At 64.1% G+C, this 55,647-nt stretch carries 57 protein-coding genes and 1 pseudogene (2 of these 58 only partly in view); 30 read left to right on the forward strand and 28 right to left on the reverse strand.

Annotated elements, in window-relative coordinates; all coding sequences use genetic code 11:
• A protein-coding gene (locus ACERIT_RS00860; protein WP_373672902.1) for a hemolysin family protein crosses the window boundary here: on the reverse strand, positions 1-1,261 show its 5' portion. 125 nt of this gene lie to the left of the window's left edge; only the first 1,261 of its 1,386 coding nucleotides appear in the window; the start codon lies at positions 1,259-1,261; its stop codon lies off the left edge, out of view.
• A 158-nt stretch (positions 1,262-1,419) separates the two neighbouring features.
• Between ACERIT_RS00860 and ACERIT_RS00865 the strand changes: the two genes are divergently transcribed.
• From ACERIT_RS00865 to ACERIT_RS00875, 3 genes are read left to right on the forward strand one after another with little or no spacing between them, the layout of a single operon-like run.
• Entirely contained in the window at positions 1,420-1,683 is a 264-nt protein-coding gene (locus tag ACERIT_RS00865; protein WP_373672903.1) for a glutaredoxin family protein, read from the forward strand.
• A 1-nt stretch (position 1,684) separates the two neighbouring features.
• Positions 1,685-2,197 (forward strand): redoxin domain-containing protein, encoded by a 513-nt coding sequence (locus tag ACERIT_RS00870; RefSeq protein WP_373672904.1) that lies wholly within the window; start codon positions 1,685-1,687, stop codon positions 2,195-2,197.
• 7 nt (positions 2,198-2,204) lie between these two features.
• Positions 2,205-2,834: an L-threonylcarbamoyladenylate synthase gene (locus tag ACERIT_RS00875; protein WP_373673065.1), complete on the forward strand. Its 630-nt coding sequence runs from the start codon at positions 2,205-2,207 to the stop codon at positions 2,832-2,834.
• A gap of 33 nt (positions 2,835-2,867) precedes the next feature.
• Here ACERIT_RS00875 and ACERIT_RS00880 read toward each other — a convergent pair whose 3' ends face one another.
• Both ACERIT_RS00880 and ACERIT_RS00885 read right to left on the reverse strand, forming a co-directional pair.
• Positions 2,868-3,554 carry a hypothetical protein gene (locus ACERIT_RS00880; RefSeq protein ID WP_373673066.1) on the reverse strand — a complete coding sequence of 229 codons (687 nt, stop codon included), beginning with the start codon at positions 3,552-3,554 and terminating at the stop codon, positions 2,868-2,870.
• A gap of 175 nt (positions 3,555-3,729) precedes the next feature.
• Positions 3,730-4,377 carry a hypothetical protein gene (locus tag ACERIT_RS00885; RefSeq protein ID WP_373672905.1) on the reverse strand — a complete coding sequence of 216 codons (648 nt, stop codon included), beginning with the start codon at positions 4,375-4,377 and terminating at the stop codon, positions 3,730-3,732.
• Positions 4,378-4,557: 180 nt separating this feature from the next.
• Here ACERIT_RS00885 and ACERIT_RS00890 point away from each other — a divergent pair, with 180 nt between their 5' ends.
• From ACERIT_RS00890 to ltaE, 4 genes are all read left to right on the forward strand, one after another.
• Positions 4,558-4,788 (forward strand): ribbon-helix-helix domain-containing protein, encoded by a 231-nt coding sequence (locus ACERIT_RS00890; protein ID WP_373672906.1) that lies wholly within the window; start codon positions 4,558-4,560, stop codon positions 4,786-4,788.
• Positions 4,781-5,485 (forward strand): queuosine precursor transporter, encoded by a 705-nt coding sequence (locus tag ACERIT_RS00895; RefSeq protein WP_373672907.1) that lies wholly within the window; start codon positions 4,781-4,783, stop codon positions 5,483-5,485. The genes ACERIT_RS00890 and ACERIT_RS00895 overlap by 8 nt, the downstream gene beginning before the upstream one ends.
• A gap of 75 nt (positions 5,486-5,560) precedes the next feature.
• Positions 5,561-5,920 (forward strand): thiol-disulfide oxidoreductase DCC family protein, encoded by a 360-nt coding sequence (locus tag ACERIT_RS00900; protein WP_373672908.1) that lies wholly within the window; start codon positions 5,561-5,563, stop codon positions 5,918-5,920.
• A 91-nt stretch (positions 5,921-6,011) separates the two neighbouring features.
• Positions 6,012-7,043: a low-specificity L-threonine aldolase gene (ltaE, locus tag ACERIT_RS00905; protein WP_373672909.1), complete on the forward strand. Its 1,032-nt coding sequence runs from the start codon at positions 6,012-6,014 to the stop codon at positions 7,041-7,043.
• Positions 7,044-7,074: 31 nt separating this feature from the next.
• Here ltaE and ACERIT_RS00910 read toward each other — a convergent pair whose 3' ends face one another.
• The 5 genes from ACERIT_RS00910 to ACERIT_RS00930 all read right to left on the reverse strand — a co-directional run bounded on the left by ACERIT_RS00910 (position 7,075) and on the right by ACERIT_RS00930 (position 12,580).
• Positions 7,075-8,046: a hypothetical protein gene (locus tag ACERIT_RS00910; RefSeq protein ID WP_373672910.1), complete on the reverse strand. Its 972-nt coding sequence runs from the start codon at positions 8,044-8,046 to the stop codon at positions 7,075-7,077.
• Positions 8,047-8,119: 73 nt separating this feature from the next.
• Positions 8,120-10,408, reverse strand: a complete 2,289-nt coding sequence (locus ACERIT_RS00915; protein WP_373672911.1) for a 4Fe-4S dicluster domain-containing protein — start codon at positions 10,406-10,408, stop codon at positions 8,120-8,122.
• A gap of 67 nt (positions 10,409-10,475) precedes the next feature.
• Positions 10,476-11,192 (reverse strand): energy-coupling factor transporter transmembrane protein EcfT, encoded by a 717-nt coding sequence (locus ACERIT_RS00920; protein ID WP_373672912.1) that lies wholly within the window; start codon positions 11,190-11,192, stop codon positions 10,476-10,478.
• Entirely contained in the window at positions 11,189-11,956 is a 768-nt protein-coding gene (locus ACERIT_RS00925) for an energy-coupling factor ABC transporter ATP-binding protein (RefSeq protein WP_373672913.1), read from the reverse strand. The genes ACERIT_RS00920 and ACERIT_RS00925 overlap by 4 nt, the downstream gene beginning before the upstream one ends.
• Before the next feature lie 42 nt (positions 11,957-11,998).
• The gene (locus ACERIT_RS00930) at positions 11,999-12,580 is read right to left on the reverse strand and encodes a biotin transporter BioY (protein WP_373672914.1); all 582 of its coding nucleotides are present in this window, start codon (positions 12,578-12,580) and stop codon (positions 11,999-12,001) included.
• 290 nt (positions 12,581-12,870) lie between these two features.
• Here ACERIT_RS00930 and ACERIT_RS00935 point away from each other — a divergent pair, with 290 nt between their 5' ends.
• The 4 genes from ACERIT_RS00935 to ACERIT_RS00950 all read left to right on the forward strand — a co-directional run bounded on the left by ACERIT_RS00935 (position 12,871) and on the right by ACERIT_RS00950 (position 16,629).
• Entirely contained in the window at positions 12,871-13,461 is a 591-nt protein-coding gene (locus ACERIT_RS00935; RefSeq protein ID WP_373672915.1) for a 50S ribosomal protein L15e, read from the forward strand.
• Between the two features lie 111 nt (positions 13,462-13,572).
• Positions 13,573-14,385 (forward strand): ThiF family adenylyltransferase, encoded by an 813-nt coding sequence (locus ACERIT_RS00940; protein ID WP_373672916.1) that lies wholly within the window; start codon positions 13,573-13,575, stop codon positions 14,383-14,385.
• A gap of 89 nt (positions 14,386-14,474) precedes the next feature.
• The gene (locus ACERIT_RS00945; RefSeq protein WP_373672917.1) at positions 14,475-15,431 is read left to right on the forward strand and encodes a succinylglutamate desuccinylase/aspartoacylase family protein; all 957 of its coding nucleotides are present in this window, start codon (positions 14,475-14,477) and stop codon (positions 15,429-15,431) included.
• 25 nt (positions 15,432-15,456) lie between these two features.
• Positions 15,457-16,629 carry a pyridoxal-phosphate dependent enzyme gene (locus ACERIT_RS00950; RefSeq protein WP_373672918.1) on the forward strand — a complete coding sequence of 391 codons (1,173 nt, stop codon included), beginning with the start codon at positions 15,457-15,459 and terminating at the stop codon, positions 16,627-16,629.
• Between the two features lie 55 nt (positions 16,630-16,684).
• On the opposite strand, the gene ACERIT_RS00955 is transcribed toward ACERIT_RS00950, so the two are convergent.
• Entirely contained in the window at positions 16,685-18,106 is a 1,422-nt protein-coding gene (locus ACERIT_RS00955) for a DUF1743 domain-containing protein (protein WP_373672919.1), read from the reverse strand.
• A 298-nt stretch (positions 18,107-18,404) separates the two neighbouring features.
• On the opposite strand from ACERIT_RS00955, the gene ACERIT_RS00960 reads away from it, so the two are divergent.
• Positions 18,405-19,373 (forward strand): transcriptional regulator, encoded by a 969-nt coding sequence (locus tag ACERIT_RS00960; protein WP_373672920.1) that lies wholly within the window; start codon positions 18,405-18,407, stop codon positions 19,371-19,373.
• Between the two features lie 91 nt (positions 19,374-19,464).
• Here the strand turns inward: ACERIT_RS00960 and ACERIT_RS00965 are convergent, their stop codons facing one another.
• The 4 genes from ACERIT_RS00965 to ACERIT_RS00980 form a co-directional block, all read right to left on the reverse strand.
• The gene (locus ACERIT_RS00965) at positions 19,465-19,719 is read right to left on the reverse strand and encodes a glutathione S-transferase N-terminal domain-containing protein (protein WP_373672921.1); all 255 of its coding nucleotides are present in this window, start codon (positions 19,717-19,719) and stop codon (positions 19,465-19,467) included.
• A 113-nt stretch (positions 19,720-19,832) separates the two neighbouring features.
• Positions 19,833-21,227: an NCS2 family permease gene (locus tag ACERIT_RS00970; RefSeq protein WP_373672922.1), complete on the reverse strand. Its 1,395-nt coding sequence runs from the start codon at positions 21,225-21,227 to the stop codon at positions 19,833-19,835.
• Between the two features lie 94 nt (positions 21,228-21,321).
• Positions 21,322-22,035: a phosphoribosyltransferase family protein gene (locus ACERIT_RS00975; RefSeq protein ID WP_373672923.1), complete on the reverse strand. Its 714-nt coding sequence runs from the start codon at positions 22,033-22,035 to the stop codon at positions 21,322-21,324.
• 194 nt (positions 22,036-22,229) lie between these two features.
• Positions 22,230-23,072, reverse strand: coding sequence for a polyprenyl synthetase family protein (locus ACERIT_RS00980; protein WP_373672924.1), 843 nt, complete (start codon positions 23,070-23,072; stop codon positions 22,230-22,232).
• A 96-nt stretch (positions 23,073-23,168) separates the two neighbouring features.
• On the opposite strand from ACERIT_RS00980, the gene ACERIT_RS00985 reads away from it, so the two are divergent.
• Positions 23,169-23,291 carry a hypothetical protein gene (locus tag ACERIT_RS00985; protein WP_373672925.1) on the forward strand — a complete coding sequence of 41 codons (123 nt, stop codon included), beginning with the start codon at positions 23,169-23,171 and terminating at the stop codon, positions 23,289-23,291.
• A gap of 86 nt (positions 23,292-23,377) precedes the next feature.
• Here ACERIT_RS00985 and ACERIT_RS00990 read toward each other — a convergent pair whose 3' ends face one another.
• Entirely contained in the window at positions 23,378-23,857 is a 480-nt protein-coding gene (locus tag ACERIT_RS00990; RefSeq protein ID WP_373672926.1) for an RNA-binding protein, read from the reverse strand.
• 112 nt (positions 23,858-23,969) lie between these two features.
• On the opposite strand from ACERIT_RS00990, the gene ACERIT_RS00995 reads away from it, so the two are divergent.
• Both ACERIT_RS00995 and ACERIT_RS01000 read left to right on the forward strand, forming a co-directional pair.
• A complete protein-coding gene (locus tag ACERIT_RS00995; RefSeq protein WP_373672927.1) occupies positions 23,970-24,992 on the forward strand; it encodes a TIGR00269 family protein in 1,023 nt (340 codons plus the stop codon).
• 138 nt (positions 24,993-25,130) lie between these two features.
• The gene (locus tag ACERIT_RS01000) at positions 25,131-25,925 is read left to right on the forward strand and encodes an SDR family NAD(P)-dependent oxidoreductase (RefSeq protein WP_373672928.1); all 795 of its coding nucleotides are present in this window, start codon (positions 25,131-25,133) and stop codon (positions 25,923-25,925) included.
• 38 nt (positions 25,926-25,963) lie between these two features.
• On the opposite strand, the gene ACERIT_RS01005 is transcribed toward ACERIT_RS01000, so the two are convergent.
• Positions 25,964-26,476 (reverse strand): nicotinamide-nucleotide adenylyltransferase, encoded by a 513-nt coding sequence (locus ACERIT_RS01005; RefSeq protein WP_373672929.1) that lies wholly within the window; start codon positions 26,474-26,476, stop codon positions 25,964-25,966.
• Between the two features lie 170 nt (positions 26,477-26,646).
• Between ACERIT_RS01005 and lonB the strand changes: the two genes are divergently transcribed.
• Positions 26,647-28,944 carry an ATP-dependent protease LonB gene (gene lonB, locus ACERIT_RS01010; protein ID WP_373672930.1) on the forward strand — a complete coding sequence of 766 codons (2,298 nt, stop codon included), beginning with the start codon at positions 26,647-26,649 and terminating at the stop codon, positions 28,942-28,944.
• Between the two features lie 75 nt (positions 28,945-29,019).
• The gene (locus ACERIT_RS01015; protein ID WP_373672931.1) at positions 29,020-29,919 is read left to right on the forward strand and encodes a lysostaphin resistance A-like protein; all 900 of its coding nucleotides are present in this window, start codon (positions 29,020-29,022) and stop codon (positions 29,917-29,919) included.
• Positions 29,920-29,956: 37 nt separating this feature from the next.
• Here the strand turns inward: ACERIT_RS01015 and ACERIT_RS01020 are convergent, their stop codons facing one another.
• On the reverse strand, positions 29,957-30,877 hold the full coding sequence (locus tag ACERIT_RS01020; protein ID WP_373672932.1) for a pantoate kinase: 921 nt from the start codon (positions 30,875-30,877) through the stop codon (positions 29,957-29,959).
• A gap of 8 nt (positions 30,878-30,885) precedes the next feature.
• Complete coding sequence (gene aspS, locus ACERIT_RS01025; protein ID WP_373672933.1) at positions 30,886-32,199, reverse strand: aspartate--tRNA(Asn) ligase; 1,314 nt, start codon at positions 32,197-32,199, stop codon at positions 30,886-30,888.
• 301 nt (positions 32,200-32,500) lie between these two features.
• On the opposite strand from aspS, the gene ACERIT_RS01030 reads away from it, so the two are divergent.
• Complete coding sequence (locus ACERIT_RS01030) at positions 32,501-33,046, forward strand: zinc ribbon domain-containing protein (RefSeq protein WP_373672934.1); 546 nt, start codon at positions 32,501-32,503, stop codon at positions 33,044-33,046.
• 13 nt (positions 33,047-33,059) lie between these two features.
• On the opposite strand, the gene ACERIT_RS01035 is transcribed toward ACERIT_RS01030, so the two are convergent.
• The 5 genes from ACERIT_RS01035 to trpC form a co-directional block, all read right to left on the reverse strand.
• Entirely contained in the window at positions 33,060-34,241 is a 1,182-nt protein-coding gene (locus ACERIT_RS01035; protein WP_373672935.1) for a 3-dehydroquinate synthase II, read from the reverse strand.
• Between the two features lie 109 nt (positions 34,242-34,350).
• Positions 34,351-35,142, reverse strand: coding sequence for a 2-amino-3,7-dideoxy-D-threo-hept-6-ulosonate synthase (locus ACERIT_RS01040; RefSeq protein ID WP_373672936.1), 792 nt, complete (start codon positions 35,140-35,142; stop codon positions 34,351-34,353).
• A gap of 97 nt (positions 35,143-35,239) precedes the next feature.
• Entirely contained in the window at positions 35,240-36,097 is an 858-nt protein-coding gene (gene trpA / locus ACERIT_RS01045; RefSeq protein WP_373672937.1) for a tryptophan synthase subunit alpha, read from the reverse strand.
• The gene (gene trpB, locus ACERIT_RS01050; RefSeq protein WP_373672938.1) at positions 36,098-37,513 is read right to left on the reverse strand and encodes a tryptophan synthase subunit beta; all 1,416 of its coding nucleotides are present in this window, start codon (positions 37,511-37,513) and stop codon (positions 36,098-36,100) included.
• Positions 37,510-38,355 carry an indole-3-glycerol phosphate synthase gene (gene trpC, locus ACERIT_RS01055; protein WP_373672939.1) on the reverse strand — a complete coding sequence of 282 codons (846 nt, stop codon included), beginning with the start codon at positions 38,353-38,355 and terminating at the stop codon, positions 37,510-37,512. Before trpC ends, trpB begins: the two co-directional genes overlap by 4 nt.
• A gap of 308 nt (positions 38,356-38,663) precedes the next feature.
• On the opposite strand from trpC, the gene ACERIT_RS01060 reads away from it, so the two are divergent.
• Together ACERIT_RS01060 and ACERIT_RS01065 are read left to right on the forward strand one after the other, a co-directional pair.
• Positions 38,664-39,131: an MGMT family protein gene (locus tag ACERIT_RS01060; RefSeq protein WP_373673067.1), complete on the forward strand. Its 468-nt coding sequence runs from the start codon at positions 38,664-38,666 to the stop codon at positions 39,129-39,131.
• 84 nt (positions 39,132-39,215) lie between these two features.
• Positions 39,216-39,956: pseudogene (locus ACERIT_RS01065) on the forward strand (4-phosphopantoate--beta-alanine ligase); the annotation flags it as partial.
• 261 nt (positions 39,957-40,217) lie between these two features.
• Here the strand turns inward: ACERIT_RS01065 and ACERIT_RS01070 are convergent.
• The 4 genes from ACERIT_RS01070 to ACERIT_RS01085 all read right to left on the reverse strand — a co-directional run bounded on the left by ACERIT_RS01070 (position 40,218) and on the right by ACERIT_RS01085 (position 44,774).
• Positions 40,218-41,243, reverse strand: coding sequence for a glutathione S-transferase family protein (locus ACERIT_RS01070; RefSeq protein WP_373672940.1), 1,026 nt, complete (start codon positions 41,241-41,243; stop codon positions 40,218-40,220).
• Between the two features lie 187 nt (positions 41,244-41,430).
• Positions 41,431-42,657: a DUF5305 domain-containing protein gene (locus tag ACERIT_RS01075; RefSeq protein WP_373672941.1), complete on the reverse strand. Its 1,227-nt coding sequence runs from the start codon at positions 42,655-42,657 to the stop codon at positions 41,431-41,433.
• A 45-nt stretch (positions 42,658-42,702) separates the two neighbouring features.
• Positions 42,703-43,857, reverse strand: a complete 1,155-nt coding sequence (locus ACERIT_RS01080) for a signal peptidase I (RefSeq protein ID WP_373672942.1) — start codon at positions 43,855-43,857, stop codon at positions 42,703-42,705.
• A gap of 164 nt (positions 43,858-44,021) precedes the next feature.
• Complete coding sequence (locus tag ACERIT_RS01085) at positions 44,022-44,774, reverse strand: hypothetical protein (protein ID WP_373672943.1); 753 nt, start codon at positions 44,772-44,774, stop codon at positions 44,022-44,024.
• Between the two features lie 417 nt (positions 44,775-45,191).
• On the opposite strand from ACERIT_RS01085, the gene ACERIT_RS01090 reads away from it, so the two are divergent.
• Positions 45,192-45,476: a hypothetical protein gene (locus ACERIT_RS01090; RefSeq protein ID WP_373672944.1), complete on the forward strand. Its 285-nt coding sequence runs from the start codon at positions 45,192-45,194 to the stop codon at positions 45,474-45,476.
• 100 nt (positions 45,477-45,576) lie between these two features.
• Here the strand turns inward: ACERIT_RS01090 and ACERIT_RS01095 are convergent, their stop codons facing one another.
• Positions 45,577-46,215 (reverse strand): hypothetical protein, encoded by a 639-nt coding sequence (locus tag ACERIT_RS01095; RefSeq protein ID WP_373672945.1) that lies wholly within the window; start codon positions 46,213-46,215, stop codon positions 45,577-45,579.
• A 252-nt stretch (positions 46,216-46,467) separates the two neighbouring features.
• Here ACERIT_RS01095 and ACERIT_RS01100 point away from each other — a divergent pair, with 252 nt between their 5' ends.
• From ACERIT_RS01100 to ACERIT_RS01130, 7 genes are all read left to right on the forward strand, one after another.
• Positions 46,468-47,001: a hypothetical protein gene (locus ACERIT_RS01100; protein WP_373672946.1), complete on the forward strand. Its 534-nt coding sequence runs from the start codon at positions 46,468-46,470 to the stop codon at positions 46,999-47,001.
• Complete coding sequence (locus tag ACERIT_RS01105) at positions 47,001-47,522, forward strand: hypothetical protein (RefSeq protein ID WP_373672947.1); 522 nt, start codon at positions 47,001-47,003, stop codon at positions 47,520-47,522. The genes ACERIT_RS01100 and ACERIT_RS01105 overlap by 1 nt, the downstream gene beginning before the upstream one ends.
• A gap of 700 nt (positions 47,523-48,222) precedes the next feature.
• Positions 48,223-48,873, forward strand: coding sequence for a hypothetical protein (locus ACERIT_RS01110; RefSeq protein WP_373672948.1), 651 nt, complete (start codon positions 48,223-48,225; stop codon positions 48,871-48,873).
• Complete coding sequence (locus ACERIT_RS01115) at positions 48,866-49,717, forward strand: hypothetical protein (RefSeq protein WP_373672949.1); 852 nt, start codon at positions 48,866-48,868, stop codon at positions 49,715-49,717. The genes ACERIT_RS01110 and ACERIT_RS01115 overlap by 8 nt, the downstream gene beginning before the upstream one ends.
• A 253-nt stretch (positions 49,718-49,970) precedes the next feature.
• The gene (locus ACERIT_RS01120; protein WP_373672950.1) at positions 49,971-51,059 is read left to right on the forward strand and encodes an aliphatic amidase; all 1,089 of its coding nucleotides are present in this window, start codon (positions 49,971-49,973) and stop codon (positions 51,057-51,059) included.
• 84 nt (positions 51,060-51,143) lie between these two features.
• Entirely contained in the window at positions 51,144-51,299 is a 156-nt protein-coding gene (locus tag ACERIT_RS01125; protein WP_373672951.1) for a hypothetical protein, read from the forward strand.
• Between the two features lies 1 nt (position 51,300).
• Positions 51,301-51,702: an Hsp20/alpha crystallin family protein gene (locus ACERIT_RS01130; RefSeq protein ID WP_373672952.1), complete on the forward strand. Its 402-nt coding sequence runs from the start codon at positions 51,301-51,303 to the stop codon at positions 51,700-51,702.
• Positions 51,703-51,814: 112 nt separating this feature from the next.
• Here the strand turns inward: ACERIT_RS01130 and ACERIT_RS01135 are convergent, their stop codons facing one another.
• Positions 51,815-53,227, reverse strand: coding sequence for a hemolysin family protein (locus ACERIT_RS01135; protein ID WP_373672953.1), 1,413 nt, complete (start codon positions 53,225-53,227; stop codon positions 51,815-51,817).
• 263 nt (positions 53,228-53,490) lie between these two features.
• Here ACERIT_RS01135 and ACERIT_RS01140 point away from each other — a divergent pair, with 263 nt between their 5' ends.
• Both ACERIT_RS01140 and ACERIT_RS01145 read left to right on the forward strand, forming a co-directional pair.
• Complete coding sequence (locus tag ACERIT_RS01140; protein ID WP_373672954.1) at positions 53,491-54,063, forward strand: mechanosensitive ion channel family protein; 573 nt, start codon at positions 53,491-53,493, stop codon at positions 54,061-54,063.
• Positions 54,064-54,189: 126 nt separating this feature from the next.
• A protein-coding gene (locus ACERIT_RS01145; RefSeq protein ID WP_373672955.1) for a radical SAM protein crosses the window boundary here: on the forward strand, positions 54,190-55,647 show its 5' portion. The gene runs 363 nt beyond the window's last position; the window shows 1,458 of its 1,821 coding nt (coding positions 1-1,458); its start codon is at positions 54,190-54,192; the stop codon falls past the right edge of the window.

Genomic DNA, 55,647 nt, shown 5'->3' on the forward strand with positions numbered 1-55,647 from the left:
GCTCGATCCGAATATCGATCCCGTCGTAGCTGATCGATTCGCCTTCCTCGACCAGACGTCCCGCACGATTGAACACGAAGCCGGCGAGCGTCTCAAACTCCTCTCCTTCCGGGAGGTTGATGTCGAGCATCTCGTTGACCTCGTCGATGTTCACCGCACCCTGCACCATCGCGACGTTGTCGTCGATGAACTCGACGGGCTGGGGCTCGTCGCCTTCGAGAATGTCGCCGACGATCTCCTCGACCATGTCCTCGAGGGTGATGATCCCCTCGGTGGTCCCGAACTCGTCGATGACGATGACCATCTGGAGGCGGTTGTCCTGCATCTCCTCGAGGAGTTCGTCGGCGTTTTTCGATTCGGGAACGTGCAGCGTCGGGGTCACCACGCGGTCGAGGTCGGGTTCACCCTCGGCGTATCGCAGCTCACGAACGAGATCCCGGACGGTGACGATCCCGACGATGTTGTCGAGGTTCCCCTCGTAGATCGGCACGCGCTCGTGATCCGACTGAACGCAGGTCTCGATGGCCTTCTCGACGCCGGCCGACTTCGAGACGGCCGTAATGTCGAGGCGGGGAGTCATGACCTCCTTTGCGATCGTATTGTTAAATCGGAAGATACGTTCGAGCATCTCGCGTTCCTCCTCCTCGATGACCCCCTCACGCTCGCCGGTCTGGATGATGTTCTGTATCTCCTCGCGGGTGACGTAGGTCGATTCGATCGCCGCCCGACCCCCGGTGATCCGGTTTATCGCTCGGGTGAGATGATCGAAGAGGACGACGAGGGGGAACAACAACCACTCGGAGTATTTCAGCGGGCGGGCGATCCGTAGCGACCACGACTCGGTATTTTCGACGGCGTAGGACTTCGGTGCCGTCTCCGCGAAAAGCAACACCACTGCCGTGATCCCGAAGGTGGTCGCGATGATCGCCTGTCCCTGGGTGAGATAGAAGGCGAACATCGAGGTTGCGATCGCCGAGGTGGCGATGTTGACGATGTTGTTCCCGACGAGGATCGTCACGAGGAGCCGATGCGGGTTCTCCCGGAGCGTCTGGACCGTCGCCGCACCCGGGGCGCCCTCCTCGACGAGTGCGTCGACGCGATGTTTCGGCAGCGAGAACATCGCGATCTCCGAGGAGGAGAAGAACGCGGACAGCCCCAACAGTACGATAATGGCGAGGCTGCCGAGAATCGTCCAAGTCGTCGTACCGATCGATGCCGTCTGGATGAGTCCGACGGCCAACATAGTCGACGATAAGCCCATTCTCACTACACGTGAGAGGGGGAGCGGTTAAACGATTTCGGAGGAACGCCCCGATCGACCGTCACAAATCGGGACGAGCGGCCGAAGCAATACGATGAAAGCGACAGGGGCGTTGGTGTGCCGACACGGTTACACGCGAGGAGGCACAACGGAGCCCCATGGCCGAAGACACCGACATCACCCTGTATCGGCTGCAGGCGTGCCCCTACTGCGAGCGGGTGGTTCGGACGTTGAACGAGTTGGGACTCGAGTACCAGTCACGGTTCGTCGAGCCGATGCACTCCGATCGGAACGTCGTAAAACGCATCTCCGGTGCACGAACGGTTCCGGCGATCGTCGACGAGGAGACCGGCGTGACGATGTCCGAGAGCGCCAATATCGTCGAGTACCTGCGAAACATCTACGGCGAGGAGGGCGTCTGAGATGGTCGAGTTCGACGTCGTCGCCCTCCCGGAGACCGACCACGTCGAGGCGGGCGAAACGGCACCGGACTTCACCCGCCCGCTCGTCAACCAGGAGTTCTGGGAGGACAGAACGCTCTCGAGCCTCCTCGACGACGGACCGATCCTGCTCGTCGCTCATCCGATGGACGGTGCGTTCCAATCGATCTACGTCTACAACGAGATTGCCGACCGTGGCTGGGCCGATCGGCTCGATGTCATCGGGATAAGTATCTCGACGCCCTACGAACACAAGACGCTCCTTGCCGAACGCGGCGTCGACGCCCAGATCTTCTCGGATCCGGCCGGCGAGGTGCTCGCCGAATACGGGATCGAGAACGATCTTGACGGCATGGCCGGGATCGTCGACGCCCGGCCTGCCATGTTCCTGATCGATGAGGATCGCACGGTGCAGTACGCCTGGGTGGGTACCGAGCAGCCGTCCTTCCCGCCGTACGACGAGGTCGATGCAGCGATCGATGACATCCGTGCATGAACGAGCCATGAACGAGCAGCCAAACTCGGGACCGGCGATCACGCCGGAGATCAAGGATGAGATCGAGCGTGCCGCCAAGGCCGTCGCGGCCGGCGAGCTCGTCGTCTATCCGACGGAGACGGTCTATGGACTGGGTGCGAATGCGCTCGATCCCGAGGCCGTCGAGCGTGTCTTCGAGACGAAAGAGCGTGACCGATCGAAACCGCTCTCGTTCGGCGTGGCGAGCGTCGAGGCGGCGCTCGCGCACTCGCAACCGACCGACCTGGAGTCGGCGTGTCTCCGCCGATTTCTCCCGGGGCCGGTCACCGTCATCGTCGACCGAGGCGAGTCGATCCCCGACGTGCTCACGGCCGGCCGCGACCGCGTCGGGATCCGTATTCCCGACCACTCGATCGCCCTCGCGTTGCTCGAGGAGACCGGACCGCTCACCGCGACGAGCGCGAACCGATCCGGGACCGGAAGCGTCCGCCGGGTCGAGGAACTCGATCCCGCGATCCGTGATCAGGTCGCCGTCACGATCGACGGCGGCGAGACGGCCGGTGCCGAGAGCACGGTCGTCGAACCCGAAACGGGGACTATCCACCGCCGTGGCGCGAACGTCGACGCGGTCGAATCGTGGCTCGAGGCCGAACGGTAGGACCGATCGCCACGATCGATCGGTGGAGCCCGACTACAGCCCCAGTCGGGACCGAAGCGAGCGCGTTTTCGTTCCGCATTTCTCGCGGAATTCACAGGGTCGACACCGGTCGTCGTTCACCCGTGGCGGCGGACCGTCGATCCCGCGGGCGGCCCGCAGCGCCCGGCGGTAGGTAGCCACCGTTCGAACCGTAAGCGTCGCCTCCCGAACGATGCCGACGGCGGGGTATTCGACGAGCGCACGAGGGATCTTCCGTTGGCGTTCCCACGCAAGCGCCTTCGCGGCCGCGACGGCGCGAACCGTCTGTGGTTCCCAAATGCCCGTTTCCGGCGGCGTTCCGGGCGAGACGATCGTCGGGATCGGCGGTACGTCGGGAGCGTCCGTATCGTCCACCACTTTGTGTGCGATTCCGTGGCATTTTCGTCCCGTGAGGAGCGTCCGCGTTTCGGTCGGCTCGACGAGTGCCCGCCAGGATATTCCGAAACGGTCCTCCAAATCGCCGTCGTGAAGGCTCCGAAGACGTTCCTGATAGCGGTCAGCCGGACAGTCGATCGGATGGTCGAGGAGATCCCCATTGCTCGCCTCGAGAAGCTCGGAATACCGAAAGGCGAGATCGATCCGCGCCCGTTGGGAGGCGGGAATCGATCGGTCGTCCGCCCGTCGAGCGTAGTAGAGCTGTCGCGGACAGTAGGCTGCTCGGGTCAGATCGCCGAACGAGATCGACCCAGTCGGGATCGTCGCGGATCGGTCGGGATCGGGTGCGGAGGACGAATCCGCGCTCGTCGAGATATCTGATGGGCTAGCATCGGGTGCGTCGGACACGGGCCGTTTGCGTCGTGATCAGGGATAAACGAACGGGCGAGCGCGGACTCCTGACTCGTGAAAAGCGAACGGATCAAAACGAGACGTTCGTCTCGATGTCCTCGGCCGCCTCCTTGAGCCCGTCCTCTTGTGCGTCCGCGGCGAGCGACCCCTCGAGATCCGCATCGGTGAGCAACTCGCGAAACTCGTCGCGAAACCGGTGGTTCGCGCGCGTCGACTCGACGTCCGCTTCGACGATCCGGCGACAGCGTCGGGCCGTCTCGAGGTCGATCTCCAGTTCCGCCGCCAATTCCTCGGTCGGGGTCCCGGCGAGAACGAGCCGTTTCAGCACATCCGGATCCACGGGGAATTCACGGTCGGCGTCGGAGACGAGATGGAGGTCCATTCGCACGCGAAAGACGTCCTCGGCGGAGATGGAACGTTCCGCGTCGAGTTCGCCGTCAGAACTCTCAGGCACTGTCGCGAGATCCTCGGCGATCGTGGCGTCGTCGGTTCCCTCAAAGTGGGCGCGAACGACACGCTCGTAGGCCGCCTCGGGAAGGGACGTCGAAAACGAGTAGCGATCGCGCATCGTCGCGATCAGTTCGGAGAGACGCTTCGAGACGGTCGAGTCATCCCGACCGGTCAGCGAACCCCGATCGGTCTCCTGGTCTTCGGTAACCGTCTCGGAGCCGGTGGCGTCGAGGAAGATGTCCCGAAGTTCGGCCGTCTTCTCGTCCATGGTGCCGATCGAACGGTTCACGGAGGTAAAAACGTGTTCCCGGACGGTCAAATCGGCTGGTCGTCCGGATGGTAGATCGGGCGGCTCGAATCGTCGATCTCGATCGACCATCGGTATTCCTCGGAGAATAGTGGAAGCATATATAACCGACAATATCCGAACGACGGTCGAGACTACAAGATGCCCAAGGTAAGCGTTGACATTCCCGAGGAGCTGTTGGACGATCTCGATCGACACGTCGGTGACGACGGCAAGTTCGTGAACCGAAGCGACGCGATCCGGGCGTCGATCCGCAAGACGCTCGATCTGCTCGATGAGATCGACGACCGACACGGACGGCTGGACGAGAACGGACCATCGAGTGAAGAGGAGGCTGAAGGCAACCCGAAGGACGGAAGCGAGGATGCGTAACCGAGGCCAAGCGTCCACCGGGAATCCGACCAGTCGTCGAGCGATCGGACAGGTGAGCCTGCTCGCGCTGTTCGTGACCGCGCTCGTGACCGCACAGTTGACGGCGGCGAAGATCCTCGCGATCCCGCTTCCGGTTGCGCTCCCGCGGATCGGCCCGGAAATCGCGCTTCCGGGCGCGGCGGTCGCATACGCGCTCACGTTCTTCGCCTCCGACTGCTACGCCGAGTTGTACGGCCGACGCGCGGCGCAGGTGATGGTCAACGTCGCGTTCGTGATGAATTTCCTCGTGTTGGGACTTGTCTGGTCGACGATCGTCGCGCCGGCTCAAAACCCCGAGTTCGCGGCGACCTTCGAGGCGGCACTCGCGCCGGCTACGAACGTCGTCGTGGGGAGTCTGCTTGCGTACCTCGTGAGCCAAAACTGGGACGTGATCGTCTTTCACGCGATCCGCGAACGGACCGGCGGCGCCCACCTCTGGATACGAAACCTCGCGTCCACCACGACGAGTCAGGCCATCGACACCGTGATTTTCGTGGGAATCGCCTTCGTTGCCGCGCCGACGTTCCTTGGGATCGGCGACGCGCTACCGATCGGCGTGGTCGTCTCGTTGATCCTCGGTCAGTACCTGCTCAAGCTCCTGATCGCGATCGTGGACACGCCGTTCGTCTACCTCGTGGTCGGCGCGGTTCGGCGGTAGCGGTGCGGGCGGATCGCGGACGTGATCCCCGATCAAAGCCAACAGTCCCAAGCCGATAGCCGACCAAGCAGACGTATGGCGATGCCACGCCTCGTCTACGACGACGACTGCGGGTTCTGTAAGTGGTGTGTCCGGATCGCGGTCCGCCACGGCACCTTCGAGCCCGTCGGTTTCGAGGAACTCTCGCCCGACCAGCGGGCTCGCCTGCCCGAGGAGTACGAGTCCTGTATGCACCTTCTGACCGACGAGGCGGTCTACTCCTGTGGCGAGGGGCTCGAGCAGGTAATCGCCCGCTTCGGGCCCGGATGGCGGGCGCTCGTGAACGTCGCTCGTCGACTTCCCGGCTGGCCGTGGCTCCGCGAGCGAGGCTATCGGTTCGTGGCCGATCGGCGGTCGATCTGGGGTCGGATCCGGTCGTGTGAAATCGTCGAATGAATCGTCGCGGGCGGCACTGGATCGAAACGGAACCGGCAGGACTCGAAAACGGTGCCGGCAGCAATAAGCCCGTGTGGACGAACCGTTCGGCATGGAGTCGGATCTCGACATCGATCTCCGATCTGACACGGTGACGACGCCCTCAGAGGCGATGCGTGAGGCGGCCGCAAACGCCGACGTCGGCGACGACGTCTACCGCGACGACCCGACGGTGAACGAGCTCGAACGCCGTGCGGCCGAGGCGGTCGGGATGGAGGCCGCCCTCTACGTCCCGTCGGGCACGATGGGCAATCAGATCGCCGTTCGCACACGGACGGACCACGGCGACGAGTTATTGCTCGAACGTGAATCGCACATCTATCGGTGGGAACTCGGCGGCGCTGCGACGCTTTCGGGAGTACAGACCCGACCGGTCGACGCCGGCGATCGGTGCGTGCCGACGCCCGAACAGGTCCACGAGGGGATCACCGAGCGTGATCTCCATCGACCCGGAACCAGCCTGCTCGCCCTCGAGAACACGCACAACTACCGTGGCGGGGCCGCGATTCCGAAAGACCGGATCGACGCGGCAGCCGCGGCTGCCCACGAACACGACGTTCCGGTACACGTCGACGGCGCCCGGATCTTCAACGCCGCGGTCGCACTCGACGTTCCGGCATCCGATCTGCTCGCGAACGTCGACAGCGTGATGTTCTGTCTCTCGAAGGGTCTCGGCGCGCCCGTCGGATCGATGCTTGCCGGATCAACGGCGTTCATCGAGGACGCCCGCCGGGTGCGCAAGCTGTTCGGCGGCGGGATGCGTCAGGCCGGAGTGATCGCGGCACCGGGTCTGTGCGCGCTGGAGAACGTCGATCGCCTGGCCGACGACCACGCCAACGCCGCCCGGTTGGCCGAGGGACTCGACGACATCCCCGGTCTTTCAGCACCCGAACCGGAGACGAACATCGTCGTCGTCAACGTCGAGAGGACCGGAGACACGGCGACGGAGTTCGCGAGGGCCTGCGCGGACGTCGGCGTGGGAGTCGTGGAGTTCGACCAGTACACGGTCCGGTTCACCACGCATCTCGACATCGATCGCGAGGACGTCGAGACGGCGATCGATCGGGTCGCGACGATCGTGTAATCACCGGGTCGCGACGATCGTAGTCCCCGTCTCACTCCTCGCGGTATCGCGGGAGCGACGACGTGACGGACAAGGGCAGATACGAAAACAGGTGTTCCCGGCCCAACAGTCCGGGGGCGGGGCGTCCCGGATCCACCTCACGAAGCGAGCGGGCGAGTACGTAGTTCCACCCGGCGTTCATCCGGAAGTGATCCTGAACGAGCGTCTCCGAAACCACCTCCGAGAGCGTCTCGTAGACCTCGATGCCGCGTCTCCGAGCCGTCTCACAGCCCGGCTCCGGGAAGAACTCCCGGACGAAGAAGGCGTAGGCGTCGGGGGTTTCGAAAAGTCCCGAAACGATCTCCGTGATGGAGACGGTGGGATCGGGACCTGCCGCAAGTCGATCGTCGTCGATATAGTCGGCTATCGGCTCTACGGACGCCTCCTCGGGACCCAGATCACTCTCTCGATCGGCACTCGAGAAGCGTTCGAGACAGCAGTCGGGATAGCCGTGGAGTCGTCCCCGATATCGGTCGAACGCCTCGCGTGTGTCCTCAAGAACCGCCTCGATGTTCGCCTCGATGATCGATTCCGGATCCGGAGCATCGTCCTCCCGGAAGAAGTAGACGCGCGGCCCGTACGTCACCTCCGACGGGGATCGGATCCACTCGGGAACGACGAAACAGGTCTCCGGAAACGCGCGCTTTAGATACTGGGTCTCCGGAAGTCGTTGGAGAAGTTCGCGATATCGTCGCGAGGCATCCCACAGGTTCTCCTCCGTGAACGACGCGATATCGATGTCGACTTCGTCGTATATCTCCCGAGTCCGATCGACCGATCGAAGCCGCCGTTCGAACCGTGACTCGGCGTCGATCGTCTCGATGGCGGTTCGCTGCCCGTCGAGGTACGTCTCGTCGATCTGGACGCTCGCGCCACGCCGCGTTCCATCGAGGACGGAGACGGTATCCAGCGCGAGGAACGTGGGGAGTCCTCCGAGTTCGGTCGTCGCCGTGAGTTCGCTCATGAATCCCATCCGGATCTGCCGTTCGATGGCGAGACGTTCATACCTATCGTCGCGCGACCGCGTACGGAATCGATCATTCGACCGTCCCCGCTCCCATCTGGCCGGTCGTCGTCCCCGTGTCGGTCGTGGGCGGATCGGCAGCCGTTTCCGACGTCTCGAGTGCCTCGATCACCAACTCCGCAACGTCGACGATCTCGAGGTCGTCCTCGAAATTCCCGGTCTTTCGGCCGTCCTCGAACATCGTGGTGCACATCGGACACGCCACCACGAACCGCTCCACCGCTGCGCCCGCGTCCGTGTCCTCGATCGCCTCCCGGAGGCGCTCCTCGCTAGGTTTCGCCTCCTCGTCGTGTTCCATCCAGAGTCCGCCCCCGCCGCCGCCACAGCAGAAGGAGTCCGCCCGTGATCGCGGCATCTCGTGAAGGTCGACCCCGGTCGCCCGGATCAGCTCGCGTGGGGCCTCGTACTCGTCGTTGTACCGGCCCAGATGGCATGGGTCGTGGTAGGTCACCGTGTAGTCGAGTTCGTCGCCCGAGAGGCCCAGACGGTCGTCCGCGACCAGATCCTCGACGACCTGCGTCCAGTGTGCGACGTCGATCTCGCCGTCGGCGTTCCATTGCTCGTCGTACTCGAAGGGCATCATCGGATCGTCGGCGAACTCCTCGAACTCGAGTTCGGGATACTCGTTTCGTATCGTATTATACGAGTGGGGGTCCGTACAAACGATCGTCTCGAATTCGCAGTCGTCGAAGGTTTCGACGTGATGACCTGCAAGCTCCAGATAGAGGAACTCCTCGCCGATCCGCCGGACGTCGTTCCCGTCGTACTTCTCGTCTTCAAACAGGATCCCGAATTCGACGTCGGCGTGGTCGAAGATCCTCGCGAGCGCGCGTGCCACCTCCGTGTTTCGATCGTCGTAGCTCGGGTAATCGCCGACGTACCAGAGGTACTCCACCTCCGTCTGGCGGGCATCCTGGATCTCGACGTCGAGGTCGTCGGTCCACGCGCCGCGATCCGCCGGCGGCTCACCGAAGGTGTTGCCCGTCCGCATCGTATCCTCAAGGACGCTCTGAAGGTTCGAATCCACCGTTCCGTCATCGACGAGCTGGCGATTGAGTCGGGTGAACGTCGAGAGGTGTTCGATCTCGACGGGACAGACGTCCATGCAGGCCAGACAGGCCATACACGATTCCATTGACTCGGCGTCGATCACGCCGCCCTCCTCGGCGACGATCGGGACGGTGTCGACGCCGCCGTCGGCGGACGCGGCGTGCCCCTCGCTGGAAGGGGGGTATCCGACCGACTCCGCGTCCCCGTCGGCCCCGGGGACGGCGTCCGCCGATCGGCCGATCACGGGGTCGTCCTCAAGGGACTCGCGGTACGCTTTCAGATCGAGAATGACGTCGCGGGGATCGAGGTCGCGTCCGGAGGCCGTTGCCGGACACGCCGAGGAACACCGCCCGCACTTCGTGCAGGCGTCCTGGTCGAGCAGTTCCTTCCAGGTGAAATCGTCGAGGGACTCGGCGTTGGTGTGATCGAGGTCCGCCGGCACGTTCGGGAGCCGCGTGCCGGCGTGCTCGTCGCGGGCGACGACGTTGGCGAACGACGAGAGCATGTGGAACGGCTTGGCATAGGGGATCCACGCGACGAACGCGAGCGCGAGCAGGGCGTGTTGCCACCAGACGATGGGATAGATCACGGCCGCGCCGGCGGGCGTCAATCCGAGCATTTCAAAGCCGGTCGCCATCGCCAGCCCGACAAAGCTGACCGACTCGGTGGCGCGTGCGGGCTGGCCGACGATCGCGATCGCCTCCGCGAGGAATCCGCCGATGCCGAGCAAAAACAGACTCCAGATGAACGCGTCGTCCTCGATCGAGGTGTGTTTCCCCCACAGCCGCGCTGATCGTGTTCCGTATCGCCGCCACAGGGCCATTCCGACGCCGACGACGAAAAGCAGGCCGAAGGCGTCGACGGCGAACTGATAGACGAGATAGAAGCCGCCGACCCAGAAGGACTCGCCGGCGAGCGGACCGTAGATGTCCATATCGACGAAGAGTATCGTTGTCGCCATGAGAAGGACGAGAAAACCCCAGAGGACGAACGTGTGCATGAGGCCGGCGTAGACGTCGCGATCGAACTGTCCCTCGTTGGTCGCCACGATCCGGGTCGCAGCCAGGGTTCGTTCGGGAAGCGAGGAGAGCCGATCGATCGGATCGGAGCGGCCCGCCGCGTATCGGGCAAATCGGGCGGAGACGCCATAGAGGAACACCGCGATCGTCGCGGCCGCGAGGACGTAGAAGATCGCCTTGCCGGTCGGGGAGATCGTCCAGAACGTTTCCCGGGTCGCCTGGAGGAGAACCATGTCCGAAGGAACCACGGTTCGTCGGTTAAATCTTGCCACCGTCCGGACCTCGCGCGCCCTCCGTCGATCAGAGTTGGGGGAGAACGACCGCAAGAATGAGGCCGCCTGCAAGAATGATCGCCAGCACGTCGAGGCGTCCGAATCGCGATCGAGGAAGCGTCGGGTTCCAGGCGAGACACCGCGCGTTCAACGCGAGCGCGAGTCTGTCGGCGCGCTCGAACGCCCGATTCAAGCCGGCGACGGCCACGATTCGCATCCGGTCACGGAGGGGGCGGGCGTCGCCACCCCGGGAGTGAAGGGCCTCCCGAGCGCTCGCGAGATCGCGGCGAAACAGCGGGAGAAACCGGAAGACGAGTGAGACGCCGATCCCGAGAATGCGGCCGATTCGTCCGGGGATCAGCCGCTGGATCGCGGCCCGCGACTCGCGGACGGGCGTCGTTCGCACGTACGCGCCGGCGACGAGCAGAATGATCACGACCCGATAGCTCGCGAGCCCGGTCGAAAGCGCACGTTCGACCCGAAACCACGGGGTCCCGAGAGTGGCTCCCGCGACGACGGGAGCAACGAGCAACACGGGTGCCGCCCAGCGATACCCCCACGCGACCTCCCGGACGGTACCGCCAGCAGCCCACACGCAGCCGACCGCGATCACGGAGAGGATGGCGAGCCCACGGGGTGTCGTGTGTGCGTACGCAGCAGCGGCGAAGGCGATCTGCACGAACAGTTTCGAACGGGCGTCGAGACGATGGCCCGGCGAGGTTCCGGGGACGTACGCGAACGTCACGGCGACCGTCCGGGCTCCCGTTCCAGTGATCCGGAATCACGACCCCCTTCCGATCCCGGCCAGCCCGTCGGAACTCGCACGTCGAATTTCGAGAGGGGATCGGCGGCGTCCTCGGGCGGGACGTCGGCCATGAGATGGCCATTGGCGAGGACGAGAACCCTGTCGGCGAGCGCCCCGAGATCCCGGAGATCGTGCGTGACGATCACGAGGCTCGTTCCGTCCCGTCGGAGTTCCAGGAGGTGGGAGAGAAGCGACCGGCGGGACGGCTCGTCGAGCCCCGAGAACGGCTCGTCAAGGACGAGGTGCGTCGGTTCCATCGCGAGCGCACCGGCGATCGCAACGCGTGCACGTTCGCCGCCGGAGAGTGCATCGACACGGTCCTCATGTCGGCTGTCGAGCCCCACCGCCGAGAGCGCGCGATCGACGCGTCGGTCGATCTCCGCGCGGTCACAGCCGAGGTTCTCGGGGCCGAACGCGACGTCGGCGCCGATCGTGGCTGCGACGATCCCATCTCGTGGATGTTGAAACACCATCGAGACCGCCTGGCGGGCCGCAGCCGGATTCTCGTGAACGGGAGTTCCGTCAACGCGGACCGTACCGATGTCCGGCGAGACGAGCCCGTTGAACGTCCGAACGAGCGTGGTCTTTCCCGAACCGTTTGCGCCGGCAAGAACGACACCCTCGCCGTCGTCGATCGCGAACGAGACGTCGTCAACTGCCCGAACGTCGTCGTAGCCGACGCGAACCGAATTCACCTCGATCATCGTGGATCGGCCTCGTTCACGACGAACCGGTTTCCGAGCGAGTCATGCGGCCGTGATCGCCTCCGATCTGACGACGCCGATGGCGGCCGCGATCTTGGCAGCCTCCGCAGGGATGAAAAAGAGCGCGCCCTGCAGGAACGCCTCGATCGGTCCCAGTCCGAGGGTGAGCATCAAGCCGATGACGCCAAACGCGTAGATCACGATCGTGCCCGCGATCATGGCACCGACCAGAGTCGGGACGGAAACGGCGTCGATGTCCCGAAGCGTCCGGCCGCGATGAACGAGGACCCCCACGAGCCCGGCAGCGAACGGGTACGACCATAGGTATCCGCCCGTCGCGCCGACCAGTTGACCGAACCCGGCACCGCCACCCTGAAAGACCGGGGCGCCGAGCGCGCCGGCCGCCAGATAGACCACGAGCGCCGCCGATCCCCAGACCGGGCCGAGGAGGATCCCGGCGAGGAAGACGCCGAGAACCTGCAGAGTCACCGGCGCGGGCGACAGCGGGAAGGGAAACGATACGTAGGCAAACGCGCCGACCAGGGCCGCTATCAGCGCGGAACGAGCAAGGTTTCTCGTCGTCTCGTCGCCGACGAGATCGACCGATTCCGTTCGGGTGGACATGTCCCGAGGATTTTCGTAAACCCACTTTAGACTACTGGTTGACGGCAGATCGGTATCCTCGTCGAGGAGCGACTGTGGTCACCGCCGATCGCCGAACGTCCCCCTGAGAGACGCTCGCACGGCGATCGGCAAGCGATGTTTTTAACCGGACCTGTACGGTAGGATCAGCAACTCGCTGGTTGGACGTCCAGTGGGCACCCGCCACCCGGTCGACGATCGGGGACGGGACGAAATGTGGTTCCGCGGCGGTTCGCCGCCGGGACTGAATCGAAAACGTCCGTGGACAAACCATGGCACGAAGCTTCTACTCGCACATCAAGGACGCTTGGAAGTCCCCGGAGGAGGGGAAACTCGCTGAACTGCAGTGGCAGCGGAAACAGGAATGGCGCGAACAGGGCGCGATCGAGCGGGTCGAGCGGCCGACCCGTCTGGATAAGGCCCGCGAACTCGGATACAAGGCCAAACAGGGCATCGTCGTGGCCCGCGTGAGCGTCCGCAAGGGCGGCTCGCGCAAACAGCGCTTTACCGCCGGTCGCCGATCCAAGCGACAGGGTGTAAATCGCCTCTCGCGGCGCAAGTCGATCCAACGGATCGCCGAGGAGCGGTCCTCCCGCAAATACCGCAACCTTCGCGTTCTCAACTCCTATTGGGTCGGTGAGGACGGCTCCCAGAAGTGGCACGAGGTAATCCTCGTGGACCCGAACCACCCCGCGATCGAAAACGACGACGACCTGAACTGGATCTGTGCGGACGAACACAAGGGTCGCGCGTTCCGTGGGCTCACGTCCGCCGGCAGCAAGGGTCGTGGCCAGCAGACACGCGGCAAGGGTACCGAACACACCCGGCCGTCGATCGGCGGCGACCGACGCCGCGGCAAGTAGGAACGCGAAAACACAGTCGCTTTTTTGCGATCAGGACGTCGGACGTAGCCGACCGATGATCGACCAGTGATAGCCCCGCAGCCTTATGGCCCTCACCATCGAACGACGACCATGAGCCTCTCGCTGGATTCGACACAGCTGGACCGGTACTCCAGACACATCATCATGGATGAAATCGGACCCGAGGGCCAAAAGCGGCTACTGGAGGGACGGGTGCTCGTGCTTGGAGCCGGAGGACTGGGAGCGCCGGTCATCCAGTACCTCGCGGCGGCGGGCGTCGGGCAGATCACGATCGTCGACGACGACGACGTGGAACGATCGAACCTCCAGCGACAGATCGTCCACACCGACGGGGACGTCGGCGATCCCAAGGTCGACTCGGCAAAACGGTACGTCGAGGCGCTCAATCCCGACGTCGAGGTGGAGACGCACAGAACGCGACTGGATACCGACAACGCACACGACCTGCTCACCGGCCACGACGTGATCGTCGACTGTTCGGACAATTTCCGGACGCGGTACATCGTCAACGACGTCGCCCGGATCGAGTCGATCCCGGTTGCCCACGGCGCGATCTACAAGTTCGAGGGACAGGCGACGACGCTCGTCCCCGATGGGCCCTGCTATCGGTGCCTATTCCCTGAGGCGCCCGAACCCGGTAGCGTTCCGGACTGTGCCACGACGGGCGTACTCGGCGTATTGCCGGGTACGCTCGGGTGCATCCAGGCGACCGAGGCGGCAAAGCTACTGCTTGAAAGCGGCGAACCGCTCATCGGGCGGATGCTGTTTTATAACGCGATGGACATGACCTTCGAGACGGTCGAGTACACACGAAATCCGGACTGTCCGACCTGTGGGGACGAGGCGATCGACACGATCGAGGGTATCGACTACTCCGGCGGCTGTGCGATCGAGGCGGACTGACTGACGCTGGCGGGTCGCTCCGATCGAACCGACGGCGATCCTGGATGCGAATCGAACGGATTTAGAGGGGCCCCGACGAGAGTAGGGTAATGCTCACGCTCGGAACGGCGAGCGCGCCCCCGGGACGGATGGACACGGGGCGACTCGAGGTCGGCGAGGCGCGGGACGGATCGCCCGTCCGACTACCCGTCGCCGTCATCAACGGCGCCGTGGACGGGAAGACGCTCTACATGCAGGCGGTAAGCGACGGCGACGAACTCAATGGCCTCGGCGTCATCAACCGGGTGGTGCCGCGGATCGACCCGAGCAAGCTCTCGGGTGCCATCCTCATCGTCGGTATCGTCAACCACTACGCCTTCCAGATCGCCGAACATCGCAACCCGATCGACGACACGAAGATGAATCGGGCCTACCCCGGCGACCCCGAGGGGACGGCCACCGAACGCATCGCTCACGCGACCTACGAGGCCGCCACCCGCGCCGATCTCGTCCTCGATCTCCACCAGGGGTCGACGAGCCGGATGATCGACGAGGTCCGGGTGCGCTGTGGACCGCGCCACCGGATCCACGGGGACTGCCTTCGTCTCGCGAAGGTCTTCGGATGTGGATACGTCCTCGATCAGAAAGGTCCCGACGGCCAACTCGCCCGGATCGCGCCCAACGAGGGGATACCCACGATCGATCCGGAACTCGGCGGGTGTGTCGGCTGGAACGAGGAGTCGATCAACAGGGGCGTCGAGGGCGTCTTCAACGTCCTCGGGCACTACGGACTCCTCGATCAGGAGACGACGGTCGACGAACAGACGCGCGCTCGTGGCTTCGAGCAGTACGGCTCGCCGGCCGGCGGGCTCATCCGGTTCAAATGCGAACTCGGCTCGCGAGTCACCGCCGGCGATCCCCTCTTCGAGGTGACCGACGTCTTCGGCGGGTCGAAGACGGAGGTAACCGCCGATAGCGACGGGATCTTCTGGCGGTCGCGACGGCTGCCACAGGTCGCCGCCGGCGAGTACGTCTGTTCGGTCGGGACGAACGTCGATAGCTACTGATGATACCCCCCACCATGGAGAACGGATGACGTCCGCATCGCTCATCTGTCCTGACTGCGGCGCGACGTTTCCCGACCGCTGGCGATGTCCCTGTGGCTCCCCGTTGAACTTCCAGACGAACCCGATTCCGGAGTCGGCATCCCCGCCGGATCCGGCCACGTTCGACGTGCGGTCCGGGATATGGTCCTTCGAGGAGTTTCTTCCGGTCGGCGACGATCCTGCCGATCGGGTGAGCTTCGGCGCCGGGCCGACGCCGCTCGTCGACGCCGATCCGGGACGACCGAACGGGATCGATACCGACGTCGGAGACGGCGTTCGCGACGACACGGCGGGCCCGGAAGAGGAGCCGTGGAACTGCCGATTCAAACTCGAGTACGTCCTTCCCACGGGCTCGTTCAAGGACCGGGGTGCAACGACGACGCTGACCCGGGCTCGCGAACTCGGAATCGACCGACTGTGCGAGGATTCCTCGGGGAACGCCGGAACGGCGATCGCGACCTACGCTGCCCGCGCGGGGATCGACGCCGAAATCTACCTCCCCGCGTCGGCGGCGACGGCCACGATCCGCGCGATCGAACGCGTTGGAGCTACGCCCGTCCCCGTCGAGGGGAATCGGGGTGCGGCGACCGAGGCGTGTATCGACGCCGTCGAGTCGGGCGCGGGCTGGTATGCGAGCCACGCCTGGAACCCGGCGTTTCACGCGGGAACGGCGACGTTCGCCCACGAGATCGCGCTCCAGTCGGACTGGCAAGTTCCGGACGCAGTGGTGATCCCCGTGGGTCATGGCACGCTGTTCCTCGGGGCGTATCTCGGCTTCGAACGACTTGAGGAAGCCGGCTGGATCGATCGGGTGCCTCGGCTACTGGCCGCACAGGCGGCCGGGAATGCGCCCGTCGTCCGAGAACTGCATGGCGAGGACGCCGCGAGCCGTGGTGGTGACAACGACGTCGCGAAGGGGATCCGGATCGCGGACCCGCCGCGGATCGACGGCATTCTGGATGCGATCCGGGAGACGGGCGGGGACGCGATCGCGGTCACGGAGTCGGCCACTCGAACGGCACTCGAACGGCTTGGCCGCCACGGATTCGACGTCGAGGCGACATCAGCGATCGCACCTGCAGCGCTTCGGGAGTACCGCAAGAGAGGGATCCTGGATACCGACGACGATGTGGTCGTGCCGCTCACCGGAAGGGACTAGAGCCGAAAGCGCTCGGAGGCGGCCGATCCGGGAGGAGAGACGCGACGCGTTCGGCTCACCGCTCCGGATGGATCGGCGCGTCGAATCCGCCACGGACGAGGGGTTTCGCGACGTGGCGACGCGCACATGGTGGGACCTCGTACCATCCGATCTCCAGATCGCGATCGATCGGTCGTCGATCCCGCTCCGGGGCGTGAGTCCCGCAGTCGCGACACCGATATCCCTGATCGCGCCCCGCGGAGGCCATCGATCGGCCACAGGACGGACAGGTCGGGTTGACGCGCTCGGTCCGGACGAGATCGCGAACGGCGAACTTCTCGAGTTTGATCGTCCGGGTCGGTGCCTCCGACGACCGATCCGATCCGTCCCGATGGGAGACCTCCCCGCAGACGGTGAGTCGATCGCCGACACGGAGGTCACGAACCCGATCGCGGAATCGTTTCGTTGGCTCGAAGGCGGCACCGAGGAGCCGATCGTCTGGATCGTACGCGTCCGGATCAACGAATTCCGGATCGAGGGAATCGGGCTGTGCGAGGAGGTCGGGCGAGGCCAACTCGACGAAGACGTGGCCGCCACGTCTGGTCTCGGGCTCGGTGAGGACGACGCAGTCGACCTGGTAGCCGGCGCCGTCACGCAGCGACCCGATCTCGCCCGGCTCGATGTGTGCGTCAGTGCCCTGGTTCGTCAGGAACGTCGCCGACCGGTCTACTGGCTCGGAGTCGATTCGCTCGGCCACCGCTCGGCACGCGTCGGGATCGTCACCGCGGATACCGTAGAGGATGGGTCCCGGCGCGTTCGGGACGCAAACGGCCTCGTCGGCACCCCGATCGACGGTATCCCAGACGGTAGAATACGCCGAATCAGCCGCCTCGAAGACGGAGTCGCGGTCGACCTCACGGGGCGTTCCACATCGGTCGAACTCGCGGTAGGCGATGTGCTCGTGGGTCCACTCCTCGAAGGCCGCGAACGCGCCGACTGCGGCGAGTGCACCGATCCGTCCCCTGCCCTCCGTGTCACATCCCTCGGCAGCGAACCCGGCGTGGCGGAGGTCGTGAGACTCGAGAAGCGAGTGGGTGACGGAGAGTTCGTGACGCCGGCGAAGCGCACCCTTGGCGAACCGCACGACGTCCGAGGGAATCCCCCGATCCTCACCGGTCGCATCGACGCTTCCAGCATCGTCGGGATCGACGTCCGCGACGACGACGCCCGGCGAGGTCCGCGGATCCTCGCCGATCGATCGCGCAGCGATCTCCTCGCGAGCCAGATCGAACGCCCGGTCGGCGGACAAATCCGTATGGAGCGCGAGGGCCGCGTTTCCCCGGGTCTTGTGTTTGACGGCGGGATTGAGCCGGACGAGGAGCCGTCGCTCGATCGTCGCGCCAGCCTCCTGGATCCGTTCGCCGAGGCGAGTCGCGAGATAGGTCGTACACATCCCGAGCGATCGGGAATCAGTGTCGTCAACGCCGACGATGGTCACGATCGACGATTCGTGCGCCGGGAATAAGGCGGTTTCGTGGCGACGCCGGTCGATTTAGATGTATTCGTCTCATCGAGAGCGATCGACTCGGTCGGGCCATCGAACGGGGGCAGATGACGGGAGCGAATAGGGGGAGATGATAGGATCCAATGGGGGAGCCGACAGGATCGAACGAGCAAGAAACGAAGGGGGAACGATCGAACGACGACATCGACGCTGATCAAAACCGCCAGATAGCGAGGCGTCGGGTGAAATTTTCAGCACAACGTATTTAGGTGCCGAACGGCTATCATCGACCATGTCACGGGCAGCGCTGGTCGAAAACCTCACGGCGATGTTGGAGGACGCGGAGTTCCTCGTTAGTGATCGCTGTGCGGTTCGACCGAAAAGCTTCGACCTGGCGGCCCGCCGCGGCGAGGACCTGTTGCTTTTGAAGATCCTGGCTAACATCGACGCGCTCGACGGCGAAACCGGCGCGGAGCTGCGTCGCCTCGGGGAGTACCTGGATGCCACCCCGATGCTCATCGGGATGCGGACCCGCGATGAGGACCTGAAACCCGGCGTCGTCTACTTCCGGCACGGCGTGCCGGTGTTGAATCCCGACACCGCCTACGACCTGTTCGTCGAGGAGGTCCCGCCGCTCATCTATGCGGCCCCCGGCGGGCTTTACGTCAGCCTCAACGGCGACTTGCTCGCCGACGAGCGTGAGGAGCGCGGCTGGTCGCTTGGGCGACTGGCGACCGAACTCGGCGTCTCCCGGCGCACGGTCTCGAAATACGAGGACGGAATGAACGCGTCCGTCGATGTCGCGATCCAACTCGAGGACCTGTTCGATCAGCCGTTCTCGAGTCCGGTGGAGGTGCTCGAGGGCGCAGAGAACGTCCGCGAGTCGGATCCGACGCCGTCGGCCCCGGAGGCCGACCCGGACGACGAGCACGTCCTCCACGTGCTCACCGCTGCCGGCTTCACCGTCCACCCGACCGCCCGCGCACCCTTCAAGGCGGTCTCGGAGGACGACGGCCCCGAAATGCGCGTGCTCACCGGGCACTCGACGTTCACCGAGGCGGCCGAAAAGCGCGCGCGCATCATGTCCTCGATCGGGACCGTCGCACGGACGCGATCGGTGTATTTCACCGAGAGCCGCCGCAAGCGCGAACAGGTCGAGGGAACGGGACTCGTCTCCTGTGAGGAACTCGCGGAGATGGACGATCCGGACGCGATCCGGGAACTGATCGAGGAGCGAGCCGAAAAGCCGGCCGAGGCGTGAGGACCGAGCGAAACGATCGAAAACGGGACGTAGTTAGTGGTTCTTCCGTCACTCCAATCGAGACGCGGGTGACGCCGGCGTCCGGCGACGATCAGGCCGCGTCGCCGTAGGTCTCCTCGAGGTAGGCGATGATGTCGTCGCTTTCCGCCATCCCCTCGACGTCATTGTTTTCGTCGACCAGGACGGGGACGCCGGTTTGGCCGCTCACCTCCTTGACCTCCTCGCGTTTGGCGTGCGATCGCGGAACCATCCGCGATTCGTATTCGAGATCGAGGTCGGCGAGCTTCTGTTTGACTTTCGCACAGTACGGACAGCCAGGGAGCTCGTAGAGAACGATGTTCGACATCGCCCGCTTGTAGGTACGCGAGCCTGTTAACCTTCGCGGAGTGGTGTTTTGCCCGCACACGATCGACCTGATCGCCCGCGATCGGTTACCCCCAGATCGATCGGAGTTTTGGGTTAGGCGATCACGCCGAATCGGATCCCGAAGTACGCCAGACACGCAAGCGCGAGCAGCCAGTGGGCGGGATGGACCTCCTCGTGTCGGCCGGCCGCCGTCGCGACGATCGGGAAGCTGAGCAGGCCGACGGCGATCCCGGAGGAGATGTTCTCCGTAAGCGGCATGAACATGATCGTGAGACCGGCCGGGACCGCGTGGACGGCGTCGTCCCAGGCGATCTCCGTGATGTTTTGCAGCATCATCACGGCCACGACGACGAGTGCGACGTAGGGGGCGAACGACGGGATGACGGACAAAAGCGGAATGACCGCGAGCGAGAGGAGGAAGAACCCGGCGATGAACAGGGCCGTCAAGCCGGTTCGGCCGCCCTCGCTGACACCGGCGGAGGACTCGATGTAGGTCGTCACCGTCGAGGTGCCGAGGACGCTACCGACGGTGGTCCCCACGGCGTCGGCCATCAGCGGTCGGTCCATGTGGGGCAAGTTACCGGAGTCGCCAGTGAGTCCGGCGGCCTGTCCGACGCCGGTGAGCGTCCCGGCGGTATCGAAGAAGTCGACGAAAAAGAAGGTGAAGACGACGAGCGCGAACGTGAGCGCCTCGACGTTTTCGAAGCCGGTGAGGAACGCTCCGACGAGCGGTGTGATGTCGTAGGCGGCCGCCCCGTAGGTGATACCGTCGATCCCGGGCGCGAGTGTCGCCGTCTCGACGAGCCCCGCATCACGGCCCAGTTCGCTCGGCTGGACGCCGAGTGCCGAGACGACGTATCCGAGGACGCTCGTGATCGCGATCCCCGAGACGATCGCACCGCGGACGCCACGGGCCCACAGCGCGAACGTGAGGAGGAGTCCGACGCCAGCGATGACGGCGATCGGATCCAGAGCGAGTTGGGGATTCAAGCTCGTGGATGCGGTGATGATCCGCATCTGCTTGAGACCGATCAACGCGAGGAAGATACCGATGCCGGCCGCGACTGCGAGCTTGACCGGCTCCGGAAAGAGGGTGATGACGTACTTGCGGGCGCCGATCGCGGTCAAGATCAGAAACAGCACGCCCTCAACGAAGACGGCGGCAAGCGCCGTCTGCCACGGAACGCCGAGTTGAGTGACGACGACGACGAAGAAGGCGTTGAGCCCCATTCCCGGCGCGAGTCCGAACGGGAGATCGGCATAAAACGCCATCACCAGCATCGCAACGATCGAAGAGATGATCGTCACGACCGCAAGCAGCTGAAACGTGTTCGGCCCGACGTCGATGACCGCAGAGAGGATGGCGGGATTTACGACGATGATGTACGACATCGTGAGGAACGTCGTGAAGCCGGCGAGAAGTTCAGTCGAGAAGTCTGTACCGCGTGCATCAAGCGCGAAGTGGTTCGCGAGTCGGTCTCGAATCATGTGCTGTGTCTCCGCTGGTGGATCCGGCGTGTCCGGAGTTCGTAGGTTCTTCGGTAGGGTTCGGGAGGGAGGGTGGCTCGTGATCGATCGGCGATCACTCGAACTGCTCCAGCGCGCCGACCGGCGCCTCGGTGAGTTCGCGTGCCCGATCGAGTCCCTCGTTGCCGACGGCGATGAGCGCGAACACGCCGGTGACGTCGGCGTCGGCCTGCAACGCGATGTCCAAAAGCAATTCCTGTGTCTCGCCCGATCGAATGAGGTCGTCCACGATGAGGACGGTATCGCCCGCGTCGATCGAGCTCGCGGGCAGATAATAGGTCAACTCGATTCCCGAGGCGAGCCGCTGTCTGGATTCGATGAACTCCTCTACTGCGGTCTCCTTCGATTTCTTCGCGTACGCGAGGTCGGCGTCGAAAAAGGAGGCCATCGCGGCACCGAGAGTGATGCCGTCCGTCGCCGCGGTCAAAACGACGTCGGGCACGTCGAACGCGAACGATTCGGCGGCTACGGGGGCGACGAGATCGAGGAAGGATTGATCGAAGACGACACGGGAATTGTCGACGTATCCCTCCTCGTCAAGTTCGATACGGGCACGGAGTTCGTCGGCGAGCGCTTCCTGGCCGATCCCCTCGACGATCTCACTCGCCCGATCGGTCCCGGGCAGCACGTGGCCGTTGACGTAGCGGTTGAGATCGCCGGCGGGCAGCGCCGTGAGTTCGGAGAGCTCGTCGTAGGTCCGCGTCCGTTTCAACATTCGGAGGACGGCGACCGCTTGCAACTGGAGGGCGGCCTTCTCTGCACGATTCATATCGACGTTCGCTATTGCATATGCATGAATATATCGATGTAGCTATAATGCGAATATATCCACAGTCGTGGTTATCATGTGGAACCAAGGTGGGGTAACTGGTCGTCTCCAGTGGGCGGTGTGTGACAGTGTGACCGGTCATCTCCGGTGGATGGTGTGGGGCGATGTGACCGGTCGTCCTCGACGACGGTAGTTCACCGCTCTCGGACGACCACGAACTCGGCGAGATCCCGGAGATATTGCATCGCTTCGGTGTCGGGTAGATCGGTTGCATCCAGTGCCGACAGGGCCGCATCCGACTGCGTCCGTGCCTCCTCGTTTGCCTCCGCGGGCGAGAGTCGAGTTACCTGAACGACCGAGGGGCGGTCCATCTCGGCGTCCTGGCCGGTCGGCTTGCCGAGCGCGTCCGCGTCGGCGGTCGCATCAAGCACGTCATCGCGCATCTGGAAGGCGATCCCGACGCGTTCGGCGTACTCCCCGAAGGACTCGACGACGAAGGGATCGGCGTCGGCGGCGACCGCGCCGAGCTCCGCCGCGGCCCGAAAGAGCGCGCCCGTCTTCTTGCGGGCGAGGGACTTGTAGGTCGCCTCGTCCGTCGGCCGGTCGACGATCTCGACCGCCTCTCCCTCGCCGAGTTCGACCATCGCCTCGGCGACGATCCCCATCGCGCGCGCGTCCGTCGAAAACAGCGCGAACGCCTCGCCGAGAAGTCCATCGGAGGCGATGATCGCCGGGCCGTATCCGTACTCGGCCCACGCGGAGGGGGTACTGCGACGAACTGCCGACCGGTCGATGATGTCGTCGACGACGAGCGAGGCGTTGTGGACCAACTCGATCCCGGCGGCAAAATCGACGGCTGCGTCGGGATCGCCGCCGACGGCCTCACACGCGAGGATCGTCACGGCCGGTCGAACGCGTTTGCCCCCAGCGAGGACGACGTGCTCGAACTCCTCGCGAAGCTCGGGAGGCTCGATCCCCGCGATGACCTCCTCGAGCCGCTCGTCGACGAGGGCGACTCGACGTGGCAGGTACTCCATCGAAGACAGTAACGTGGTCGCGGCGCAAAGGTGTGACGGAACGCATCGAGGGTCGATGGTCGACACCGGTTCGCCCCGCTTGCCGGCGGGTGGCTGATGGGACAGTTCGGGAGCGAGTGGGGGTTCTTCGCCGGCGGAATCGCCGCCTTCTCGGCGACCGCGACGTTCTTCGGGGTGTTGTCCTGGAACGAGGGGACACAAGCGGTTCGTGAGTGGTGAAACGGCACACGCGAACCGACCGTCCCGAGATGAATCGGCCGTCCCGAGGCGAACCAGCCGCCTGCGGCGAAGTGCCGGAGCCGATCTCAGATATCGAACTCGTAGAGTTCGTCGCCGACGTGGTGGATCGACTCGACGACCTTGCCCTCCTCGCCGATCATCTCCTCGCCGTCGACGATGGCGCGTCCGATCGCGAGCACCTTCCCGTGAGTCTCCTCGGCGATCGCCACGAGGTCGCCCTCGTCGATGTCGGAGTCCGCCTCGACGATGCCGGGACGCATCACGTCTGCCCCGTTTGAAACGAACGAGATCGCGCCGGCATCGACCGTGACGGTCCCCGAGTCCGGGTCGGTCTCGTTGGCGCCGCGAACCGTGAGAAACGGCTCGTCGTCGGTGTAAAAGACGAGTGGCTCACCATCGACGAGGACGATGTCGAACGCCGAATCGGCCAACTCGACGAGTTCGAAGGCGTCGCCCTCGATGTCGACGCCTAGCCCCTCGGCGAGCGCCTCGCGGATCGCGTCGATGTCGTCGCTTCGGAGGTGGTGGCGGGATTTTACCTGCATGGTGGCCGGTGGGACCGGCACCCGCATAAATCGTCCTGGTTCGGAGGGGTCGGCCGGACGCGTCCACCGCGGCCCGAAACCCGTATCCCGTCGGGTCGATAAGCCACTCGCGATGGACTGTGACAAGTGCGGTGCCGACGCCGTCATGCACGCCGCCTACTCCGGCGCCCACCTCTGTGAGGATCACTTCTGCCGATCGGTCGAAAAGCGCGTTCGTCGCCGGATCCGCGAGGACGTCCTCCTCGATCCGGACGCCACTCCCGAAGAGCCCGACCGATGGGTGATCGGCCTCTCGGGCGGCAAGGACAGCGTCGTTCTCGCGTCGATCCTCGATGACACCTTCGGGCCGGACCCACGCGTGGAGATGATCGCGCTCACGATCCACGAGGGGATCGAGGGCTATCGAGACGAGAGTCTCGAGGCCTGCGAGCAACTGGCCACGGACCTCGAGATGCGTCATGAGGTCGTCTCCTACGCTGACGAGTTCGGCATCGAGATGGATGACGTCGTCGAGACGGATCCCGAGAACATGGCGGCCTGTGCCTACTGTGGAGTGTTCCGCCGGGATCTACTCGAGAAGTATGCCGAGGCGTTCGATGCCGACAAACTCCTGACCGGCCACAACCTCGATGACGAGGCACAGACGGCACTCATGAACTTCCTCGAAGGCGACGTCCGCCAGGTGGCGAAACATTTCGACGCCTCGCTTGGCCCCTTCGACGAGCGCGAAACGGGAGCCCGGACGGACGACCGGACCGCGGGGGACGGCCTCCGGGAGGAGTCCGACCACTTCGTCCCGCGCGCGAAGCCCCTTCGAGACGTTCCCGAGAAGGAGGTCGCTCTGTACTGTCACCTGCGCGAGATCCCCGCACACATGGCGGAGTGTCCCCACTCCGAGGAGGCCTATCGCGGCGAGATCCAGTCGCTGATTCACGACCTCGAGGAGTCCCATCCGGGAACGCGACACTCGATCATGGCCGGCTACGAGGAGCTTTCCGGGATCGTCGCCGAACGCTACCGGGAGGACGGCGACGATGGCAAGGCATCGCTCGGCGAATGCGTCGAGTGTGGATCCACCACCAGCCGAGAGGTCTGCCGAAAGTGTCGATTGATCGAGGCGATCGAGGCAGTATAGCGGCGCGAATCGGAGCGAATCGAAACGAACCGACTGCGGCTTCGCCACAGCTCCGTCGCGCCGAGGAAGCATCGGATCGGCTGGCTCGACGCGACTGCGACGCCCACCCTTTTAGGTCGGCGTCCCCCTCGGAGGAGTATGACACGTTCGGACGTCGAAACGCGATCGGACGGGGGAACGGGACGGCTCCACGAGGAGACGGTCATCGTCACCGGCGCGAGCCGCGGGCTCGGCGCCTCGATGGCAAAGCGGTTCGTCCGCGAGGGAGCCAACGTCGTGTTCACCGCGCGCAGCGAAGAGGACCTTCGTGCGGTCGCAAGCGAGGTCGCGGACGCGCCGGGTGAGACGCTCGTCGTTCCGGCCGACGTCACCGACGAGGCGGCGATCGAGGAGCTCGTCGAGACGACGCGTGACGCGTTCGAGGGAGTGACCGGACTCGTCAACAACGCGGGGATCGGAATGTTGAGCCTCTATGACGAGAAACGCGCGATCCTCGAAGTGGATCTGGAGGATTGGGAGGCGATCCTGTCGGTCAACCTCACGGGCGTATTCATCTGCGTGAAACACGTCGTGCCGGCGCTGATCGATGCCGGAGGCGGGAACGTGGTCAACATCTCCTCGGGGTTGGGTCGCCGAGCGTCGCCCGGCTGGGGCCCCTACGTCGCCTCGAAATGGGGACTCGAAGGATTCAGCCGCACGCTTGCGGACGAGGTGGCCGACGACGGGGTGAACGTCAACTGTCTGGACCCGGGGGGCCGCGTCGAGACTCGTTTTTGGGACCATCTCCCTGAGGCGGAACGCGATCAGGTGCTGGAACCGGACGTAATGAATGAGGCAGCCACCCGGCTGCTCGCACAGGAACCGGGCGGGATAACTCGCGAATCACTGCCCGCCGACGAGTGGGAAACACGACTTGACGGGACGAGAAACTGACTCCACGATCGAGGAGACATCGATCGTGTTCGGAGCGGCTAGCCGTTCGCGTCCGTCTCCGCAATCCGTTGGATCCGGGAGACACCATCGATCTCACTGATGACGTCGACGACGGCTTCGGGGACGAGGGTCTGCCAATCGCGATCGTGAATCATCCGTTCACGAAGTTCCGCTCCCTCGAGAACGTCGCGTCTAAACATCGGGGATTGACGGACCTCGACGTCGGCCTCCTCGAAGAGGCGGATGACGAGCGGGTTGTTCGAGTAGGCGACCTGAAAGCCCGGGGACATGCTCTGGACGTGGCTCACCCACACGGAATTGCGATCGAGGTCCTCGATCGGGACGACGTAGCTGGTGATATCGAGGTCCTCAACGGCCTTGGTGACCATCATAACCCGCTCACCGGCGGTAAAGGGGTTTCGTGTGGAGTGGGAGTCGCCGGCCGACCCGATTCCGAGCACGAGCTCGTCAACCTCCTGGGCGATCTCCTCGACCATGTGAAGATGGCCGTCGTGGAACGGCTGAAAGCGGCCGATGTAGAACCCCCGCATGTCCGGACCTACTGAGGGGAGGATTTATAAAGTCGGCGAGTCGCCGGCGTTGGAGTAAACGGTCGTTTTAACTCCTGTATCGTGCGATCGTGCGGACGAAACCGTCCAGCAGTGGGGGAGAAAGTATATCAATCGCCATCACCTGGTTTCGAATAGCGACGAACGATTCTATGAGTAACGAGAAGGACGACACCGAGCGCCCGACCGAGGATGGAGCTCCCCCCTCCGAGGGAGCGGATTCGGCCTCCGACGCCGACCGCGAGAGCGGCGACGCTGGGACCGATTCGCCCCCGACGGAGTCCGATCTCGACGGATCGAACGACGATCCGGCCGACGAGCCGACCGATGGAGTGGTCGGAGCGGACACGGAGGATCCGGACTCCCCTGATCGGGTACAACCCGATCCGGAATCCGACGGCACGCTCACGGTAGAGTTCGCGGACGAACGGACCGTCGCGGAGGCGGATCCCCGAGACGCGAACGAAACGACGCACGGCGACGGGACGGAGACACCCGACATCGAGGATCTCGGCAGTACCGTCGAGATCCACGGCGCCGAAGTCGAGGAGGATCCCGACGAGGATGACCTTCTCGGCGGGTTGAAGATCGACAGCACGGAGGACATCCAGATCCCCGATCGGCTCGTCGACCAGGTGATCGGCCAGGAGCACGCCCGCGACGTCATCATTAAGGCCGCCAAGCAGCGCCGACACGTGATGATGATCGGCTCGCCGGGGACCGGCAAGTCGATGCTCGCGAAGGCGATGACCGAGATGCTCCCCAAAGAGGATCTTCAGGACGTCCTCGTCTATCACAACCCCGACGACGGCAACAACCCCAAGGTTCGGACCGTCCCTGCCGGCAAGGGAGAACAGATACTCGAGGCCCACAGGGAGGAGGCCCGAAAGCGCAACCAGATGCGCAGCTTCCTCATGTGGATAATCATCGCGGTCGTGTTGGGCTACGCGCTCATCATTGCCGGTCAGATCCTGTTGGGGATCATCGCGGCCGGCGTCATCTGGCTCGCGTTCCGGTATATGAACCGCGGGTCGGACGCGATGATTCCGAACCTCCTCGTGAACAACGCCGACACGAAGACCGCACCCTTCGAGGAGGCGACGGGCGCCCACGCCGGGGCACTGCTCGGCGACGTCCGCCACGACCCCTTCCAGTCCGGCGGGATGGAGACTCCCTCCCACGATCGCGTGGAAGCGGGTGCCATCCACCAGGCGAACAAGGGCGTGTTGTTCATCGACGAGATCAACACCCTCGACATCCGGAGCCAACAGCACCTGATGACGGCGATCCAGGAGGGCGAGTTCTCGATCACCGGCCAGTCCGAGCGGTCCTCGGGCGCGATGGTCCAGACCGAGCCCGTCCCGACGGACTTCGTCATGATCGCCGCGGGGAACCTCGATGCGATGGAGAACATGCACCCCGCGCTGCGGTCGCGGATCAAGGGCTACGGCTATGAGGTGTACATGGAGGACACGATCGAGGACACCCCCGAGATGCGCCGCAAGTATGCCCGCTTCGTGGCTCAGGAGGTCACCAACGACGGTCGACTGCCGGAGTTCACGGCGGAGGCAATAGAGGAGATCATCCTCGAGGCGAAACGCCGGGCCGGCCGGAAGGGCCACCTCACGCTGTTGTTCCGGAACCTCGGTGGACTCGTCCGCGTGGCCGGCGACATCGCCCGCGGCGAGGGCTCCGACTACACCACCCGCGAGCACGTGCTCCAGGCGAAGGGACGCTCGCGGTCGATCGAACAGCAGCTCGCCGACGACTTCATCGAGCGCCGGAAGGACTACGAGCTGCAGGTCTCCGACGGCTTCGTCGCCGGCCGCGTCAACGGCCTCGCCGTGATGGGCGAGGACTCCGGGATCATGCTTCCGGTGATGGCCGAGGTCGCCCCCTCACAGGGCCCCGGCGAGGTAATCGCCACCGGCCAACTCAAGGAGATGGCCCAGGAGTCGGTCTCGAACGTCTCGGCGATCATCAAGAAGTTCTCCGACGAGAACATCTCCGAGAAGGACATCCACATCCAGTTCGTCCAGACGGGCCAGCAGGGCGTCGACGGCGACTCCGCGTCGATCACGGTCGCGATGGCCGTGATCAGCGCCCTGGAGGGCGTCGGCGTTGACCAGAGCCTGGCGATGACGGGCTCGCTTTCGGTCCGCGGCGACGTATTACCCGTCGGCGGGGTTACCCACAAGATCGAGGCCGCCGCCAAGGCCGGCTGTACCCGAGTCATCATCCCGGCCGCCAACGAACAGGACGTGATGATCGAGGACGAATACGAGGAGATGATCGAGGTCATCCCGGTCAGCCACATCAGCGAGGTCCTGGAGATCGCCATGGAAGACGAACCCGAGAGGGACTCGCTCGTCGACCGATTGAGATCGATCACTGGATCCGCGCTCAAAGAGCAGGGCGTCGCAAACCCGTCGAATCCGAGCCCGCAGTAACGCGCTCCGACTGGATTCGACGTCCCAGACCAGGGGACTCAACCCCGAGCCGCGTTCATATTTCATCCCACACCGATGCCGAACTGGACCGGCTTTGCCGCCGCAATTCTCGCGTTGACGCTCCTGCTGTTGGTACTGGCACGTCGTTCCCAACGAGTTCTCGAACGAATCGCCGAGGATCGGGAGCGAATCGACATCGAGGAGCAGGGCCGAATCGCCGCCGAAGACCGAGACCGAATTGACGATCACGGCTTCGACGGTGACGCCAGTGTCCGGGTTGAGAGCGAACCGGAAGGTGCCGGCGAACGAAAACGCAGCGACGGTCGGGACGGCACCGACTCGCTCGACGTCGAGCGGGCCGATCGTGTTTCCACATCGGCGCTGTTCGTGAACGTCGCGGTTACACAGGCAGCCGTCCTCCTCGTGATCGTCGCGATCGCGTGGGGGTACGGCGTTCCGGCGAGCGATTTCGGCGTGGAGACGGGAGCGGGGATCGGTCTCCGGCCGATCGGGTACGGAATCGTGGCCGGCATCGGGTTATATCTCCTCGACGACGTGGCCGCAGCCCTCGGCGAGCGAGCGGGATACCAAGCGTCAGAACGGCTTCGCGAGACGCTTGCACCGTCGACCCGTAGCGAGTGGGTGACGCTGTTCGTGGTGGTTCTACCCACGATCGCGGTCACGGAGGAAACGCTGTTTCGTGGCGCACTCATCGGCGCGTTCGCGGCGGGATTCGGCGCCGATCCCTGGCTGCTTGCGGTCGGATCGTCGCTTCTCTTCGGATTCGGACACGGGGCTCAGGGACGAGTGGGCATCGTCGTCACCGGCGTCCTCGGGTTCGCCCTCGCCGGGGTGTTCGTCCACACCGGGAGCCTCCTCGTAGTGATCGTCGCTCACTACGTGGTGAACGCGACCGAGTTCCTGGGACACGAGGGACTCGGACGGGCACCCGGTGACGTGCTTCGCCCGGAGTGATCGGTGACGATCCAGCTGGGAGCCATCGAGACGCCGATCACCGCAGTCGTGCGCCGCCGGGGTGGACCCGCGTGATATCGGGATCGTAGCCGGCCTCTGAAAGACCGGCATCGAGAGCGATCACCGTTCGGCCGAGCATCCCCATGGCGGCCTCGCCGCCCGCTGCCTCGACGAGGTCGATGGCCTCCGCGACCTCGGGCACGAGCAGACCCGCCTCCCGAGCGAACGTGCGTGAGGTCTCAAAAAGGACGGGGAGCGTCGAGTCCGATTGGAGAGTCGACAGAGCACGTTCGCCGGCGGCCGAAAGCCCGGCAGTGTCCTCCGAAAGGATCGATGCTGTCGAAAGCTCACCGAAGGAGACGTACTCAACGCGCGCGTTCGCCGGGACGCCATCGAGCGAGCCGTATCCGGGCGCCCCGGGTTCGAGACGGATCGGGATCCCGCCACGGGCCTCGGCGACGACGTCACCGAGGCCGGTTCCCGCCTCGACCTCGGCGACGTGAGCGATCGCGATGAGATCGTTTTCCGAGCGTCCGCACCCGAAGGCGTCGTTCGCTGCGAGCGCGGTGCCGAGTGCGGCCGCTCCCGAAACGCCGAATCCAGCTCCGACGGGGAGCGTCGTTTCGATCTCGACGTGCGCCTGGACATCGAGTTCAGCAAGGACGCTCTCGACTGGTTCGATTCTCGTTGGATCCCCGTTGAGGGTCGAGTGGATCGATCGCTGACCGTCGTCAGACGGTTCGACGGAGACCTCGACGCCCTCTTCGAGGGCGATCCCGGCCCCACGGGAGCCGGCAGCGCGGGAATTGTCGTCGGGATATGGGCTGAAGAAGCCGGTGACGTGGCCGGGAACGAACGCGCGTGATCGGACGTCGCGGTTTGAGTCCGCGCGATCGGCAGCGTCGGTGGGATCCCCAGGATCTACGGGATCGGCGGTACGGTCCAGTTCGTCAGTCATGGCTGTGATCAGGGACTCAGCCGCTGTCGATCGCGCGGGAAGATCACGGCCTCGCGAATGTTGTCGAGGTCGAGAAGCGTCATCACGAGTCGCTCGGCACCGATCGCCCAGCCAGCGTGTGGGGGCATGCCGTATTTGAACATCTTCGTGTAGTACTCGAACTCGTCGGGATCGAGCCCCTGCTGTTCGAACCCGGCGATGAGTCGATCGTGTCGATGTTCACGCTGACCGCCGGAGACGAGCTCCATGCGCGGATGCATGAGGTCAAAGCCCGTCGAGAGGGTCTCGTCGTCGTCGTGATCTTTGATGTAGAACGGTTTGATCTCCGAGGGCCAGTCGGTGACGAAGTAGTGTTCGCCGACGTCCTGGCCGAGAGCATGTTCGCCCTCCGTCGGGAGGTCGTCCCCCCAGACGAGCTGTTCGTCGAGCTTGCCGGTGGCGTTGATGCGTTCGATCGCTTCCTCGTAGGTGAGCCGCGGGAACGAGTCGGTCGGGGCCTCGAAGTCCGCCGCGAGCCCGAGCGTTTCGAGTTGCTCGCTGCAGTTCTCCTCGACGGCCTCGTAGGCGGCCAGCACGACCGACTCACAGACGTCCATGGCATCCTCGTGGTCACAGAAGGCGCCCTCGAAGTCGATGGAGGTCGCCTCGTTGAGGTGTCGCGGCGTGTTGTGTTCTTCCGCACGGAAGATCGGGCCGATCTCGAAGACGCGCTCGAGTCCGGATCCGGCGGTTAGCTGTTTGAAAAGCTGAGGCGACTGGTTCATGAACGCCTCCTCGCCGAAGTAGGTGATCGGGAACAGCTCGGTTCCGCCCTCGGTTCCCGTGGCGACGATCTTGGGGGTTGTTATCTCCGTGGCGTTCGCCTCGCGGAACGCTTCGCGGGCCGCCCGAAAGATCTCCGCGCGGATCTCGAAGATCGCCTTGACCTCCGGCTTGCGGAGATCGAGCGTACGGTTGTCGAGCCGCGTCGGCAGTTCGGCGTCGACCTTGCCCGACGGATCGAGCGGAAGCTCGGTGTCGGCCTCGGCGACGACCGAAAGCGAGTCGGGGGTAACCTCGACGCCGGTGGGCGCGCGCGGCTCCTCGTCGACATCGCCGGTGACCGCGATCACCGACTCACGGGAGACGCCGAGTCCGGTCTCGACGAGCTCCTCGTCCATCTCGTCCTTCTCGAATTTGACCTGGATCCGCCCGGTCGTATCGCGGAGGATGAGGAATGCGATGCCACCGAGATCCCGGATCTCGTGGACCCAGCCGGCGATCGTAGCGTGATCGCCCGGCTCGGCGTCAGCCGTGTACGTGCGGTCGTCGAGTCCCTGCATACTCCCCTGTTCCGTGAGAGACGGCTTAAAGGACGTTGATTCGAACTTCGAGCCGTCACGTCGGGGCAGTCGTCGTCCCCCGGTTCGATCCGCGGCCAGCACCTCCGAGTCTCCCGCTTGCGACGACGCGTCCGTCACCGCCGAGAACGGAATCACCACGGCGGAGATCGTGGCGGAGATGTGGTGAACGGTGGTGGGCTCTCCCACGCGAAACGCGACCGACGCCAAGCGGTGTGACAAACGCGCGATCGGCAGCCCCCAACCCAGAACCTTCAGTAGCCCGCGTTCACAACGATCGGGTATGCTTAACCGGTTCCGTCCGTGGATCGCCGCCGCGCTGGCGCTGGCGATCGTCGGACTCGGACACGCCTACCTCCGGCGGTGGGGACGGGGGTTGTTGTGGCTGCTGACGGTCATCACCTCCTCGTTCGTGTTGCACTCGGTCAACGACGTCGAACCGGTGAACCCGATCACGAACCCGGAGGGGGTCCCGATCGTCGTATTGGGACCGATCACGGTGCTCATCCTGCTGTCAGCGCTCGACGCGTTCGTGCTCGGACGACGTGACCGTCGTCGAATCGGGCGTCAGGAGCCCATCATCGGCGCCGAACGGGTCAATGGAGGGACGGTCGACGGGACGAGCCGATCGGCAGAAGCGGAAGCCGGAGCGAAATCGGAGCAGGAGGCGGACCCAACTGCCGGTAGTCACGGACGAAACGCGTCGACGGGGAGCCAAACGGAGCCGAAGCCGACGCTGAAGTGTCCACACTGCGGCAAGGAGACCGACGCCGAACTCGACTTCTGTCACTGGTGTACCGAACCCCTCTCGACGATCGACGAGGAGTGACCCCGGTCGTCGCTCACTTCTCGATGATGCTTTCCTCGACCGTCTCGCCGAAGTGGCGAGCGACGTCCTCGTAGTGGATCAGGACCTCGTCGCCGGATTCCAGGTCGGTCACTGCGGTCCGTCCCTCGCGGGTCGCGATCTTGATCGTCTCGGCGTTCTGCAGGAGGGTCTCGACGCGGTCGACGCCGTCGTCGGTCTCGACTTCCGCCTCGATCCGGAACATCGGCCGTTTTTCGATCTTCACACGGCCGACGATCGCCTCCCGAGTGTGGCCGTCCGTATCGAGTACCTGGACCTCGTCGCCAGAGCGGAGTCCGGCGAGATACTTGGTCCCGCCGTCAGCGGTGCGGACGTACGCGTGGACCGCGCCGGCGTTGACGCGGAACGGTCGGGAAGCCACGTAGGGACTTTCTGCGGTCTCGGCGTGGACGAAAAAGAGCCCCCGGGACATCGATCCCACGAGCATGCCCTCGTCGTGATCCATCAGGCTGCCGGAATCGATGCAGACGCGATCGGCCATGCCCGTTCGCTCGACCGCGGTCACCTCCGCGTACTGGAGGTCGAGCTGTTCGCGGGCCGCGGCGTCGCGGGCGTCGACGGCGCCCCGAATCTCGTCAGGGGAGTCGCTGTCGACGAGGACGCCGTCGGCGCCGGTTTCGAGCGTCTCGAACGCGGTTTGGGCCTCCTCGGCGGAGGTGACGCCCGCCACGAGGTGGGTCCGATCGCCGACGCGGGCGATGAGGTTCTCGAGGGGAATGATCGTCCAGTCCTCGCCGACCACGATCGTGTAGTCGGCGTCGGTCGCGGCCTCCTCCGCGAAGGCCTCATAGCGCTCGTCGAGGATCCGCGTATAGATGCCCTGCGCGCGGTCGTCGCGGCGGCGGAGCGTGGTGAGATCGGCCGACCCGGCCAGGTCGTCGGGCATCGAGACGGTTCCATCGCCCTCGCCGTCCTTGCCGACGATGTAGGCGTCCGCCGTCGCCTCCGTCGCGTCGGCTTCGGCTTCATCGACGACGTCGGCGTCCGACCGGAACGCCGCCACGTCCACGTCCCCGAGTTCGCGGACCCGCGGAACGTCGTGTTCGTCGACGAGCACCCAGTCGACGCCGGCCTCGATCCCGGCCGTGATCCGGCGTTTTCGCTGCTCCCAACCGCCGACCTCGTCATCGGCTTTTACCCAGACGCTGCGTGTCATTGTCGATACGTTGAGCCCTCGGTGCTTGAAAACTGCGGAAGCGGACCCGGCCGCTATCGGAGCGAAACTGAGACCGATCCGAGAGGATCGTCGGCAGTCGAGACCGGTCTCAGGGCTGAACGAGCCCGGCAGCCTGAAGCGCGTCTTCGGCGTCGCGACCCTCGTGGACGACGGCACTCACCGCGCGGGTGATCGCCTCCGGATCATTGTGTTGGAAGATCGACCGTCCCATCGAGACGCCGGCCGCGCCGCCGTTCATGGCACCGCTGACCATCTCGATCGTCTCGCGATCGGTCCCCTTCGAGCCGCCGGCAATGACGACCGGGAGCCGGGTCGACTCACAGACGTGCTCGAAGGAGTCGGCGTCACCGGAGTACCCCGTCTTGACGACGTCGGCTCCCAGTTCCTCGGCGAACCGCACGGCGTGGCCGAGTGCTTCGGGGTCGTCCCCCTCGACGCCGGGGCCGCGCGCGTAGGCCATCGCGAGCACGGGCAGGCCGAATTGGTCGGCCTCGCCGGCCAGCTCCGCGAGATCCTCGATCTGTTTAGGTTCGTAGGTTGAGCCGACGTTGATGTGGACGGAGACGGCGTCGGCGCCCGCCCGGATCGCCTCCTCCGCGGTCGCAGTCACTCGTTTGTCGTTCTCGTCGGGGCCGATCGTCGTCGAGCCGTTGACATGAACGATGTATCCGGCACCGTTCTTGTTCGGATGGACGCGAGGGGCGATCCCTTTCTGAGTCAATACGGCGTCCGCGCCGCCGGCCGTCACGCCGTCGATGGTGGCCTCGATGTCCCTCAATCCATCGACGGCTCCCATCGTGAGGCCGTGGTCCATGGGTACGATGAGGTAGCGGTCATCGGTGGAGATGCGGTCGAGTCGTGCGGTGAGTCCTGCTGTCATGGTTGATAGGTCCGGAATGGACTGCGTTCGGGGGTGCGATCCGGTTCGTATGCCAAAGTGTGGCAATAGCGGATAAGTGGCTTTCGTTCGGCGTCAGTCATTCGGGGTCGGCGATCGCCGACCGGGCCGAGTATCCGCGTTCGGCGCCCGCGACGAGTTCACGGGAGAGTGACTCGAGTCGCTCGGCGACGGTTTCGACCGCGAGTCCCTCCGCCACGCCCTCCGCGACAATGTCCACGAGCGCGGAGCCGACGATGATCCCGTCGGCACCGGCCGCCACGATCCGTTCCGCCTGTTCGCCGGACGAGATGCCGAACCCGACCGCCTTTGGCACGTCGTACTCACGCAGTCGATCGAGGCTTTCGGCCGTGTGATCGGAGACATCGGCTTTCGCGCCGGTCGTCCCCAGACGCGCCTGGACGTAGACGTATCCGGAGACGCGCTCCATGATCCGATCGAGACGTTCGCCGGCGGTCGTCGGCGCGACGATGAAGACGAGATCGAGACCGAACTCGTCGCAGGCCTCCCTGAGCGGTCCAGCCTCCTCGGCCGGGAGATCGGGCACCACGAACCCCTCAAGGCCGGCCTCCGCCGCGCGCTCGACGAACGGTCGGGGACCGTCGGCCGCTCCCCACTGGTAAATGAGGTTGTAGTAGGTCATACAGACGAGCGGGACATCGACGTCGAGGTCCTCGACGAACTCGAAAAAGCGGGTCGGGGTCATACCGCCTTCGAGCGCTCGGACGACCGCCTCCTGAATGGTCGGTCCCTCCGCGATCGGTTCGGAGAACGGGAGTCCCAGTTCGATGATGTCGGCGCCGCCGCGTTCGAGCGCCTCGACGTACGAGAGCGAGGACTCGTAATCGGGATCCCCGACGGCGAGATAGGGGATGTACGCCGGGCCGTCCGCGAACGCCCGGGCGATCGCCTCGCTGTTTCCGGTGGTGGGGGACATCTACAGTCCTCCCGTGAACATCGACATGTCCGGTCCCGCATCGAGATCTCGCCGGTCCGTCTCTTCGATCACCGATTCGAGGTCCTTGTCGCCTCGCCCGGAGACCGTGACCACCACCGTTTCGCCGAGGCGATCGTCGGGAGCGTCGTCGTCGGACGCACTGCCATCGCCGCCGGATGCGTTATCGGCATCGTCCCCGAGTTCGTCGTCAACCGCCTCCAGGTATGCGAGCGCGTGTGCGGACTCGAGTGCGGGGATGATCCCCTCGGTCCGCGAGAGTCGGTGGAACGCCTCCAGGGCCGCCACGTCGTCAACGGCCGCCGGGGTGACACGACCCTCGTCGACGAGGTGGGCGAGTTGGGGGCCGACACCCGCGTAATCGAGCCCCGCGGAGACGGAGTGGCTTTCAACGATCTGGCCATGGGAGTCCTGGAGGAGGCGCGTGCGCGCGCCGTGGAGCACGCCCTCCTCGCCGACAAAGAGCGACGCGGAGTGAGGTGCAACACCCTCGTCCTCATCGATCTCCAGGCTCTCACCGCCGGCTTCGACTGCGTGAAGCGCCACCTCGGTGTCGTCGAGGAATGCGGCGAACGATCCCATCGTGTTCGAGCCGCCGCCGGCACAGGCGACCACGTCAGTCGGGAGGTCGCCGATCGCCTCGATCGCCTGTCGGCGCGCTTCCTCGGAGACGACGGACTGGAAGTCGCGGACCATCGCCGGGAAGGGGTGGGGACCGACAACGCTGCCGATGACGTAGTGGGTGTCCTCGACGGATCCGGCCCAATCGCGCATGGTCTCGGAGATCGCTTCCTTGAGCGTGCCGCGACCCGCAGTCACAGGGGTGACGTCGGCGCCGTTGAGCTTCATCCGGAAGACGTTCGGACGCTGGCGGTTGATGTCGCGTTCGCCCATGTAGATCTCACACGGCATGTCGAGATGGGCGGCCGCCATCGCCGTCGCGGTGCCGTGTTGGCCGGCGCCGGTCTCCGCGATGATCCGATCCTTGCCCATGTACTTCGCGAGCAGGACCTGTCCGAGCGCGTTATTGAGCTTGTGTGCGCCGCCGTGGAGCAGGTCCTCGCGTTTCAGATAGACGTCCCGATCGTACCGCTTCGAGAGCCGTTCTGCGTGCTGTAGCGGAGTGGGCCGCCCGCCGAACTCCCGAAGCCGACGGCGGAGTTCGTCCATGAAGCCGTCCTCGTTCTCGAGGACGTACCGCTCGTAGGCGTCGGTCAGCTCCTCGATGGCTGGCATCAACGCCTCCGGAACGTACTGGCCGCCGTAGCGGCCGAAGTTCCCGTCGGTCTCACCCGAGACGGGGGTCGGATCCTCGGGCGGTCGATCGCCCGCGGCCGGATCGTCGATCGTCGCGTCGGTCGTCACCTGCTCGTCCGTGTCGGTCGTGGTCTCGCTCATGATCTGGATCTGTCGTGTTCTTCGGCATCGTAGTCGACGGCTGCGGAACCGTCGGCTCCCTCGGCGTCAGTCGATCCGTCCGTCTCCGCGGTCGTAAACGTTCGCGTGTTCGATCGGACGTCCCCGTCCATGATGGCGCTGCCGATCAACAGTGCGTCCGCGCCGGCCTCGCGCATCCGGCGAGCGTCGACGGCCGTGGTGATGCCGCTTTCAGCGATCAGCGTCACGTCGTCGGGTGCATGCGGTGCGATCCTCTCGAAGGTCGAGAGATCGACTGCCAGTCGCGCCAGATCGCGGTTATTGACTCCGACGAAGCGCGCGCCGGCCGCAGTAGCCCGATCGAGTTCCTCCCGGTCGTGGACCTCGACGAGGACCTGAAAGCCCCGATCGCGGGCGGCCGCGAGCAGGGGTTCGAGGTCGTCGCCCAGAAAGCGCGCGATCAACAGGACGACGTCGCTTTCGACCGCATCGAGCTGTTCTTCATTCAGGATGAAGTCCTTGCGGAGAACCGGGACGTCGACGGCCCCGCGAACGCGTTCGAGGGTGTCAGTCGACCCGCCAAAATGTGCCGGCTCGGTCAACACCGAAAGCGCTGCGGCCCCGCCGTCGACCATCGCGGTCGCGAGCGCGACGGGATCGTCCTCGCGGGTCCCTTCCGTCGTCGGACTGGTCGGTTTGACCTCCGCAATCACCGGCGTTCGATCGTCCGCCTCCGCCGCCGCGAACGCCGAGCGAAGATCGCGGGGATCGACGTCGATGCGCTCCCCGCCGCGCGATCGCGTCCTGGCAGCCTCCAGGATCGATCGGACCGCGGGCGCGAGGTCGTCCGAGGTATCGTCCATTACTGATCACTAATGTACGTATCTGTTCATAAGACTTGCGTCCCGGTCGCCGGCGTCGAGAACGCAGTAGGATCGCGGGCGTTCCTCGGCGGGAGGCGAACTTGCTTATCGCTCCCGCCCCAACGGTCGAACATGACTGATGACGCCACGTCGGGGAAACGGTCGAGAACGGGAACGAAGGCGGGAGCTGGAACAGAAACAGGACCAAAAGCGGGAGCAGGAACCGGAACAAGAACCGGAACAAGAACGATGAGGCACCATCGGCGAGAGGGGACTGAGACGAGAGGCGATCGGAGGACGCGGCAATGGTGAGCCTCGCCGGAACCACGGGCGTCTACGCGCGGTCCTATGAACGACTGGACCGCGCCATCAAGATCGGTTTCGCGAGCGGGCACGTGATCTCGGTCTCGTTCCCCCGAACGATCCCCGAAGATGTCGACACGGACCACGAACTGCTCGATCGGATCAGCGAGTATCTGGAGGGAAGCGAGGAGACGTTTGCGGACGTGGAACTCGGGTTGACCCTTCCGACTGATCGTCGGGCCGTATTGGAGGCAGTCGAGAGCGTCCCCTACGGCGAATCGGCGTCCGTCAGCCGGATCACGCGGATGGCCGGGCGCGACGACAACGATCCCGAAGATCTGGAGTTCGTGAAGGACGCCCTCCGGGACAATCCGACTCCGCTTTTCGTTCCGGACCATCGTGTCGAGGGGGGTCCCTACGCGACGCCGAGCGACGTCCGCGAGACGTTTCGGGACGTCGAGGAGCTTCGCTGATCGGGAGAACGGGGAGGGACCCCGAGCCGCCGATCGGCCGCGATCGATGAAACCGTTTTAATCGTCGACCGGCGAATCGGGAGTATGACCGACGTCGAGATTCCCACGGACCACCCGCGCTATGAGTCGCTATTGACGCGACATCGGATCGAGGCGGGCATCGACAAGGGGATCACCTCCAGACAGGGACTTATCGCGCAGGGACGCGGGGAGGCGTTCGACTATCTGCTTGGCGAGCGGACGATCCCGTCGGCGAGGGAAGCCGAACGTGCGGCGGCCGCACTCCTGCTTTCGGCCGATCATCCCGTTCTCTCGGTCAACGGAAACGTCGCGGCACTCGTCCCGGATGCGATCGTGGAACTCGCGGCGGCAACGGACGCGGATATCGAGGTGAACCTGTTCAACCGGACCCGAGAGCGGATGGAGCGGATCGCAGCCCACCTCCATGAACACGGTGCCGAGGAGGTGAAGGGCCTCACGGCCGACGAACGCATTCCGGGCCTCTCACACGAGCGGGCGAAAGTCGACGCCGAGGGGATCGGGGCGGCCGACGTCGTGCTCGTTCCGCTGGAGGACGGCGATCGTGCCGAGGCGCTCGCGAAGACGGGAAAAACGGAGATCGTGATCGACCTCAATCCCGGATCGCGGTCGGCGCGATCCGCGGCGGTTCCGATCATCGACAACATCATCCGGGCAGTGCCGAACGTGACGCGCCACGCCCGCGAACTGTCGGACGCGCCTGTCGAGGAGCTCCAGTACATCGTCGACTCCTTCGACCGCGAGGAGGCGCTCGCGGCGGCCGAGGAGGCGATCCGGCAGGGATCGTTCGACGAAACGGACGGAGACGGTGAGGTGGACGAACCGGGTGAGACGAACGGAACGAGCGAGACCGATGAGAGGATCGAGACTGACGAGGAAGTCACGATCGATGAAAGAGGCGAGACCGACGAGGGCTACGAGGGCGACGAAGCGACCGGGATGGATGATCCCCGCAATGGGGACGCCGACGCCGAGTAGCCGGATGGAGGAGGATCAACGCTGACGGAAGTGGCCGAAATGGAGTGGGAGTGATGGCGACGGCGAACGTCACTCCGCCTCGGGAAACACGAGCGATTCGCCGCCAAGTCGGTCCCGATCGTGTGGGGCCTCGAGATCGAGGTCGGGACCACGAGCGATGATCCCGGAGGGGTTGACCTCGGGATGGGTCGTGTAGTAATGTTCGGTGATATGGTCCATCGCCACCGTTTCGGCGACGCCCGGGAGCTGGTAGAGATCGCGCAGATACGGCCAGAGATGCTCGTACTCGTGGATGGCTCTGACGTTGCACATGAAGTGGGTGTGATACACCATATCGAAGCGGATCAGCGTCGTGAACATGCAGACGTCCGCCTCGGTGACCTCGTCGCCGGCGAGGAATCGTCGGTCGGCGAGCACGTCGTTCCACCGGTCGAGCGCGCTAAAGAGGTCATCGATGGCCTCATCGTAGGCCGCCTGGGAGGTCGCGAAGCCGGCGCGGTAGACGCCGTTGTTGATCGGCCCGTAGATCTCGGTGATGAGATCGTCGATGCGGTCGATCGCGGCGTCGTCCTCGGGGAGGAGGCGACGACCGTTCCCGAGGTCGGCAAAGGCCGTATCGAGCATGCGGAGGATCTCGCGGGATTCGTTGTTGACGATGGTGTCCTCGACGGTGTCGAAGAGGACGGGTACCGTCACCCGGCAGGTCACATCGGAATCGGCTCGCACGTACAATTCGCGCAGATAGTCGCTGTCGTGGACGCGATCCGGGGTACACCCCTCCTTGTCGGGAGAGAACTGCCAGCCGTCCTCGCCGCGCCAGGGATCGACGACTGAGACGCCGATCGCGTCCTCGAGCCCGAGCATCGAGCGAGCGAGGAGCGTGCGGTGGGCCCACGGACACGCAGAGGAGACGTACAGGTGGTAGCGACCGGGTTCCGGTTGGAAGCGGTCGTCGGGGTCCGCCTCCAGATGGGAGGGGATCTCCGAGCCGGCGACCCAGTTTCGAAACGTGGTCGTCTGCCGGGTGAACGCGCCGGAGTCGTCGGTCGACTCGTGGGCGTCCACACGCCACTCACCGTTCACGAGCTTGTTCATGCGGGATCGACGGATGCGATCGGGTTAACGATTACTGGCGGGATGGGACGGGGATTTCACGGACGATCGGAGGAAGCACGAACACATCGATCGAGGAGATTCGACTAGGGTCGGGAGAATTCACGGCGATGGAGGGACCGTTCCGCCGGAACGTCGTCGGAGCCGGGATCCGATCGGGAGCGGACCCTCAACGGTCGGCGTCGGACGGATCATCGTCCGAGTCCTCGGAGTCGTCGGGGATATCCTCGCCGTCCGCGCCGTTCCGCCGGCCGCCCCGGCCGGGGGTGCCCCGGTCGGCGCCGGACTTGCCGGAGTCGTCATCGGGAGCGTCGGCCATCCCCGAATCGGGTTCGGGCGGTCGATCGTATCGGAAGACTCGATCGTCGTCGAAGACGAGATACCGACCGTGCGCCTCGTCCTCGATCACACGGTTGTCGGTGTCGATCGCCACGTCAACGAGCCCCTTCAGGGAATCGACGGTGATCGACGGCACTGCGTCGGCGGCTTCGGGCGGGCGGCCGACGGTGATCCAGTCGTCGAACTCCCGACGCTGCGAGCGATAGTCGACCCAGCGACGCTCGGCGTCGGAGGGCGACAGCGTTCCGGTCCGTCGACCGTGGAGGAGGCCGACGAGGGCGAGTGCTGAAAGCAGCGTGAGGAGGGGACCGACGACTCGTCGGGAGAGACCGTACTCCACCGGGACCGTGATCTCCTCCGACCGGGACCCGGAGTTCGCCACGACGCCTGGATCGTCGACGCGATAGATCCCGCTTTCGGGATTGATCGGGAGCCGAACGGTCCGGATGGTGTCGACCTGCTGGCCGTTTCGGGTCCCCGTCACGTTCGCCGTAGTGACGATGGCGACCTCCACGGAGCCCGGCGTCCCGCCGAGTTGTTCGTCGATGCGGCTGGACTCGGTGGCCGCCTCGGTCACGTTCGTGGAGAACGACGCCGTCGCCTCCTCGGTGGGGCCGAGCGATTCGACGCTCGTTCGGTTGAGGGGCTCCGTCACTCGCCAAAAGACGGTTTCGTTGTCGTCGTTGCGCGTCTCGACGGAGCGGAGAACGAGGTCGGTTGAGAGATCGACGTCGAGATCGCCGCCGTCGCTAGCCGTATACGAGTGGACGAACTCGCCCGAGAGTTCCGGAGAGGCCTCCTGAAAGTACACCCTTCGGTTTCGGAGTTGCGTTCCCTCCTCGAACGCCCGGGTTCCGTTTACCACGGTCGCCTGGTGGGAGAACTCTCCGTGGGACTCCCAGGAGGAGACCTGTCGCGTTTCCGTCTCCATCCCCGGGGAGACGTTGGTCGTGTACGTGAGATATCCGCCGACCGCTCCGATGAGGAGCAGGCAGACGACGATGAGCGCGTAGTTGTCCCCCACCCACATGCGAACGCGACGAGAACGGCCACTCATTCGTCAGGGTCTACCGAGGGGCGCATAGTAATCGTTGGGGTGGCGTTATCTGATCCGAGAGAGGTACCGACGAATCAGCGAGGGATTGTCCCGGGAGCGGGATCGGACCCGGCCGGAGTCGAGTACCATCGCGCTCATCGCGTAGAACGCCCCGCCGAGAATGGCGTCGATCACGACGATCGGGAGCCATGGATGGATCATATACAGCGACCGGATGACGGGTTCCGGCAGAACGTGGAGATAACGATGTTCGACGAGGAAATAACGGTAGTACCCGGTCTCCGGGGGAGCGGTGATCGTGATGGTCACGCTGGCGGTCGTTCTGGCGGGAAGTTCGATCTCGCGAGGTTCGATCGTCATGCCCTCGGAGGCCGGTTCGAAGTAAGTTACCACTGGGACGTATCCACCGTTTCCGACGGTATACTGGGCCGATTCGCTCGTACCCTGTTCGATCACGCGGAGTCCGGAGGCGTCCCTTTCGGAGCTTACGACGCCGAACTCCTGGGTGCCCGCGGGTACGACCATGCTCGCGGTCGCCGCGAGCACGATCGCCGCCGCGAAGACGAGCGCGAAGACACGTACGTCGATTCCCGTGTCTCGGGAGCGATCGCTGCGGTGACGATCGCGCCCCTCACCGCTACCGAGGAGGACATCCGCGGCGTAAACGACGACGGAGAATCCCACGATCAGATAGGCCAGCCCCTGGGACCCGAGCATCGATCGGGTTCCGAAGAGGAATGCGAGTTGCTGTTGGATCCATGTCAACGCGTCCTGACTCGCCGTGACGAGCGCGCCAACGCCCGGTATCGCCACCACCGCTCCGCCGGGCTGCCAGACGACGGCGACGATTTGCGGCTTGGTGACGAGCGGCTCGCCGCCGTCCTGATCGGAGAAGGGGTTGTTGTCACCCTGGGTGATGTATCCGCGATCGCGTTCCTCGACGATGCGGTGGGTCGTGAGACCGCCGCTATTGATCTCCTCGGCGCGGAAGGTGACGACATCGCCCTCCTCAATCGGTCCAGCGATCGCCGCGGGGATCGCCACGAATCCATCGCCGGGCTCCAGGGTCGGCTGCATGCTGCCCGAGGTGACGAACCCGAGCAGAACCGGCTGTCCAAGGATCTGTCCGGCGATCATCGAGACGAGGAAGACGACGATCGCGATCTCGAACAGCAGTTCGGCGACTCTGCGTGCCTCCATCATGTTCCGTTCGACGCACTGGCACAAAACGGTTGGTGACGATTCGGGTTCGATCACGAACCATCGTCAAACAGGGACAGCTAGAGGGAGGGATTCAAAAGCTCGCATCGAGGCAGAACGGTGATCGTCCACGAGCCTCCGATTACCGCGAGATCGGACGACGCTCACCGGAACCGGAAGAGCACGCTGAGCCCGAGCAGCGCGACGACGACCGTGATGCTGACCGACTGCGGGGTCGGGGAGAATCCGTCGAACCAGGACGTGAGGTCGAGTACCGACGACTCGGAGATATCGGCCGTATCCGAACCGTCGTCGCTTCCGGAACTGGACGCGGAGGAGTTATCGCCGGAGCTGTCGAGCGCGCCGATCGGAACGTCCGTGGACGAGGAAGTCGAAGTGAGGGTCGGAGTCGATGTCGGCGTTGAGGATGGCGTGAGTTCCGGCGTCGATATCTCGACAGGGGGATCGTGGCTCTCGTCCGGATCGTCACCCGGAGGGGATCGATCCGGGCGTTCGGCGTGAACCGTAAACGAATCAGCGCTCTCGACGTCGTGGTTGCCGCGGGTGTCGATCGCCACGCCGACCGAGAGCGTTTCGTTCGCCGTGAGGGTCACGGCGTCCTCGCGGCCTTCCATCGGTTCGGCGGGAGCGTCGCCACGATAGAATCGTACGTCTTCAGCGGGAGCATCGAGCCATACCGTCACGGGGCGATCGCCCGCGTTGTGGAGCGTGAGTACGCGATCGATCGTAGTGACTGCCTCAGAATTGAGGCGCGCGACGCCGACTCCGGGGGTCATCTCGCCGATCGAAAGCGCCAGTTCTCCGGAATCAGTGACCACGGTGTACTGGCTGTTGGGGGAGTCCGCAGGGGAGAGCACGAGACCGTGAGCAGTCTGGTCAGCTGGAGTCGAACTCACTGGCACGGCTCCGGTCGGGACGAGGATTCCAGTGATAGCGAGCGAAACGACGAGAAGACAAAAAATTCGAGTAGAGAACATGAGGAACAGTATTCGTTGTTTTCGGTAGTTTGAATGGGTACTCGTCGGGTGCGTGTCTATGTAGTAAATGAATCTCTACCGGGATTGTAGTGCGGTGATTGACACCGATTCAACAAGAGCTTGAACTGGGATACTGAATATTTTCGATGCTCTGTTTCTTTTCATTCAACGCCGAGGTCGCCGACCGCGGTCGGACAGCCCCCAGTAAACCTCGGGAGGACCTTGCTGGTCAGCCTGTGCCCGTCAGCCCACAGTTCCACGTTGGTCGTACTGCTCTTTCTACCTGCGCCCGATGGGAATCGTCACGGGTTCACCGGTCTCAGGAAGGACAGCCGTATGGTCGGCATCATCGCGAGCATTGGGGCCGTCGTATTCGGAGATCGGCGCACCGGAATCTCACGGCTTCGAAAGGATTCCCGACTCGCCATCCGTGACGGGACCGGCCGCCTGAATCTGACCGTCCACAGCTACGGGGGCGATGCGTCCCCCCCGACGGCATCCGACTGTATCGACGCGACGGGGCGCGTGCCCGCGTCTTCAGAGACATGGGCTACCAGTGAGTATCATGGCTACAGCGAGTACCTTCAGCGTGTACTCGACATGATCGCCTCCTGCGAGTAACTCGCCGCCGGAAAATGGATACCCTATTCATTAGCGTGCAAAGCGGAGCGAATCAGAGAATAAAAGCGGGAGAAGAAAATAATACTCTCAAATCAGTATCTTATTGATTGAGGTTCTCACTCGCTCTGACGACCACGTCTCCACTAGTGAACTGGCCCAGACTGTTCATGCCAGTAGTATCGACGTAGATTCCAACGGAGACTGACGACCCTGCGCTGAGTTTGGGATTGGCGTATCCCTTCCAGTAGTCTTGGCCATTGTCAGTGGTTTCGTCAGCCTCTTTATCATCGTCCTCGACGTCAGGACCTTCTGCACTGCCCGGGTAACCCTCAATTGCGTAAAGGCCGCCCGTTGAATCGGTGTTGGCATCAGGGAGTGCACTACCATCGACGTAGAACACGATCCGGTCAGAGTGGGCAAGGTTGTCGTCGTCGATGACAATATCGATCGGTTGCGTCCCCTGGTTAGTCAGTTGGAAGACGGCGTCGAACCAGGTCTCAGCATCGGGGTTGAGACCGCTTCCACCCGTCGTCGAGTTGCTATTAAAGTTGACGACCAGTTCATTACTGGAGCCATCCACTTGCGCATGTTCTCCGTTTTCGAGGCTATCCGGAGCAGACATCGCGAGGTATGCATTGTTGTCAGCTGCGATCGAGAATGATGCCGCCCGGGAAGCGGTGATATTCGAGAACGCACCAGTACCTGTTACAGCCGCGGCGCCGGCGGCGAGCGATCCCACACCAGCGACGAATTTTCGTCGTTGCATAGTTGTTCACGTGCCCCGTCTGGAGCACATCTCATCCATACACCCCCTTCCGGATTGTAGTGAGCCGATTGAAGTCGGTCAACGGTCGGTTGAACGGTGGAAACGTGTCCATACCGGGCTTCAAACGGGCATATATCGAGTTCAAAGGCTGATGTAAAAACGTCAACGAGCAATTAATTATGTACACTGCCGTGTGATGTGTGAATACCCTCCGGAGGTGAATGCATGAATCTCGAACAGGACAACGTATTCGAGGTGTTGAGCAATCGCCGACGACGATTCGTCCTCCATTATCTGCGGGGGAACGGGGCGCAAGCGGCAGTGGGAACGCTCGCCGAGTACGTCGCCGCCTGGGAGAACGGCATCGACGTCGCAGCCGTGACCTCGACCGAGCGAAAGAACGTCTACACGGCCCTTCAGCAGTTCCACCTACCGAAGATGGAGGACCTGGGGATAGTCGTCTTTGACCGACGTGCCAGCGAGGTCGAACTCACCGACGCAGCCGACGATGTGGATGTCTATTTGGAACTGATCCGAGACGGGGACGTTCCGTGGAGCCTCTACTACCTCGGTATCAGTCTACTGACCGGCGGGCTCACGCTGAGCTACGCGTTCGGCCTGCCGATCCTCGCCGGAACAACCGACATCGAATACGCGATATTTACGGTCGCGTCCCTCACTACGATGGCGTTGGTTCACACGTACTACACGCGAAAAATGCGCCTCGGTTCGGATGGCCCCCCGCCCGAGGTAACGTAATGAGTCGACTCCGCCGACGCATCGTGGCGATAGTTGCCCTCCTTGTAGTGGGCAGCATGGCCTTCGGCGTCGGCGGGTACTCCTCACTGTCGGTCGAACGGAACGTGACCGTCTCCGTTGTCTCCTCGGAGAACGCGTATCTCGGCATCAGCGACGAGTTACAGTGTGATGGAGAAAACGACTTCATCCGGAATCAGTTCGGCGACGACACCACGATCGACAGTATCGAAATCGAGGTCACGACCGTCGACGGGTCCGTCCGGGTGGGTACTGACGGAGCGATGGACCAACTCGAATCCGGAGAGTCGACCGAACTCACGTTTCAGGGCCCCTACGAGTCAGGCGCATCGGCCGCGATACGGATCAAGCCGCCAAGCGGGAACGCCTCCGGAGCCGCGTTTCTGGAGGTCGAACTACTCGATGTCTCGGGAACGGACGTCACCGTCTCCGGCGCGCGTCGGACGTACGACGTAAACTGCCCGGATGGAGAGGCGGCAACGGAGGGCAACGCAGATCAATGATCGACTCTGAATATCCCCAGAGAAACGGGATATCGTACCGCAAAGACGGCGACGTGGCTGTTGCTGGCGCTTATCACGCACCCCAACAGCCACACCCCTCAGTGGGAAACCCCTGCTCGAAGGCGTCCATGTGCTGCCAGCCTCCGAATGATCTGGAGGAGAGTTAACGATGTCCTGGCCGTCCATTGCCAGCAACAAGCACGAACCGGACTCGGAGATCGTACTTGATGGGGGAGAACGAAGTGTACTCACTCGGCTCATCGACACCACCTCCACTATCCGGGATCAAATCCTGTGGACATTTCCGGGGATGCACCGAGACGCACCCAGGCGGAACGTGCTGATCGCAGTGCTATACGTGCTGTTGGTTTCGGTGGTTGGGGGGGTCGCCGTTCGTTGTTTTGACGTGGTTTCGGTGGTTGTTAAAGTTCGTTCTTGAGTTGTCAATAATATTTAGAAATGAAAAGACATCAGATATTCTTAACTAGAATGGATCCTTTGAATAGCGGTATCGCATTGTTTGCACCAGCAGTAGAAGCCCTAAAACACGGTTTTAGTCCATACCCGGGAATTCGATCCGATTCGGGTTATGAGCGATTTCAGATAGTTAGAACGGTGTCATACATTTATAAGCTAGTTGTGAGAAAGTACATATGAATACGAGCAGGTCCGGTGGTGTGACATTCAGTGGTGGATATACATGAGCAACACACAAGCGGGAATGAGTGGGGAATCGCGTGAGGATTCAAACGAGCGTGCGATAGCCGCCAACGGAACTAGCATAGCGAACGAAAGCGAGAGCGAGACGACCGATCTGTCCCGCAATGAAACCTTCGAGATACTGAGTAACCGCCGCAGGCGGTACGCGATCCATTATCTCGAACAGACCGAGGGGCGCGTGCCGCTCTCGGATCTCGCCGAACAAGTGGCCGCCTGGGAGAACGAGACGACGATCCCGGCCATCACCTCCGACGAGCGCAAGACGGCCTATACGTCTCTCCAGCAGTTCCACTTGCCGAAGATGGAGGAGAAGGGCGTCGTACACTACGACGATCGCGCGGGGATGATCGAGCTCACGGATTCGGCCGCTGCGCTCGACGTCTATCTCGAGATCGTCGGCCGCCATGAGGTGCCCTGGAGCCAGTACTACCTCGGCCTGTCCCTGATCGGCGTCACCGTGGTCACGCTCTCGGCGATCGGGGTCTATCCCTTTGGCCTCGTCCCGTACCTGGGATGGACGGTGTTTCTACTGGCGAGTTTCATCGTCTCCGCACTCGTACACCACCTCCACTCGAGAGGGATGCGCCTGGGGGAACACGAACGACCGCCAGAGGTGAGGCGGAGTGCGTAACGCGATCGTGGTCCTCCTCGTGTTGGTCGCGAGCGTCGGCCTCGTAGTCGGTACGAGCGGATTCTCCTCGATAGCGGCCGAACGAAGTGTGACCGTCGACGTGGTTGGCGACGAGAACGCGTACATGGCACTGGAATATCCCGACGAGACGATCGAGGTCGACGAGGGTGAACGGTCAACGTTTCTCACCGTCAGCAACCAGTTCACACAACCCGTGGACTTCACGATCGAGTACGAGATCGTCGACGCGAACGGCGTGAGCGCCGATCCGAATCCCGGCGAGAGACGCGAATCGAACGTCGGCGTGGGCGAGTCGTTCGACGTATCGGTGCTCTACACCTGCGACTCGGTCGGCGACGAGTCGGCCACCGTCTCCTTCCACGCTCGCGCCATCGGGTCCAACAATGGCAGCGTGTCCGCGGAGACGACGAAACCGAGAACGGTCGACTACGAGATCGACTGTGGCGACCTCGAGGTGACTTTCCAGGGCAACGGCGGAAACGCACAGGTGGACGGCATCGACACCCTCACCAACACGAACGCGACCGTCTGGACGTTGACCGATGGCGAGACGGATTCGAAAGAAGTCGATCTCTCCAAGACGGGCAAGAACGTTCGACCGAGCAGTAACGACGGCGAGAATGACGCGGCGATCGTCGCCGTCTACCTGCCGGAGACCCACGAGACACACGTCCACTCCAAACTGGAGCGAAACGAGTACGGACAACTGACGATCGAAAACCAGAGCGGTGGATCGAACGAGCCGGGCGATCCGGTCTGTTCGGGGAACGTCGATCCGGACGATCTGGGTGACGATGGCAACGACCTCATCTGTCCAGTGTAGGGCAGACCACCGAATTTCGGGTGGCAAACGTCGTCGTGGAATTCGATTCGACCGATGACTCAGGATCGATGAGGGTACGGAACGTGATGATGAAACTATCCCAATGACGTTTGATTATCAAACCACATAGTTAGATACGGATTGTTGACTATGCCTTTATATAAATTCTGGAACGTTCAACAATGACAGGAATTTAACCCAATATGTACGGAACCATTATACCGGAGAGACCGGACGATGCGATCGTGATACGATGAGACATGGAGACGTTTCCTCCTCAAGCGACACCGTCGGCGTGGCGGTCCACCAGACCGCGGCACCGAGTCCGAGCTCCCCGGAGGAAGTGATCGAACAGTGTGAAACCCTCGCCGACCGGGTCGAGGGCATCACGACCGGCGCGCCCGGCGTCGATCTGGTGATCTTTCCGGAGTACTCCACCCAGGGCATCACCTACGACGAGGAGTTGATGATGGATCTGGCGACGGAGGTACCGGGCCCCGAGACTGAGATCTTCTCGCGGGCGTGCGATGAGAACGACGTCTGGGGTGTCTTCTCGATCACCGGCGAGAAACACGAGAACCATCCCGATCGGAACCCGTACAATACCTTGCTGTTGATCGACGACGAGGGCGAAATCAGGCAGAAATATCGAAAGATCCTGCCGTGGTGTCCGATCGAGGGCTGGACCGCAGGGGAGGAGACCTACGTGACGGAGGGTCCAAAGGGGCTGCAGATCAGCCTCATCATCTGTGACGACGGGAACTACCCCGAGATCTGGCGCGACTGCGCCTACAAGGGCGCGGAGCTGATCGTTCGCTGTCAGGGTTACATGTACCCGGCTGCCGAACAACAGGAGATCGTCGCGCGCCACGCCGCGTGGTCAAACAACGCCTACGTCGCCGTAGCGAACCTCGCGGGCAACGACGAGGTCTATTCCTTCTTCGGGAAGTCGAACATCGTTGGCTTCGACGGTCGAGTTCTCGGTGAGTGTGGAAGCGATGAGAACGTTTGGCAGTACGCGGAACTGTCGGTGTCCGCCATCCGCGACGCGCGAGAGAACTGGCAGAGTCAAAATCACCTCTACAAACTGCTTCACCGCGGGTACACCTCGACCGAGGCGGCCGGTCTCGGAGACGGCGAATCGGCGAACCCGTTCTCGTTCTATGAGGACTGGGTGACGGATCCCGAGGCAACTGAGGAACGGATCGAGGAGATCACCCGGTCGACGACCGGCACCGCCGACGCGCCGATCGAGGGGCTCTCGACGGGAGCGTCTGACTCGGCCGAATCCTCGGAGCCGTCCGAATCGATGGAGCCGACAGAAGCTCCCGGCGACGACTGAGAAGGGGCCACGGTCGCCGGGCTCAGCTCCCGATGAAACGGGACCTCCACGGAACTTAAGCCCGCAGCGACCCAACCAGTGGATATGCCTGCGACGAAGGAAGTCAAATGCGAGAGCGCCGACTGCGAACTCGACATGTTCGAGAACCACTACACCTACGACGTCCCGGAGAACCACTCGGTCGACGACCTTCGATGTCCCTACTGTGGCGGTCGGGACCTCTCGGTCATCGAGGTGTGAAATGCCGGCATTCCTCTCCGCCGGCAGAAAGGCGGTTCGAAGCGTGCTCGAACGCATCGGTCGCGGGTGGGGGAAGTTCCAGGAACACCGGCCGCTCGACCACGATCTGCTCGAGGGTGAGGACGCCTACCTCGTCGTCTTCGATGCGCCGGGGATCCATGGCGAGGACGTCGACGTCCGGTTCGTCGACCGAACCATCGAGGTCGCCCTGGAACGTCCCCTGGATCGGGAACGGCGGAGCGGATTCGACCTCGTCTTTCCGGGACGAGGTCGCACGCTCACTGGGAACGTGACGCTGCCGGCGGAGGCCCGCGTGACGCCGCGAGGTGCCAACGCGACCGTCACTCGAGCCGGAACGCTCGAAGTTGAGATTCCCAAAACTGACGCGTCAGCCGACGAATAGACGGCCGACGCGGCACCGAACGGCGCTCTCGAGTCCGGATCGCGATCGTCTCTCCTTCCGATGTTCGGTTTCGGACTCCACGCTCACTGATGTCCGGATGTAGAGTCCACGCTCACTGGTGTTCGGTTTCGGACCCCCCTTCGGATGGGGTATCGGAATCGGAATCGGAGTCAGAGTCAGAGTCAGAATCGGAGATCTCACGGAGAAGGACCGTCGAGACGCGCATGCCCTCGACCTCGGAGACCTCCAGAACGTGATCGTCGACGGTGACTCGATCGCCGGTCTCGGGGCGGCGTCCGAGCTTCGAGAGGACCAGTCCGCCGACGGTCTCGACCGCATCGGTGGCGAAGTCGGTCCCCATCTCGTCATCGAGCGTTGAGAGGGCGAGCCCGCCGTCCACGACGGTCGGAGCGTCGTCACGCCGCTCGATCCCGGGTTCGCGGCCGCGGACGTCGAACTCGTCGCGGATGTCCCCGACGACGACCTCCACAATGTCCTCAATGGTGACGATCCCTTCGAGAGCGCCCCACTCGTCGATCACGGCGGCCATCTGTGCGTGTCGACGCTGAAGGTCCGAAAGGAGCGTCGCGACGTCTGTCGTCTCCGGGACGACGTGGATGTCGCGAGCGATATCGCCGGCAGTCGCGGAGGGTTCCGGATGGGTCTTATCGAACGATCCCTCGCCGGTCTCGATCGCTCGCACGACGTCTTTGGCGTCGACGAGGCCAACGACCTGGTCGGGGTCGTCCACGTCCACGACGGGGTAGCGGGTGTGGCCGGCCTCGACGATCACCGATCGGAGTTCAGCGATCGAGAGATCGGCGGGAACGCTTCGCACGTCGGGTCGGGGAACCATCACCTCGCGAGCGAGAACGTCATCGAGTTCGAAGACGCGTTCTATCATCTCCACCTCCTCGGCGGCGACGTGGCCCTCCTCGCCGGAGTGGGAAAGCGCCATTCTGAGTTCCGTCTCGGTGAGCGTCTCGTCGGTTTCGGAGGCGGGCGGCACGCCAAGCAGGCGGGTGAAGGCGTTCGCGGTCCCGTTGAAGACGAATATCCCGGGGAGAAATAGGTAGTAGAAGAGTTTCATCGGCGCCGCGACGAGCAGCGCGATCCGCTCGGCCTGGGCGATCGCGATCGTCTTGGGGGCGAGTTCGCCGAAGACGACGTGGAGAAACGTGATGACGCCGAAGCCGATCGCGAACGCGGCCAGGTGAACGACGTTCGCCGGCAGGAACTCGCCGAGCACGGGTTGGATAAGCGCCGCGACCGCGGGCTCGCCGATCCACCCGAGACCGAGCGAGGCGATCGTGATCCCGAGTTGAGTGACCGCGAGATAGTCGTCGAGGCTGTCCATCGCCTCCTGAAGTAACGTCGCACCGGTCTTCCCCTCCTCGACGAGCGACTCGACGGCGGTCGCCCGGACGCGGACGTACGCGAACTCCGCGGCGACGAAAAAGCCGTTCAACACGACGAGCACGAGTGCGAGGAGGACCCGCCCAAGAGAGACTGCGACGTCTACCATCGCCCCTCCAATCGTCGACGGTCGCGGGAACGTCCACCAACGCGCCGAGACCATCGCGTGAGTCGGCCTCCGGAGTTCGCCTTCCGGTTCGGGGAGGACGGCCTGTGATCGAACATACGTTCCCTACAGCCGGTCCCCACTAAACGGTACTGTCCGACACGCGACCGGATCGGCGAACCAATGCGTCGGCAGGGATGGAGACGGAACCCACCTGGTGGACTCCACCAGAACGGCTTTCGGGGACCCGCCGAAAACGGCCAGACATGCTACCACGTAACGTGCCGATGCAGATCGACGGGTCGATCAGCGATCGGGTTCTCACCGAGTTCCTCAACGGGGTGATCGCTACGATTCCACGGGTCATCTCCGGAGTCGTCTTTCTGGTGCTGGCGTACGTCGTGATCAAACTCGCGCTCGCCGTCACGCGAACCACGTTCGACCGGATCTATCCCGAAGAGCAGCGCCTCATCGTGGACCTGTCCGTGGCGATCGTCGGACTGTTCCTGTGGTTCGGCGCGGCGCTCGCGCTGTTGAAGATCGTCGGGCTCGGGGACGTCGCCGCGAGCCTCGGAACGGCCGGCGGATTCATCGGATTGGGCGTCGCCTTCGCGCTCAAGGAGATGATCGCGGACACGGTCGCGGGCGTCTACCTGCTCAAGGATCCGGACTTCACCCCGGGAGACCACGTGGAGACGGCCTCGGTCACGGGAACGGTTACGAAGATCGACCTTCGAAAGACCCGGATTCGGGCTGACGACGGAGAGTTAGTCGTCCTCGCGAACCGCGACGTGGAGAAGAAGTGGACGAATCAATCGCGGAGCGTGGACATGGAGTGACGGCGATGTCCGGTTCGGGGCGACCCCCTTGCCAGTGATCCCACATCCATGGCGAATTCCACGCCACAGCACACCCATCCCGCATCCGCGCCGTTTTACCGTCTCGGCCGACTACGTCGCAGTAGAATGACCGATCCGGCCGCGCTTGAGGCAGGGGCTCCCACCGACCCCGCGGACCTCACCGTCACCATCCTCGACGGATACGTGGACGAGCCGGCGCACTTTGGCGTGCCGCCGTACATCTCCACCTACCCCCGATACACGGCCGGCGCGCTCGTCGACGCCGGCGTCCCGCAGTCGGCGATCACCTACCACACGATCGACGAACTTCGCGAGGAACGCGAAAAACGAGCCGACGTCGCGGACGCCGACCTGTTCATCTACGTGGGCGGCATGACCGTCCCTGGAAAGTACGTCGGCGGCACTCCCGCGGAGCCCGACGAGGTCCGCGAACTCGGGTGGACTGCCGACGGAACCACGCTGCTTGGCGGCCCCGTCCGATTCGGCGTCGGCGAGGAGAACGCCGGCGCACAGGAGACCGAACGCGACGGCCTCGATTACGACCTCGTCGCGAAAGGGGACGTCGAGGCGGCCGCCTACGACCTCGTGGCGAGCGGTCTGGAAGGGTTCGACAACCGGATGCGCGAGAACTCCGAGGTCGACCGATGGGCACGACTCGGCGCGTTCGTCGTCGAACAGCACCCGAATCACCCCGACCACCTCATCTGCGAACTGGAGACCTCTCGCGGCTGTGCCTACCGGTGTTCCTTCTGCACCGAGCCACTATACGGCAACCCGGCGTTCCGTGACGCCGAGGGGGTAGTCGAGGAGGTCGCGGCGTTATCCGACCGCGGCGTGTCCCACTTCAGGCTCGGCCGGCAGGCCGACATCCTCGCGTTCGGTGGCGACGGCGAGGCGCCGAACCCGGACGCGCTTCGCCGTCTCTACGGCGGCATCCGAGAGGTCGCACCCGACCTTGAGACCCTCCACCTCGATAACATGAATCCGGTGACGATCGTCGACTACCCCGAGCGCTCCCGGGAGGCGATCCGGATCATCGCCGAGCACAACACCCCGGGCGACACGGCGGCGTTCGGACTCGAGTCGGCGGATCCCGTCGTGCGTGAGCAGAACAACCTGCTCGTCTCCGCCGAGGACTGTCTGGAGGCCGTTCGCGTCGTCAACGAGGAGGGCGGCTGGCGGCCAGGCGACGATCCGGACGACGACGGCCTGCATCGTGGCCCATCGACGGGACCGTCCGCCTCGCCTCGACTTCCCAAGCTGCTTCCGGGAATCAACCTCGTCCATGGCCTGCAGGGCGAACGTGAGGAGACCTTCGAGCACAACAGGCGGTTCCTCCAGCGCGTCTACGACGAGGGGTTGATGCTTCGACGGATCAACATCCGACAGGTGATGGCGTTCGCGGGCACGGAGATGGCCGAGACGGGCGCGGAGATCGCAAAGGACCACAAACAGCAGTTCAAACGCTACAAACAGGAGGTTCGCGAGACGATCGACAATCCGATGCTCGATCGGGTCGTTCCCCCGGGGACGATCCTTCCGAACGTCCACCTCGAGTACCAT

The organism is Halopenitus sp. H-Gu1 (genome assembly GCF_041821145.1).
Lineage (GTDB): Archaea > Halobacteriota > Halobacteria > Halobacteriales > Haloferacaceae > Halopenitus.

Bases quoted from the DNA above. Each gene is read 5' to 3' on its own strand.
- ACERIT_RS00865 (WP_373672903.1), top strand. From the start codon at position 1,420: ATGGCCGAAGACACCGACATCACCCTGTATCGGCTGCAGGCGTGCCCC.
- ACERIT_RS00870 (WP_373672904.1), top strand. From the start codon at position 1,685: ATGGTCGAGTTCGACGTCGTCGCCCTCCCGGAGACCGACCACGTCGAG.
- ACERIT_RS00875 (WP_373673065.1), top strand. From the start codon at position 2,205: ATGAACGAGCAGCCAAACTCGGGACCGGCGATCACGCCGGAGATCAAG.
- ACERIT_RS00885 (WP_373672905.1), bottom strand. From the start codon at position 4,377: ATGGACGAGAAGACGGCCGAACTTCGGGACATCTTCCTCGACGCCACC.
- ACERIT_RS00890 (WP_373672906.1), top strand. From the start codon at position 4,558: ATGCCCAAGGTAAGCGTTGACATTCCCGAGGAGCTGTTGGACGATCTC.
- ACERIT_RS00895 (WP_373672907.1), top strand. From the start codon at position 4,781: ATGCGTAACCGAGGCCAAGCGTCCACCGGGAATCCGACCAGTCGTCGA.
- ACERIT_RS00900 (WP_373672908.1), top strand. From the start codon at position 5,561: ATGGCGATGCCACGCCTCGTCTACGACGACGACTGCGGGTTCTGTAAG.
- ltaE (WP_373672909.1), top strand. From the start codon at position 6,012: ATGGAGTCGGATCTCGACATCGATCTCCGATCTGACACGGTGACGACG.
- ACERIT_RS00910 (WP_373672910.1), bottom strand. From the start codon at position 8,046: ATGAGCGAACTCACGGCGACGACCGAACTCGGAGGACTCCCCACGTTC.
- ACERIT_RS00915 (WP_373672911.1), bottom strand. From the start codon at position 10,408: ATGGTTCTCCTCCAGGCGACCCGGGAAACGTTCTGGACGATCTCCCCG.
- ACERIT_RS00925 (WP_373672913.1), bottom strand. From the start codon at position 11,956: ATGATCGAGGTGAATTCGGTTCGCGTCGGCTACGACGACGTTCGGGCA.
- ACERIT_RS00930 (WP_373672914.1), bottom strand. From the start codon at position 12,580: ATGTCCACCCGAACGGAATCGGTCGATCTCGTCGGCGACGAGACGACG.
- ACERIT_RS00935 (WP_373672915.1), top strand. From the start codon at position 12,871: ATGGCACGAAGCTTCTACTCGCACATCAAGGACGCTTGGAAGTCCCCG.
- ACERIT_RS00940 (WP_373672916.1), top strand. From the start codon at position 13,573: ATGAGCCTCTCGCTGGATTCGACACAGCTGGACCGGTACTCCAGACAC.
- ACERIT_RS00945 (WP_373672917.1), top strand. From the start codon at position 14,475: ATGCTCACGCTCGGAACGGCGAGCGCGCCCCCGGGACGGATGGACACG.
- ACERIT_RS00950 (WP_373672918.1), top strand. From the start codon at position 15,457: ATGACGTCCGCATCGCTCATCTGTCCTGACTGCGGCGCGACGTTTCCC.
- ACERIT_RS00960 (WP_373672920.1), top strand. From the start codon at position 18,405: ATGTCACGGGCAGCGCTGGTCGAAAACCTCACGGCGATGTTGGAGGAC.
- ACERIT_RS00965 (WP_373672921.1), bottom strand. From the start codon at position 19,719: ATGTCGAACATCGTTCTCTACGAGCTCCCTGGCTGTCCGTACTGTGCG.
- ACERIT_RS00970 (WP_373672922.1), bottom strand. From the start codon at position 21,227: ATGATTCGAGACCGACTCGCGAACCACTTCGCGCTTGATGCACGCGGT.
- ACERIT_RS00975 (WP_373672923.1), bottom strand. From the start codon at position 22,035: ATGAATCGTGCAGAGAAGGCCGCCCTCCAGTTGCAAGCGGTCGCCGTC.
- ACERIT_RS00980 (WP_373672924.1), bottom strand. From the start codon at position 23,072: ATGGAGTACCTGCCACGTCGAGTCGCCCTCGTCGACGAGCGGCTCGAG.
- ACERIT_RS00985 (WP_373672925.1), top strand. From the start codon at position 23,169: ATGGGACAGTTCGGGAGCGAGTGGGGGTTCTTCGCCGGCGGAATCGCC.
- ACERIT_RS00990 (WP_373672926.1), bottom strand. From the start codon at position 23,857: ATGCAGGTAAAATCCCGCCACCACCTCCGAAGCGACGACATCGACGCG.
- ACERIT_RS00995 (WP_373672927.1), top strand. From the start codon at position 23,970: ATGGACTGTGACAAGTGCGGTGCCGACGCCGTCATGCACGCCGCCTAC.
- ACERIT_RS01000 (WP_373672928.1), top strand. From the start codon at position 25,131: ATGACACGTTCGGACGTCGAAACGCGATCGGACGGGGGAACGGGACGG.
- ACERIT_RS01005 (WP_373672929.1), bottom strand. From the start codon at position 26,476: ATGCGGGGGTTCTACATCGGCCGCTTTCAGCCGTTCCACGACGGCCAT.
- lonB (WP_373672930.1), top strand. From the start codon at position 26,647: ATGAGTAACGAGAAGGACGACACCGAGCGCCCGACCGAGGATGGAGCT.
- ACERIT_RS01015 (WP_373672931.1), top strand. From the start codon at position 29,020: ATGCCGAACTGGACCGGCTTTGCCGCCGCAATTCTCGCGTTGACGCTC.
- ACERIT_RS01020 (WP_373672932.1), bottom strand. From the start codon at position 30,877: ATGACTGACGAACTGGACCGTACCGCCGATCCCGTAGATCCTGGGGAT.
- aspS (WP_373672933.1), bottom strand. From the start codon at position 32,199: ATGCAGGGACTCGACGACCGCACGTACACGGCTGACGCCGAGCCGGGC.
- ACERIT_RS01030 (WP_373672934.1), top strand. From the start codon at position 32,501: ATGCTTAACCGGTTCCGTCCGTGGATCGCCGCCGCGCTGGCGCTGGCG.
- ACERIT_RS01035 (WP_373672935.1), bottom strand. From the start codon at position 34,241: ATGACACGCAGCGTCTGGGTAAAAGCCGATGACGAGGTCGGCGGTTGG.
- ACERIT_RS01040 (WP_373672936.1), bottom strand. From the start codon at position 35,142: ATGACAGCAGGACTCACCGCACGACTCGACCGCATCTCCACCGATGAC.
- trpA (WP_373672937.1), bottom strand. From the start codon at position 36,097: ATGTCCCCCACCACCGGAAACAGCGAGGCGATCGCCCGGGCGTTCGCG.
- trpB (WP_373672938.1), bottom strand. From the start codon at position 37,513: ATGAGCGAGACCACGACCGACACGGACGAGCAGGTGACGACCGACGCG.
- trpC (WP_373672939.1), bottom strand. From the start codon at position 38,355: ATGGACGATACCTCGGACGACCTCGCGCCCGCGGTCCGATCGATCCTG.
- ACERIT_RS01070 (WP_373672940.1), bottom strand. From the start codon at position 41,243: ATGAACAAGCTCGTGAACGGTGAGTGGCGTGTGGACGCCCACGAGTCG.
- ACERIT_RS01075 (WP_373672941.1), bottom strand. From the start codon at position 42,657: ATGAGTGGCCGTTCTCGTCGCGTTCGCATGTGGGTGGGGGACAACTAC.
- ACERIT_RS01080 (WP_373672942.1), bottom strand. From the start codon at position 43,857: ATGGAGGCACGCAGAGTCGCCGAACTGCTGTTCGAGATCGCGATCGTC.
- ACERIT_RS01090 (WP_373672944.1), top strand. From the start codon at position 45,192: ATGGTCGGCATCATCGCGAGCATTGGGGCCGTCGTATTCGGAGATCGG.
- ACERIT_RS01100 (WP_373672946.1), top strand. From the start codon at position 46,468: ATGAATCTCGAACAGGACAACGTATTCGAGGTGTTGAGCAATCGCCGA.
- ACERIT_RS01105 (WP_373672947.1), top strand. From the start codon at position 47,001: ATGAGTCGACTCCGCCGACGCATCGTGGCGATAGTTGCCCTCCTTGTA.
- ACERIT_RS01110 (WP_373672948.1), top strand. From the start codon at position 48,223: ATGAGCAACACACAAGCGGGAATGAGTGGGGAATCGCGTGAGGATTCA.
- ACERIT_RS01120 (WP_373672950.1), top strand. From the start codon at position 49,971: ATGAGACATGGAGACGTTTCCTCCTCAAGCGACACCGTCGGCGTGGCG.
- ACERIT_RS01125 (WP_373672951.1), top strand. From the start codon at position 51,144: ATGCCTGCGACGAAGGAAGTCAAATGCGAGAGCGCCGACTGCGAACTC.
- ACERIT_RS01130 (WP_373672952.1), top strand. From the start codon at position 51,301: ATGCCGGCATTCCTCTCCGCCGGCAGAAAGGCGGTTCGAAGCGTGCTC.
- ACERIT_RS01135 (WP_373672953.1), bottom strand. From the start codon at position 53,227: ATGGTAGACGTCGCAGTCTCTCTTGGGCGGGTCCTCCTCGCACTCGTG.
- ACERIT_RS01140 (WP_373672954.1), top strand. From the start codon at position 53,491: ATGCTACCACGTAACGTGCCGATGCAGATCGACGGGTCGATCAGCGAT.